We start from the raw sequence: 57,671 nt of genomic DNA on the forward strand, positions 1-57,671 counted from the left end.
GCAGATGGGATGATCTCTGGCTACTCCAGGGCATACCCCAAGGTGCTTCGACCTGTTTTCGAGGTTTTGGGTAGAGCAAAAAACGTTAAAAATGCAAGCACCGTCAATATAATGATCACCGAGCGTGGGCCACTATTTTTGGCAGATACATCCATTAACGTGGATCCTAATGCCGAAGAATTGGCCGAAATTGCCCAAATGACCGCAAATGTGGCCAAAACCTTCGGTTTTAAACCTGTAATAGCATTATTGTCCTATGCCAATTTTGGGTCATCCAGTCATCCAAATGCACAAAAAGTAAGAGAGGCTGTTCGAATTCTTCACGAACGTAACCCAGATTTGGTCGTGGATGGAGAAATTCAAACCGATTTTGCCCTGGATGCGGAATTGAGCAATAACAACTTCCCATTTTCAAAAATATCAGGGAAAAAGGTAAATACGCTGATATTTCCAAATTTGGAATCGGCCAATATCACCTATAAATTACTTAAAGGACTGCACGAGGCGGATTCCATTGGGCCGATAATGGTCGGCTTGACCAGGGCCGCCCATATTTTGCAATTGGGTGCAAGTGTCGATGAAATGGTAAATATGGCAGCTGTTGCCGTAATCGATGCGCAAGAGAGAGAAAAAAGAAGGAAAGCAAAAATGCAGGCCGGATAACTTATAAACTTAAATTGATGATTACCCATTTAAGAGGAAAGCTTGTTGAGAAAAATCCAACATACCTTATTGTGGAATGTGGAGGTGTAGGGTATTTTTTAAACATTTCGTTGCATACGTTTTCCTTGCTATCGGACGAAGAAAATATTTTTGTTTACACCGATTTGCTGGTTAAAGAAGATTCCCATACGCTTTATGGTTTTGCCGAAAGAGCAGAGCGGGATGTGTTTCGCTTACTTATATCGGTTTCCGGGGTCGGTGCCAGCACTGCTCGAACTATGTTGTCCTCATTGTCCCCTGCCGATGTCAGGGATGCCATTGCCAACGGAGATGTACCCGTAATCCAGTCTGTAAAGGGGATTGGGGCCAAGACGGCCCAACGGGTAATCTTGGATTTAAAGGACAAAATTTTAAAAGTCTACGACATAGGCGAAGTTTCACAAAAATCAAACAATACAAATAAAGAAGAAGCGTTATCTGCATTAGAGGTTCTTGGTTTTACCAGAAAGCAATCTGAAAAGGTCGTGGACAAGGTACTTTCCCAAGACACTTTGTTAAGCGTAGAGAACATTATAAAACAGGCGCTGAAAAATTTGTAACTAGTTTGAAAAAAGGGGCAAAACCAATACTTAAACAGGCACGTTTTAGGTACATTTTCTTTGTTGTATGTTTTCTGTCCATTACCGTAACAATGGCACAGGACACCAATGAGCAGGTCCAAGACTCGGTAAAGACCGGAGTTGCTCTAGGTCGCCTTATTATGGAAAACCCGGACAGTATTGTTGCCAAGTACAGCTACGACCCCAAAACAAATACATACGTTTACACCGAGAGCATAGGTGATTTTAATGTCAATTACCCGTTGATCTTGACTCCGGACCAGTATTATGAGCTCATCGAAAAGGAGCAGATGAAATCCTACTTTAAGCAGAAAGCGGATGCCTATGCGGGAAAAAAGGAAGGAAGTGAGGAGGCCCGAAAAAACCTATTGCCCAATTTTTATGTCAACAGCAACTTTTTTGAGTCCGTCTTTGGAGGTAATACAATAGAGGTGATTCCGCAAGGTTCGGTGGCCATGGATCTTGGTATTTTATGGCAAAAAAACGATAACCCGGCACTATCGCCCAGAAATAGAACCAATCTTTCTTTTGATTTTGACCAACGCATCAGTCTAAGTTTGCTGGGAAAAGTAGGGGAACGTCTTCAAGTGACCGCAAATTATGATACCGAGGCTACTTTCGATTTTCAGAACTTGGTAAAACTGGATTATACCCCGACCGAGGACGATATCCTTCGTAAAATAGAAATTGGTAATGTAAATATGCCCCTCAATAGTTCCTTGATTACTGGGGCGCAGAGCTTATTCGGTGTAAAAACCCAATTGCAGTTCGGAAAAACAACCGTAACAGCAGTGTTTTCGGAACAACGTTCACAAAGCAATACTGTAGTTGCGCAAGGCGGAGGAACTGTGAATGAGTTCGCCTTGACCGCCTTGGATTACGATGAGGACCGTCACTTTTTCCTTGCCCACTATTTTAGGGATAATTACGACAGAGCCTTGGAATTTTACCCTTTTGTTCAAAGTAGGGTGCAAATTACACGTTTGGAGGTGTGGGTGACCAACAGGAATCAGCAGACACAGAACGTCAGGAACGTGGTGGCCATCCAGGATTTGGGAGAGGCTATTTCCGATAATACCCGTATTGGTGTAAACAATGGCGACCCTGCCGGTTTTTTCAACCCTTCTGCGGTAGCATCGGGCTTGCCCCAGAATGCCGCCAACGCATACGATCCCAATCAGATTGGCAGTGGGGCCCTTACACAATCCATTAGGGATATCGCAACTGTAGAATCGGGGTTCAATATACCCGGCTACACCGTAAACCAAGGGTTCGATTACGCCATTTTGGAAAATGCACGTAAGTTGGAACCTGGTCGTGACTACGAGTTTGATTCCCAGCTAGGATATATTTCATTGAGCCAGAGCTTGAGCAACGATGAAGTTTTGGGTGTGGCTTTCCAATACACTTTTGACGGACAAGTATTTCAAGTGGGAGAGTTTGCCAACGGGGGTGTGGACGCGACCACAATACCGCCAAATTCCAATCTTATAGAAAACAACTCCTTGGTACTGAAACTGCTCAAGAGCAACATTACCAATGTGCAAGACCCTATTTGGGATTTGATGATGAAAAATATCTACTCCACAGGGGCCTATCAACTGAATCAAGAAGATTTTAAACTGAATATACTCTATTCCGATCCTACGCCGAGGAACTACATTACGCCCGTAGATCCAAATGCTGGATGGCCCACGGGATTACAAGATCAAATATTGTTGAATGTTTTCAATCTGGATCGTCTAAATATTTACAATGATGTACAGCCGGGAGGCGATGGCTTCTTTGATTATGTTGAGGGCATTACAGTAGATTCACAATCGGGGCGAATTATTTTTACCAAGGTAGAGCCGTTTGGAGAGTATCTCTTTGAGCTTTTGGGCGGTGGGGTCTATGATGTGGACAATGATCAAGGATACAACCCCAACCAGCAGCGTTATGTTTTCCGAAACATGTATGCAAAGACCAAAGCAGCTTCCTTGCAAGATGCCGAGAAAAATAGATTCCAAATAAAAGGACGATACACTTCGCAATCCGGAAATGGTATTCCGATCGGGGCGTTCAATGTGCCCCAGGGTTCCGTAACGGTAACTGCCGGTGGTCGTCAACTGCAGGAAGGCATCGATTACACGGTAAATTATCAAGCGGGTACGGTTCAATTGTTGGACCCAAGTTTGGAGGCATCCAACACACCGATCAATATTTCGGTGGAAAACAATGCTGTGTTCGGACAGCAAACACGAAGATTTGCGGGGGTAAACGTAGAGCATAAGTTCAACGATAAATTTGTTTTGGGCGGTACCTTGCTCAATCTGAACGAACGGCCGCTCACCCAAAAATCCAACTACGGAATAGAACCGGTGAACAATACAATTTTTGGTCTAAATGGAAACTTTAGTACGGAAATGCCGTTCCTGACCCGCTTGGCGAACAAGTTACCGAATATAGATACCGATGTACCCTCTAACCTATCATTGCGCGGTGAAGTCGCTTTTTTAAGGCCCAACTCACCAAAAAATGCGGATTTTCAAGGGGAAACAACGACTTATTTGGACGATTTTGAAGGGGCCCAGGCTTTGATCGATATTCGCTCGTCCCTAGGATGGACCTTGGCAAGTCCGCCAGTGGAATTTTTAAACGATAGAACCGGTATCGATGTGGGCTATGAACGTGCAAAGATGGCGTGGTACACCATCGACCCTATTTTTTATACCAACCAAAGGCCTTCTGGAATGTCGGACAACGATATTTCCTTGAACTCGACCCGTAGGGTATTTATAGATGAAGTATTTACTGAGACCGATATAGCCCAAGGGCAGACCCAGGTGCAGAGCACATTGGATATTGTGTATTACCCTAACCAAAAAGGACCTTACAACGCCAATCCAAGTTTTGAGAGCGAAACACCCGAAGCCAAATGGGCAGGTATAATGCGACCATTGAGCAGTACCAATTTTGAGCAATCCAATGTGGAATTTGTACAGTTTTGGGTATTGGACCCTTATATTGACGGCGAAACCGCAGGTAACAATGCGGGCGAATTGGTTTTGAACTTGGGGAACATCTCCGAGGATATTTTAAAGGACGGTCGTAAACAATACGAAAATGGACTTCCTGCAAGCACGAACAATGAGGTGCCCAGGGAAACTATCTGGGGACAGGTACCATCGACTCAATCCTTGGTGTATGCTTTTGATGCCGACGAAGCCAACAGAACAGCCCAAGATTTAGGTCTGGATGGGTATGGTGATGCCGAGGAGGCCGCTATATACAATGGACCGGCAGAAGACCCTGCATTGGATAACTATCAATATTACTTGAACCGGGATGGTGGAATTTTAGAACGTTATTTGGATTTTAACAATACTCAGGGGAACTCCCCGGTGGCAGTAACCGATACCAATAGAGGTTCCACAACATTGCCCGACGTAGAAGATATTGACAGGGATTTGACCATGAACACGGTGAACAGTTATTATGAATACCGGATTCAGATTAAACCTAACACCACAATAGATGATCAATATGTAACCGATATTCGCGAAGGACAGACCCCGACATTGCCCAATGGTACGCAGTTGAACCGTAGATGGATTCAATATAAAATTCCGTTGAGCGATTTTACCGATGCTGTTGGGGGTATCTCCGATTTTAGATCCATCAGTTTTATGCGAATGTACCTTACCGGTTTCTCGGATGATGTAGTATTGCGATTTGCTACGCTGGATTTGGTTCGTGGTGACTGGAGGACCTATACAAATTCGTTACAGCCCAATGTGGACAATGATCCTACCGACGACGCAACGGTTACCGATGTAAATACAGTAAATATTGAAGAGAATTATGGAAGGCAGCCCATACCATATGTACTGCCTCCAGGAGTAGTTCGGGAGCAATTGAACAATAATAACACCATTATCCGCCAAAATGAGCAATCACTATCATTTGTGGTGGAAAATTTGGAGTCCGAAGATTCCAGGGGAGTATTCAAAAATGTAAATATCGACGTGCGCCAGTACGAGCGTTTAAAAATGTTCATGCACGCCGAAAAAATATTCAATACCGATTATTCCGATAACGATACACCTTTAGTAGGTTTCTTGAGAATTGGAACGGATTTCTCACAAAACTTTTATCAACTGGAATTGCCTCTTCAATTTACACCCTTTGGTTCAACATCATCCGAAGAGATTTGGCCGGACGTCAATGAACTGGATGTTGCACTGAGCGATTTGAGCAAGGTGAAATCCAAAGGAATATCCGATCAAACTTTGGATGAAATCAACTATTATGAAATTGTGGATGGTGAAGCTGTGCCGGTAGATGAGTTTGCACCGAGAACACTTGGTAGAGTCCGAATCGGGATTCGAGGAAACCCGTCCTTGGGAAGTATTCGTGGAATGATGGTAGGTATCAAAAATATCGATGATATTCCTGCAAGAGGCGAAGTTTGGTTCAATGAACTTCGTTTGGCAGGATTGGAAAACAATGGAGGCTGGGCCGCTACGGCAGCCTTGGATGCAAACATGGCTGATTTTGCGAATGTGACAGCAACCGGAAGCAAAAGTACTTCCGGGTTCGGATCTATAGATCAAACCCCTACAGAACGTGCCTTGGAAGATGCGATTTCCTACGATGTGGTCACCAATGTAAATGTAGGGCAATTGTTTCCAAAAAAATGGAACCTACAACTACCGTTCAATTATGGTATTTCCGAAACCTTGATCACCCCCGAATTTGATCCAGTCTACGATGACCTTAGATTGGATGATAGGATTGCTGCGGCATCTACTGCAGAAGAGGCCGAAACCATAAAACAACAAGCAGAGGATTACACCAAACGGACCAGTATTAATTTAATAGGTGTCCGTAAAAATAGAGGGGAGGAAGCGGAAGAGAATTTCTTCGACATAGAAAACTTCACCTTTAACTATTCCTATAACGAAACAAACCATAGGGATTTTGAGGTAGCCGAACTAAGAGATCAAAATGTATCGACAGGATTTGTGTACAATCATAATTTTAAACCGGCACCTGTAGCGCCTTTTGCCAAGAAAGACTCTATGCTTACCGGCAAATATTGGCAATGGCTCAAGGATTTGAACTTTAATGCGTTGCCGACCAGCATATCGGTAAATGCCAATTACAACCGATCCTTTAATCAACAAAGGTATCGCGATGTATTGGAGCCAGGGGTGGAGGCTTTGGAATTGCCATTGTTGCAGCAGCGGAATTACCTGTTCAATTGGCAGTATGCCCTTAATTATAGTCTGTCCAAATCTTTACGGGTAAATTTAACTGCATCCAACAACAACATAGTTCGGAACTATTTTAATGTGGACGACAACCCCGATTCTGGAATCAACGAAGCATTAGATCTTTGGGATGGCTTTTTTGATGTTGGAGAGCCCAATCGTCATGCACAACAAATGCAGTTGAACTACGAGCTGCCATTTAGTAAGATCCCGTTCCTCAATTTTATAAATGCACAATACACCTACACCAGTAATTTTGATTGGCAACGTGGTGGGGATGCACTACGAGGGGTGGCCAATGAGGATATCAACGTGGTGCAAAATGCCAGTACGCATACATTGACCGCCAACATGGGCATGCAACGTTTCTATGACTTTTTGGGACTTAAAAAACGAGACGGCAAAGTAACGGCAAACCAGGCTCCGGTGCGCAGGGACAAGGCCGGTAATCCTGTAAATGAAGCTAGTGGTAATGGCCCGCGAAAAACAAGTAAAGGGTTCAATACATTGGTGGATGTGCTTACCATGGTAAAAAGAGTGAACGTAAATTATAGCGAAAACAGGGGAACAGTATTACCAGGTTACACACAATCCATAGGGTTCATCGGAACGGCCCGTCCAACATTGGGCTTTGTTTTTGGTAGCCAGGCAGATGTGCGTTTTGAAGCGGCCAGAAAAGGATGGTTAACAGACTATCCGGAGTACAGTACACAGTTTATGCAGAACATGAACAAACAGCTCAATATAACTGCCACGGCCCAGCCTACCCAAGATCTTACCATAGATTTGAGTGCCGACAGGAGTTTTACGAGCTCTACACAAGAAAGCTATAGTCCAGAAGAGTGGAGCAATGGCTTGGACGGTCTTATCAACGAAATGGGGAACTTTAGTATTTCCACGGTAATGATCGGTACCATTTTTAATAAAAGCGATGAGTTCGATTCTGAAACTTTTGAGCAGTTTAAACAAAATAGGATTACTATCGCCAACCGATTGGTGTCCGATAGAGGTGGTGATCCAGGTGAATTGGATGAAGAAGGGTTTCCGGAGCGGTATGGTAAAACTCAACAAGAGGTGCTGCTTCCCGCATTCTTTGCGGCTTACACCGGACAGGATGTGGAGCGTGTAAACCTGGATGCTTTTAGGGATATTCCGATTCCCAACTGGAACATAAAGTATACTGGCCTCATGAAGAATCGTTGGTTTAAAAAGAAATTTAAACGCTTCTCATTAACTCACGGGTATCGAGCAGCGTACAGTGTTAACTCTTTTCAAACGAATTTGGAGCGCCAGAATACCACGATAGATCCGGAAAACGGGGATTTCTTGCCAAAGACCCTGATCAATAATGTGGTGCTTACCGACGAATTTAGCCCGTTGATGCGTGTGGACTTTGAGATGCAGAGCTCCTTTAGTGTATTGGCAGAAGTAAGGACCAGTAGAACATTGTCCTTGAGTTTTGACAACAACTTGTTAACGGAAATAAACGGGAGCGAATATACCCTAGGTTTGGGATACCGGTTTAAAGATGTAAAATTTGTGACCAACATTGGAGGGGAAAAAACAAGGTTAAAAGGGGATTTGAACCTAAAAGCCGACTTGTCGTTGCGAGATAATATTACCATTATCCGAAATTTGGATATCGATAACAATCAGATCACATCCGGACAAAAATTAATGTCCTTAAAGTTTACAGCGGACTATGCCTTGAGCAAAAGTTTGAACGCTTTGTTCTTCTATGATCATTCGTTCTCCGAGTTTGCGGTATCCACGGCATTTCCACAAACAACCATTAATGCTGGTTTTACCTTGAGGTATAACTTTGGGAACTAATCGTTTTTAATTGTATTTTGTCTTCAAGTTTGTTTGAAAAGCTTTCAGCAATCCGTTACATTTGTCCATCTACAAATTCAAACTTAAAGTAATGAACATACCGTCAGAATTAAAGTACACAAAGGATCATGAGTGGGTCAAGATAGATGGAGATATCGCCACCGTGGGTATTACGGATTTCGCACAGAGCGAATTGGGGGATATTGTTTACGTTGAAGTGGAAACTTTGGACGAAACTTTGGATAAAGAGGAAGTTTTTGGAACCGTTGAGGCGGTAAAGACCGTTAGCGACCTTTTTTTGCCGCTCAGCGGAGAGATTGTTGAGTTTAATGAAGCCTTGGAAGACGAGCCGGAAAAGGTGAACACAGATCCTTACGGTGATGGTTGGATGATAAAAATAAAAATGAGCGATGTCTCCGAAGTGGAAGGTCTCATGAGCGCGGATGATTACAAGTCCCTTATAGGTGCTTAAAAAAAACATATATACCTTATTATTTATAAGCTGGGCAATGTTTATTACAATGCTCAGCTTATTTTCTTTCTCGAATATGGAGTTGGATGCCGGGCGCTTAAATGTTCCATATGCCGATAAAATCACCCATTTTATATTTTATATGGTCTTTGGTTTTGTGGGTTGTTTAAGTTTGCGGGAAAGAACCAAAGGAAGCCTTGGTATAAACAGGACCGTCAATATTGTTCTTGTAACTGCCATAGCTTATGGAATTTTAATGGAAGCCTTGCAATATGCCGTTACTACCGATCGTATGGCCGAATTTGGCGACGTTTTGGCAAATACACTGGGCGCATTTGCAGGGATAGGACTAATTCGGTGGGTTTTTTCTAAGAAAAACCCGTTAAAATGGAAATTTTAATTGTTTATTTAACCAATTAATAATTAAATTAGCAAACACTAAATTAAGAAAAGGAGAAAAAGGATGGAACCAAAAAAGAACCCGAAAGCGGACGTGGCAAGAAACAGCGCACTATACTTTGTTATAGGATTGGCAGCTGTTTTGGCTTTAGTCTACGGAGCCATGGAGTGGAAAAAATATGACAAGGCCAACAATTACGACATTTCTATGAATGTTGAAGATCAGTTGGACGAAGAAGTACCGATGACCGAGCAGATTAAAACTCCACCACCGCCACCGCCACCAGCTGCCCCCGAGGTAATCGAGGTTGTAGAGGATGAAGAAGAAGTGGAAGAGACCGTAATCGAGTCTACCGAAACAAGTCAAGAAGAAGAGGTAGTGGAAATCGAAGAGGTTGAAGTAGAGGAAGTAGAAGAAGATATATCGGTTCCTTTTGCGGTGATCGAGGATGTACCTGTATTTCCAGGTTGTGAAGGAGCAAGCGATAAAAAAGCATGTTTTCAAGAAATGATGCAGAAGCATATCCGTAAGAACTTCCGTTACCCTGAAATTGCCCAAGAAATGGGTGTTCAAGGTAGGGTAAGCGTAATTTTCGTTATCCAAAAAGATGGAAGCATCGGAAATATTAGAATGCGTGGACCAGATAAGAATTTAGAGGCAGAAGCATTGCGAATCATTCAAAAACTACCTAAAATGACTCCTGGAAAGCAGAGAGGAAGACCCGTAAAGGTTCCTTTTAGTATTCCAATTACGTTTAAGCTTCAGTAAAAGCACATAAAATTCCTGTCGAGGCAGGAATGGAAAAGCCCGAATGAATTTTTTCATTCGGGCTTTTTTGATGCAATTGACCCAAAGAATCATAAAACTTTAGCTTTGGTTGCAAAAGATATGCACTGGCGTTATCTTTGCGAGCCAATATAGATGTGGATGAAATCTGCCGTAGGTTCCGTAAAAAATAATTCCCTTTCCTTACTATTTACAGATTTTAAGGAGATTACCAAGGCCAAATTGGCTGTCAGTGTGGTTTTCTCCTCCATTGCTGGATACTTTTTGGGAGCCTATCAAATCAATTTGGTCTCCGTTTTGCTGCTCATGTTTGGCGGTTATTGCATGGTAGGTGCGTCTAATGCATACAATCAAATCATAGAAAAGGATTTGGATGCTTTGATGAAACGGACCAAGAACAGACCCATCCCGTCCGGGCGAATGTCGGTAAAAACAGCATTGATCATTGCCATTGTATTAACGGTTTTGGGTGTATTGTCCCTGTTTGCACTAAGTCCAAAAACAGCTATGTTCGGGGCAATTTCCATTTTTTTGTACACCAGTGTCTACACTCCGTTGAAAACCAAGTCACCACTATCGGTCTTTGTTGGCGCCTTTCCCGGAGCCATTCCCTTTATGTTGGGTTGGGTCGCGGCAACGGACGAATTTGGTATTGAACCCGGGACTTTGTTCATGATCCAGTTTTTTTGGCAATTTCCCCACTTTTGGGCATTGGGCTGGATGTTGGACGAGGATTACAAACAAGCAGGATTTAAAATGCTGCCCACCGGCCATAAAGATAAAGGTACTGCATTGCAGATAATACTGTACACCATTTGGATGATAGTGATATCGATCATACCTGTATTCGGTTTTACCGGAAGGTTGCAACTTTCAATTTCGGCAGCAGCCATCGTACTGTTGTCAGGGTTGGTCATGCTATTTTTTGCATTCAGACTCTACGAAAATAGGGATAACCCCTCAGCACGTAGATTGATGTTGGCCAGTGTAACCTATATTTCATTGATTCAAATTGTATACGTAATAGATAAGTTTATTAGCTAAGATGGATTTAACCCAAGGAACAGCAAAGGAAAAGAACAGGAGAGCAAAGAAAATGATGCTCTGGTTTGGTATAGTGAGTTTGATCATGGGATTTGCCGGTTGGACCAGTGCCTACATCGTGAGCAGCAAACGAGAAGATTGGGTGAGCGACCTGGATTTGCCCAGCGCCTTTTTTATAAGTACGGCTATTATTGTCTTGAGCAGTATTACCTATGTCTTGGCAAAAAAGGCTGTAGCCAAGAACAACCAAAAAAATGGAACCATTTTCTTGGTGTTGACTTTGGCCCTTGGAATAACTTTTATATCCCTTCAGTTTTATGGATTTTCCCAAATGCTGGAGAGTGGCTATTATTTTACAGGGCCCACTAGCAATATAAAAATGTCCTATGTATTTTTGTTGGCCGCTGTGCACATTGCACATGTTGTGGCCGGACTGATAACCCTTTTAGTGGTATTGGTTCAGCAGTTAAGAAAAAAATATGCCCCGGACAATATGTTGGGAATGGAATTGGGCGCCTCATTTTGGCATTTTTTGGATTTTATCTGGGTATATCTAATTCTATTTATGTATTTCGTAAAATAAATTTTGATTGGAGCAGTTTTCATTCAAGTTTATCTTTTTCAATACATCAAAAAATGTAAATTTGTGAAAGTTTTAATAAAACGACCTTTTATATGGATGCAACGGTAAGTACCGGTACAGAAGACAGCGTTTGGGGAGGTGGCAACAAACCACTCGGCGCTAGCTATGGAAAAATGATGATGTGGTTCTTTATCATGTCGGATGCCTTGACCTTTTCCGGGTTTTTGGTAGCCTACGGATTTTCAAGGTTTAAGTTCATAGAGTTATGGCCTATTGCAGATGAGGTGTTTACCCACGTGCCATTTTTTCATGGAAATTACCCCATGTATTATGTGGCCTTTATGACTTTTATTTTGATAATGTCTTCCGTGACCATGGTTTTGGCCGTGGACGCAGGTCATAAAATGAAACAAAAAAGCGTGATCCTTTACATGTTCCTTACCATTATAGGTGGTGCAATATTTGTTGGGTCACAAGCTTGGGAATGGGCAACCTTTATAAAAGGGGATTTTGGTGCTTTGGAAACCAATTCGGGCAGGATCCTTCAGTTTGTTGATGCCGAGACGGGGGAAAGGGCCGCTTTGGCAGATTTTGCCAAGACCTTGCCGGAAGAAAGAGTAAAACACGAACCAAGTGAAGGTATCTGGTTCCAAGGTGAAGGCTATAAAACTTCTTACTCTTTGAACGAGGTAGTGGAAGGGTTTAAGGCCACACCGAATATCCTGATCAGAACTGAACAATTGACCGAGGAAGGCGAAAAAACACTTTTGGATAGAAAGCAATCCCTTGCCAAAATACTGGAGGCCAACCAAGTGGTGGAAGGGGCCAATCTTGTACATAACGAATATGGTCACAGGTTGTTTGCCGATTTCTTTTTCTTTATTACAGGATTTCACGGATTCCACGTATTCTCTGGGGTCGTGATCAACATAATCATTTTCTTTAATGTAATCTTGGGTACCTATCAGCGAAGAGGGCATTACGAAATGGTAGAAAAAATTGGTCTTTACTGGCACTTTGTGGATTTGGTATGGGTATTCGTATTTACTTTCTTTTATTTGGTATAAAAACATTCAGCATACATGGCACACGAACATAAACTTGAGATATTTAGAGGACTTTTAAAATTTAAGTCGAATACCCAAAAAATTTGGGGAGTGCTTATCTTCCTAACAATAGTTACGACCATCGAGGTTGTATTGGGTATCATCAAACCAAGATCATTGACCCATAGCTTCTTTTTGGGCATGAAGTTGATCAACTGGATATTTATAATCCTAACCTTGGTAAAGGCCTATTACATTGCATGGGACTTTATGCACCTAAGGGACGAAAAAACATCGTTAAGAAGGGTTATTGTATGGACCCCCGTATTCTTGATCTGTTATTTGATTTTTATTCTGCTTTTCGAAGCAGATTATATATACAGTGTTTATAAAGACGGGTTCATTACTTGGAACTTCTAATACAACACCATTGTTTTTAACAATTTAAAAAGACGGTTTTCCAACCGTCTTTTTTTATTTTTGCAATGATGTAACACTATGAAGAAGAAAATTGTTTTAGCCGTTCTTTTTATACTCCCGGTCGTGGTCTATTTATTTTTTGCATCGGGAGTAAATAACTTTGGGCGTTTGCCTATACTCAGCGAAAATGTGTCCGATGTCACAGCATTCGATTCCTCTGTAAAATTAAAGGGCAAAATCACCATATTGGGATTTTTGGGCCATAATATCAGCGCTAAGCAAGGAAATGCATTTAACCTCAATCAAAAAATCTACAAAAGATTTGGGGAGTTTAACGACTTTCAGATGGTAATGGTGGTTCCCGAAGGAAGCCAAGATCAAGTTGAAGCCTTAAAAGATGAATTGGGTAAACTTTCCGACATCGATAAATGGCATTTTGCCTATGGGACGGATGACGAGATTAAAACACTTTTCCAAACCTTGCAGAGCAATGTTACATTGGATGCCGACCTATTTACCCCCAACGTGTTTATAATAGATAAGGATTTAATGCTTCGGGGAAGGACCGACGATGAGGATGAAGGAATAAAATACGGTTTCGATACCTCGTCCGTAGCAGAATTGAACAATAAAATGGTGGACGATGTCAAGATTATATTGGCAGAATACCGTTTGGCCTTAAAAAAGAACAATGCCGACAGGAGCAAATAAAAAAAAGAAGCATACCTATATTTGGGTATCTGCAATTATTCTGGTTTTTGGAATATTCGCCGTTTACGAAATTACCAAGCGGGTAAAAGGTGACACTATTGTGGAGAACGATCGCATGAGTGCCAGGCTCGGAAAGGCCGAAGTAGGGTTTATAGAGAACCAGGGCGAAAAACGGAAAGTGCCCGCATTTTCTTTTTATAATCAGGATAGCGTGCTGGTAACCAATAAGGACTTTTTGGGAAAAGTCTATGTAGTCGACTTCTTCTTTACCACTTGTCCCACAATTTGCCCTGTAATGACCAAGAATTTGGTGGCGATCCAGAATACTTTTTCCGAAAGTGGCGACTTTGGTATAGCATCTTTTACCATTAACCCAAGATACGATACACCTTCCGTGTTAACGGAATATGCCGAAAAATATGGAGTTACCGATGAAGATTGGCATTTAATGACGGGCGATCAGGAAAAAATCTATCAATTGGCGCAAGAGGGCTTCTATATCTTCGCCAATGAAGACGAAGCAGCGCCCGGAGGGTTCGAGCATTCCGGCATGTTCGCCTTGGTGGACAAAAATGGGTATATTAGATCGCGTAAGGACCAATTTGGCAATCCGTTGATTTACTATCGCGGTACCATTACCGAGGAACAAGGGGAAAATTCAGAAGGGGAAACCCAACAGATTACCATACTAAAAGAGGACATAAAAACACTATTGAAAGAATGACCGAGGACTTTTCATTAAAAGAAAAACGTTACAATAGATTAATTACCATAGTATCAATTGCAATACCCTTGGTGGTAGCTTTGTTGTTCGGATATAAGATACCCAATGCAAAACCCTTATCTTTTTTGCCCCCGATTTATGCCAGTATAAATGGCCTAACGGCGATTTTGTTGATAGCTGCCATAATTGCCATCAAGAATGGACGCCAATTGATTCACCGTAGATTAATGATGATAAATATTGTACTGTCCGCCTTATTTTTGGTGATGTATGTGGCATATCATATGACATCAGAGACAACCATATTTGGAGGCGAGGGCCCAATCAAGTTTGTGTACTATTTTATTCTGATGACCCATATAGTTCTTTCTATATCGGTTATCCCATTGGTATTGATCACCTATTCAAAAGTGTACCTGGATGATTTTGAAAGCCACAGACAATGGGCAAAATATACATTTCCCATTTGGCTGTACGTGGCTATAACCGGTGTTTTGGTCTATGTTATGATTTCACCCTACTATCCTTATTAATATTTCCATGAAAACCAAACTACTTGTCTTACTCCTGGTTATGATCGTTTTTCCAACCGTTACAGAGGCGCAATGTGCTATGTGCAGGGCCGTAGTGGAAAGCGAATCGGATGGGAAAACGGCCGAAGCAATCAATAATGGTATTGTTTACCTTATGGCGGTTCCCTATATTTTGGTGGCAAGTCTCTTTTATTTTATCTATAGAAAAATGAGGAGTTGATCCCTCGTGCGCACGCTTTTTTTACTTGAAACTGTAACAATTGGCCCTTTTGATTGTCTTATTGATGTACCATAGGTAACTCATCAATCAAAAATAGCTGACCCATGTTCGACTTGGAAAGGTGGCAAGAGATATTTGACACCATACGAAAGAACAAACTTCGCACATTTTTAACCGGACTTTCCGTAGCCTCCGGTATTTTTATTTTGGTAATATTATTGGGTTTTGGCCAAGGTATGAGGAACGGTATCGAACACGAGTTCAAAGAGGATGCCTCTACCAGTGTTTGGGTGTGGCCCGGTGTTACCTCCAAAGAGTACAAAGGCCTAAATCCCGGAAGACGAATTCAACTGGTTAATGAAAACTATACACGGGCGAGTGCCATGTTCAAGGATGAGCTGGAGTATGGGTCCTCACGAATTTTTGTGCGCGGGGTAAGTGTCAACTACGGTAAGGAAGCATTGATCTATGGTGTCCAGGGAGTGGCGTCGGATTTTCAGTTTATAGAAAATGCGGATATGGTAGAAGGGCGGTTCATTAATTACCAAGACGAAGTTTCCAACGGCAAAGTAGCCATCATCGGCAAAAAAATCAAAACAGATGTTTTTGGAGCGGTAGATACCCCAATAGGTGAGTTTATCGATATCTCCGGTATACCTTTTAAAGTAATCGGGGTGTACAGGGAAATGGAAGATCGAGAAGAAGAACGTATCTATATCCCTATAACAACAGCTCAAAGAACTTTTAATGGAGGCAATCGGGTAAACAACATGGCATTTACCTTGCCCGCTGTCGAGAATTTTGATGAGGCAGTGGCCCAAGCGATTGATTTTAAAAACGGACTTAGTGCCTATCTGCAACAATCCCATACCATTGCTCCGGACGATACTGGCGCCATAGAGGTATGGAGTGCTATGGAAGAGGCCAAACGATATTATGGGCTTACCAATAATATTAAACTGTTCTTTTGGTTTGTGGGCGTATGTACCATAATCGCAGGAGTAGTCGGTGTAAGCAATATCATGATGATTGTTGTAAAAGAGCGAACCCGGGAAATTGGAATTAGAAAAGCATTGGGGGCCAAACCATGGTCCATAATCGCTATGATCTTGCACGAAGCCATATTTGTAACCGCAATTTCAGGATTTGGAGGGCTTATTTTTAGTATGGCACTATTGGAAATAGTTGGACCAAATATAGAAGTGGATTACATTTTGAATCCATCCGTAAACTTCAACGTGGCCTTTTCCACAGTTATCGTACTGATAGTCGCCGGTACTTTGGCTGGGTTTATTCCGGCCTACAGAGCAGCAAAAGTTAAAGTAATCGAATCTCTTAGAGATGAATAATACACATTGCCTAAATGTTCAATAAAGATAGATGGCGGGAAATTATCGAGGTGCTCACCTCCAATGTGTGGCGCACCATATTCACGGCATTTGGTGTATGTTGGGGCATATTTATCCTTATAGTGCTGTTGGCTGCGGGCAAAGGCCTGGAAAATGGCATAAAACAGGATTTTGGGAACATTGCCACGAACACCATGTTTATGTGGACACGTGCCACGACCAAAGGTTATGAAGGACTCCCGAAAGGTCGAAGATTTGAATTTAAAATTGATGATGTTCAGGCCATTCGGGACAATGTTCCCGACCTCAGGTTTATTTCTCCCAGAAACCAATTGGGCGGTTTTGGGGGCAACAATAATGTGGTCCGAGGAATCCGAACAGGAGCCTATAATGTTTATGGCGATTATCCAGAAATCATCAATCAAGACCCAATGGCCGTAACCTCCGGACGCTTTTTAAATTACAACGACATCAACGAAAAAAGAAAGGTGGCCATTATAGGGCAGGGTGTAAAAAACGATCTGTATGATAAAGATGAAGATGCGATTGGTACCTATATTAAAATACAAGGGGTCAATTTTATGGTGATAGGCACTTATAAAAAAAGTAATAGTGGAGGGGGCGAAGAAGGCCAAAAAGAAATATTTGTGCCCTTTACCTCCTTTTCCCAAGCATTTAATCGTGGAGAGGATGTGGGTTGGATGGCCATTACGGCAAACGATGGTAGTTCCATTTCTCAACTTAAGGACAAAATTGTAGCTGAGATGAAGAAACGCCATAAAGTACACCCCGAAGATACCCGTGCTGTGGGCTATTTTGATTTGTACGAGCAATATAATCGTGTGGAGAGCTTGTTCGGAGCATTAAAGGCTGTTGCCTACATCGTCGGAATTATGGTGTTGTTGTCCGGAATAATCGGGGTGAGCAATATTATGCTGATCGTGGTCAAAGAACGCACCAAGGAAATCGGGATACGCAGGGCTTTGGGCGAACAGCCATGGTCCATAAAAAAGCAAATTTTGATGGAATCCATATTTCTGACCCTTATTTCGGGAATGGTAGGGATTATTTTTGGTTCACTGGTCATTTTTGGAATCAATTCCCTGTTGGACAATGTAGGTCCCGTGGATATGTTTATGAGTCCCAGCGTAAGTGTGGGCGTGGTAAGCGGAGCGTTGACCATATTAATGGTCTCAGGGCTTTTGGCAGGTTTCATTCCAGCTCAGAGTGCCATACGGGTAAGGCCCATAGAAGCCTTGCGAACGGAATAAAAAGTTAAAAGAATCAATCAATAACATAAATTAAAATGAAAAAATCGGTAACCATTGTCATCTTGTTGCTCATCGTAATTGTATTCGGTGGCTCCATGTATTACCTATACCAGAAAAATGCCGAGGACCCGGTAGTATATCAGACAGAAACCCCTTCCACACAGACCATTGTAAAAAAAGCAGTGGCCACTGGCAGCATTCTTCCTTTGGAAGAAGTGTTGATCAAACCGAATATTTCCGGAGTAATAGAGGAAATATATGTTGAGGGCGGCGATTATGTAAAATCCGGAGATCTTTTGGCCAAAATTAAGGTAGTACCCAATCTCTCTGCCTTGAACGATGCCCGAAACGGAATAGATGAAGCCAAGATCAATCTGGATGATCAAAAACGAAATTATGAGCGTCAGTCCACCTTATTTGGCAAAGGCGTAATTTCTAAAACAGATCTCGAAAGAGCACAGGTTTCCTATGATCAGGCCAAACAAGCCTATGCGGCTGCCAATAAAAGGTTCGATATAGTTAAAACAGGAACCACGAGCGGTCTAAGCAGTTCGGCAAATACCATGATCCGGGCCACGGTGAGCGGAATGGTCCTGGAGGTTCCCGTAGAGGTCGGTAATCAAGTAATCGAAAGCAATACCTTTAACGAGGGAACCACAATCGCAGCAATCGCCGATGTGGATAAAATGATATTTGAAGGAAAAGTGGACGAATCCGAAGTCGGGAAAATTAAAGAGAACCTACCATTGGAAATCACTGTGGGAGCAATAGAGAACAAGGTTTTTGATGCTGTTTTGGATTATATTGCCCCTAAGGGCAAGGAGGAAAATGGTGCAATTCAGTTTGAGATCAAAGGAACCCTTAAAAAAAGCGACACAGTATTTATAAGGGCCGGCCTAAGTGCCAACGCTTCCATTATTTTGGCCAAGGCCGATAGTGTATTGGCGCTAAAAGAAGCCTTGGTACAGTTTGATGGAGACACTAAAAAACCATTTGTGGAGGTGGAAACCGCCGACCAACAATTTGAAAGGAAGGATGTGGAACTTGGTGTGAGCGATGGCATTTTTGTAGAGGTTAAGTCAGGGGTAACAGCTGCCGATAAGGTAAAAGTTTGGAACGCATTGGTAGAAGAATAAAGGGCATGGACGGGCTAAATCAAAAAAAAGTAAAAAATCCTGTAACAATTTAACAACATTTCTGTCTTACATACAGAGGTAAAAGTAAGATAGCTAACATCACCAATCATGATAGAAATCAAAGATCTTCATAAATCCTATAAAATGGGGAGCAACTCCCTTCATGTTTTAAAAGGGATAAACTTTAAAGTAGAAGAAGGGGAGCTAGTGGCCATTATGGGGTCTTCAGGATCTGGAAAATCAACTTTGTTGAACATTTTAGGAATGTTGGACGGTGCTGATTCTGGTGAGTATACCTTGGATGGTGTGCCGATCAAAAACCTGAGCGAGACCAAAGCGGCGCAATACCGGAACAAATTTTTAGGATTTATCTTCCAGTCGTTCAACTTGATCAATTACAAAAGTGCCGTAGAGAATGTAGCTCTTCCACTATACTACCAAAAAGTTCCGAGAAAAGAACGTCAGGAAAAGGCCATGAAATATTTGGAACGAGTAGGTCTAAAGCCATGGGCGGGACACTTGCCCAGCGAACTTTCCGGTGGACAAAAACAAAGAGTGGCCATTGCACGTGCCATGGCTGCCGAGCCAAAGGTACTATTGGCAGATGAGCCGACCGGAGCCTTGGACAGTAAAACTTCTTATGAGGTAATGGATCTTATTCAAAAGATCAACGATGATGGAAATACCATTCTGGTCGTTACCCACGAAGAGGATATTGCACATATGTGCAAACGTATTGTACACCTTAAAGATGGTGTTATTGTAGAGGACAAGAAAATAGAACAAGTAAGAGCGGAGCAATATGTTTGATCGCGATATTTGGCAGGAAATATTCAATACGCTAAAAACCAATAAGCTTAGAACCTTTTTAACCGGTTTTTCGGTAGGGTGGGCCATATTTATCTTGGTTATGCTCCTGGCTTCGGTAAACGGTATGCAGAATGGATTTGTGGGCCAGTTCAATGATGATGCCACCAACTCAATATTTGTGCGCCCCGGAACGACTTCCAAAGCATACGGCGGGTTCGAGGCCGGAAGACGTATCCAGTTAAAAAATGACGACCTGGAATACATAAAGCAAAGCTTTCCAAAGGACATAGAATACATCAGTGCAAGATATTTTTCCAATACCACGGCAAGATATAAAAGCGAAACAGGTTCATATTCGGTGCAGGCTACCCACCCGGATCACCAAGCCATAGAAAAAACCGTAATTGTTGCCGGTAGATATATTAATGAGGCAGACGTGGTCAATAAGGCCAAGGTTGCCGTAATCGGACGAAAAGTTGCCGAAGACCTTTTTGATAAAGAAGATCCATTGGGGAAGTTTGTGGAATTCAATGGTTTGCCGTTTAGGGTAATCGGAATTTTTACAGATGATGGTGACGATAATGCCGAAAGGAGGATCTATGCTCCGGTGAGCACATACCAACGGATCTATGGAAATACGAACCATATTAACATGATCGCCCTTACCTATAATCCAACATACGATTTGTCCAAAGCACTCGAGTTTTCAGGTAGGCTAGAGGATTTAATGAAGCGACGGCATAAAATAGATCCAGAGGACCAAGCAGGTCTATATGTTTGGAACTATGCCCAAGCTTTTGATGATATCAGCAGTTTTACCGCAGTTTTAAAAGGGATCGGTATTGGGGTCGGATTTTTAATTTTGATCGCAGGTATCGTAGGTATCGGTAATATTATGGTGTTTACCATCAAAGAACGAACCAAAGAGATAGGTGTGCGAAAAGCCCTTGGGGCAAGGCCACGTCAAATTGTGAACTTGGTGTTGTTGGAGTCCGTTTTTATCACCGCAATTTCCGGCTTTGTAGGGCTGTTGTTCGCTTGGATGATTTTGGCAGCCTTGGGCCCCATGATAGAAACACCGGCCTTTAGTAATCCATCCGTAGAGCTTTCTACCGTGGTTACCGCCACCATTATTTTGATAATCGCAGGAGTATTGGCAGGTTTGCTACCCGCCATGAAAGCTGCAAATGTTAAACCCATTGTTGCACTAAGTGATAAATAGTTATGTGGTTATTTGATAGGGACTTGTGGATAGAAATTTTTCATACACTGAGCAAAAATATGTTCAGGACCTTCCTCACCATGCTCGGCGTAATTTTCGCGATGATCATCTTGGTGCTATTGTTGGGGTCGGCCAATGGTATGAGCAATGGTTTCAATAAATTGTTTGCCGGAACAGCATCGAACAGCTTGTTCGTTTGGGGCCAATCGACCTCCGAACCCTATAAGGGTTTTGAGCGTGGCCGTAGAATCCGATATAAGATCGAAGATGCCGATATCCTTAAAAAACAAATACCGGAAATAGAGGTGCTTGCACCACGTATTGAGCTGGGAAGCCATAGAGGCATAGTGACCGTATATAGGAACGGCCAGACCAGTGGTTCCGCTGTGTACGGTGATTATCCAGAAATAGACAACATCACCAAAAAGAAATTGGTGGAAGGGCGTTTTCTTAACCAAACCGATATAGATGGCTCAAAAAAAGTATGTGTAATCGGTGAGGAGACGTACAAACTTTTGTTCGACAAGGGTGAAAATGCCATAGGGCAGGATATTCGGATCAATGGCATATATTTTTCCGTAGTAGGAATCTACAAACCGAACAATAACATCAATATTGATGGTGAGAACGCTGTGTTTATTCCTTTCACCACCTTTCAAAAAGCATTTAACTCCGGAGATAGGATGGGGTGGATGGCCATAGCTGTTGAAGACAATACTCCGGTGGCATTTGTAGAAAAGCAGATAAAGGACATCCTTAAGGCTAAGTATGACATACACCCGGACGATGAACGGGCCATAGGCAGTTTCGATATGTCCGAAATATTCAATAACATAACAGCTTTTACCACGGTATTGAAAGGTTTTTCATTTTTCGTGGGAATATTTACCCTATTGGCCGGGGTGATCGCCATTAGCAATATCCTTTTGATCACTGTCAAGGAACGTACACAAGAAATAGGGGTAAGGCGAGCTTTGGGAGCTACCCCAGTAATCGTAAAACGTCAGATTGTTGTGGAGGCCATAGTATTGACCGCCTTTGCAGGTCTGGTCGGATTTGCCATTTCTGTCGGGATATTATCACTGTTGGATGCGATGTTCGGCAGTGGTGACGACTTTCCGTTCGTAAAACCAATGATCAGTGTGCCACAATTTGTCATATCATTTGTTTTAATGGTGGGACTTAGCGTGCTCATTGGATTGTTGCCGGCCAATAGAGCCGTAAAAATCAGGCCGATCGAAGCATTAAGAGAAGAATAAATCAATACAATTAAATAACGAAATCAAATAAACAAGAATGAACAAGTATGTAAAATACGCATTGATAGGGGTAGTGGTCATAGGTATTTTGGCCGCTGTAGTCTACTTTTTAAAGCAGAACAGTACTCCTGTAGAGCTGTATAAAACCGAAACAGCAGAAAAGAAGGACATTGTAAATAAAGTCATCGTAACCGGAAAAGTAATTCCTGAGGACGAGATCAATATCAAACCTCAAATTTCGGGAATTATAGATAAGATCCTTTTGGAAGAAGGTATGCGGGTAAAATCCGGTGATCTGATCGCGGTGATCAAAGTGGTTCCCAACGAGCAATCCCTAAATCAAGCGGCAGGGAGGGTCCGTAATGCGGAATTGGCATTGAACAATGCCAAGTTGGAGTACGACCGTAACAAGACCTTGTTCGATAGGGGCGTGATCTCCAACCAAGATTACAACAACCTAAAGTTGACCTACGAGCAGGCCATGCAGGAATTAAAAAATGCGCAGGCCGATTATCAGATCATAAGAAAAGGTTCCGCCGGAGGTTCTGCCAGTGCAAATACCAATATTAGGGCCACCGTTTCGGGTACCATTCTTGAAATTCCCGTAAAAGAAGGTGATCAGGTAATCCAGAGCAACAATTTTAACGATGGTACCACGGTTGCCACCATTGCCGATATGAACAAAATGATCTTTGAAGGGGAAGTGGACGAGGCCGAGGTAGGAAAACTACATGTTGGAATGCCTTTGGAAATTAGCCTAGGTGCCTTGGAAGAACAAAAATTCGATGCCAAGCTCAAGTTTATAGCGCCCAAAGGCGTTGAGGAAGAAGGAGCCGTGCAATTTAAGATAGAAGGTGACCTCGACGTAAAGGAAAGTGACAGCACTTCTTATGTAAGAGCAGGATATAGTGCCAATGCATCAATAGTGCTGGAAGAAAAGAAAGATGTATTGTCCTTAAAAGAAGCTTTGTTGCAATTCGATAAAGAAACCGAAAAACCCTACGTGGAAGTAGAAGTGGGCGAAAATGAATTCGAGAGAAGGGATCTCGAGTTAGGGGTAAGCGATGGAATAGATGTCGAAATAGTTTCAGGTATTGGAGAGAATGATAAAATTAAAGTCTGGAACAAGCTTGAACGAAAATCTGACGAAGACTAAGTCATGCTGAGCCATCATTTTAACAACCAAAATCAAAAAACGAATGAAAAATAGCATAGCAATAGTTCTACTGTTGTTCACCGTAACCTTTTCCAGTGCCCAAGTTCGCAAATGGACACTACAGGAATGTGTTGAATATGCCGTAGAGAATAATTTGACCATAGAACAATTTGAATTGGATTTGGAGAATGCCCAAATTGATAGATCCGACGCTTTGGGAGATATGCTTCCGAACTTGAACGGCTCAATGTCCGCTTCGAGCAATACCGGATTTTCCATTAACCCAACCAACAACTTGCCAACGAACAGTACGGCGTTCAATGTAAATGCAGGATTTAGTTCCAACGTTACACTTTTTGATGGGTTAAGGAACATAAATAGGTTGAACAGGGCCAAGATGAATGCCATTGCCAACCAATACCGCTTGGATAATTTGAAGGACGACATACGTTTGAACGTTGCCAATGCCTACTTGCAGGTAGTTTCCAATAAAGAACAGCTCAAAACTTTTAAAGCACAGTATGCGGTCACCGAACAAGATATGAAGAGGACCAAGGAATTGGTGGAATCCGGTGTTTTGCCACGTGGGGACCTTTTGGAAATCGAGGCAACTGCGGCCAATCAGGAACAGCAGATAATCAACGGGGAAAGCTTGGTGCTGATCTCAAGGGTGAATTTGGCGCAATTGCTACAGATAACCGATTATGAAAACTTTGATATCGCAGAAGAACAATTCGATATTCCCCCTTCGGATATTTTAAAAAATTCACCAAAGGTAATTTTTGACAAGGCCATGAGCTTTAGAAACGATATCAAGTTCTCGGAGTCGAACGTGGAATTGGCAGAACAGGACCTAAAAATTGCCAAAGGTGCTTATTTACCGACTTTGTCCGGATTTTTCCAATATGGAACCCGGTATTCCGATGTAACCCAAATTCCAGATGGTAACGGGGTGCCTTATACTCCTAATTTTACCGATCAATTATGGATTTTTGATGGTATTAGTTATGGCGCCCAATTGAATGTTCCCATCTTTAATGGGTGGAGCGCCCGTAATAATGTGAAAAGATCTAAGATCAGCTTGGACAAAGCCAGGTTGCAATTCGAGCAGGATAAATTAGATCTGGAGAATACCATTCAACAGGCATATGTAGATGTGAATACCTTTGAGAAAGCTTACATCGCTGCCGAAAAAACACTGGAGGCCAGACGTTTGTCCTATGAGTATGCAAAAGAGCGCTACGATGTTGGTTTAATGAATGCTTTCGACTTTAGCCAAGCACAATCCAGAGTGGAAAATGCCCAGGCCAATGTAATTCGGACCAAGTACGATTATATTTTTCGATTGAAAATTTTGGAGTTTTACTTTGGTATACCGATTTCATTAAACTAGTATCTTTGTGGCCAATATGGCCACACTATTACATTTAGAAACAGCAACTACCAATTGTTCCGTTAGCATATCCAAGAATGATGAAATCTTGGTCTTAAAAGAGAACAATGCCGCGAACTATTCGCACTCGGAGCAACTGCATATATTTATAAAAGAAGCCTTGGAAGAGGCTTCTTTGTCTTTTTCCGACCTGGATGCCGTTGCGGTTAGCAAGGGCCCCGGCTCCTATACCGGACTCCGAATAGGCGTATCTGCCGCAAAGGGTATCTGTTTTTCGGTGGATATTCCACTTATTTCTATTCCCACCTTGCAAAGTATGGCCAATCAGGTTGATGTAAAGCCGGGCGAGTTGGTAATCCCCGTTCTCGATGCAAGACGAATGGAAGTTTACTCCTGCGTTTTTGACAACAACGACCAAGAAATCAGGGAAACTAGGGCAGAGATTATCGACGAGGATTCTTTTTCGGAGTTCGTAACTACGCAAAAAGTATATGTTGTGGGGAGTGGTGCCGAAAAAATAAAGGGTGTTTTGCAACACCCCAATTTTATTTTTGATACCACAGTAATACCTTCTTCCAAGGATATGGTCAAAATGGCGTTCAAAAAATTTGAAGCCGAACAGTTTGAGGATGTCGCCTATTTTGAGCCGTATTACCTCAAGGATTTTGTTCTCCAGCAAAAAAAGAAGAAAACTACTTGATTAATCTTCCAGTGCTTTGTGCATCACGCGTTGTGGGAACGGGATTTCGATGCCTGCCTCATCAAAACGGAGCTTGGTTTGCTCGATCACATAAAAATGTGCTGCCCAAAATACATCATTGTTGGCCCAGAAGCGTAGGCTTAGATCTACAGAACTATCGCCCAGGTTGCCAACATAGACCTCTGGAGCAGGTTCAGTATTGATATTTGGATTGTCGGCACATATTTGCAGCAGAATTTCCTTGGCCTGTTTAATATTGGAGCCATAACCGATGCCGACATCAAATTTGTCCCTGCGTGTATCTTCCATATTGTAGTTCACCACGTTTCCATTGGATAACTGCCCGTTCGGGATAATCGCAATTTGGTTGCCAAAAGTACTAAGCTTGGTGTTGAAGATGGATATTTCCTTTACGGTACCGTCCACCCCTTGGGCCGAAATAAAATCACCGACCTTAAAAGGTTTAAAAATCAATATAAGTACGCCCCCGGCAAAATTGGCCAGTGATCCTTGTAGGGCCAAGCCGATGGCAAGACCTGCCGCACCTACCAATGCGACCAAGGATGAGGTTTTTACCCCCAACTGTGTCACCACTAAAACAAAAACCAATGCTTTTAGGATAAGACTGATAAAACTCTGTAGAAAAGATTCCAAGGTTTCATCGTAATCCTTTTTGGCAAAAAAGCGGCGTACCATATTGTTCACCAGTCGTATAAACCAAAGTCCGATAAAAAAGATAACGATCGCCGTGATCAAGTTGGGTAAAATGCTTAAAGACCATTCAACGGCCTGATCTACGTAATGCTCGTAATTTTCTAATTGTTTCATATTGTTTTTTTAGTTGTGGTCAACCTAATCAATATCCAAAAGAAATAAAAGAAATGGTTTTTAAACAAATGTTAATGTTGCATGGTCTCGAACTGTTCCAGAACATCATCCGAGCTGGAAACCGGCAACTTACATGCGCCTTCAATGCAGACATAGGCGAGTGTTTTTCCGGGTACTGCCCGGTTTTTTAATAGGGAAATGGTTCCATCTTGTTGCGCCCCGATCAATATGCTGTTGGGAATGTAGACTTTGGCAATTTCTTGTGCCATGGTTTTGTGGTCGTTCCCCAAAATGGCGACCTCATAAAAACTTTGGTTAAGGAACAGGACCAAATGAAGCCAATTCGAAAAGCCTTGAGCCCTCCGGTCGAAGTCCTTTTGTATATTTTTAAGCATCTGTTTGGCGATTGTGCCATAATCCTCCTCCGGGTACAGTTTATGGAATTTGAACAGGTTGATCGCCATCATCGAATTGGAAGAGGATATTACATTATCATCGATTTCAATAGTTCTTCTGATCAGGGATAGGTCTTTGTCCGAAGTGTAAAAGAACATATTCGATTCTTTCTCCATAAAATGTGCAATGCTGTAATCGAGCAGATTTTTGGACAAGTTGAGCCACTTTTCATCAAAAGTTACCTCGTAGAGCGATAAGAATGCATCGATCACCGTGGCATAATCATCCAAAAAGGCATTAATGGTACTTTTTCCCTGTTTATGGTTTCTGTACATGGAGCCATCTGCCTTAATCATTTCCTGTTCAATAAATAGGGCATTTTTTATTGCTAATTGCAGGTACTCGTTTTCGTCCAAATAGCGATGGGCGTCTACCAATCCTTTTAGCATAAGCCCGTTCCACGAGGTCAGTATCTTGTCGTCCAACCTGGGTTTTGGGCGTTTCTCCCTTTCGGTTTTTAGCAATCGTAGGTTGTTTTTGATGTGTTTTCTCAGGCTATCTACCGGAATGTTGAACTTCTGCGCTATTTCCTCATCATTTTTATCCCTAATGAGCACATAATTATCTTCTTCCCAATATCCATAAGAATTAATATTGAAATAGGTTTGGAACACCTCAAAATGGTCGCCCAATAAATTCGAAAGCTCGTCCGCTGTCCAAACATAATAAGCACCTTCTTTCAAGGTGTTGTTTTTGTCCAAGCTGTCGGCGTCCAAGGAGGAATAGAAGCCGCCATTGCTGTCCAGGAGTTCTTCTTTGGCAAAAGTGATGGTCTCCGTAACCACATTTTTATACAATTCATTTTTGGTAACGGCGTAGGCTTTTGCATAAAGACTTGTCAATTGCCCATTATCGTACAACATTTTTTCAAAATGGGGTACATGCCATTTAGTGTCCACGGCATATCTGGAAAAACCACCGCCCACATGATCATAAATTCCACCGTAGGCCATTCGGGTCAATGTGGTGTCCACAAAATCCATGATATCCGATTTGTTGGTCGAAGTAGCATAATGAAGCAGAAAATCCCAATTGTTGGGCATCATAAACTTTGGGGCCCGTTTATGTCCGCCCAAAAAAGTATCAAAATATTGGGACCAGTTTTGCACGGCCACATCCAATTGCTCTAAGGTATAGTGTTCATTGTCCGTGCTGTTTTCCACGAGATTTATGGCTTGCAGGCCATTGGTAAGGTCCGTGGCATATTGTTCGATCCGTGGTTTGTCTTTTTTGTATAGTTCGGCAAGTTGCTCCAAAGATTTTATCCAATTGTCCTTGGGGACATAGGTGGCGCCCCAAAATGGTCGCCCATCTGGTAGGGCTACAATATTTAAAGGCCAACCGCCTTGACCGGAAATCATTTGAATGGCATCCATGTATATTTGATCCACGTCCGGGCGTTCTTCACGGTCTATTTTTATGTTGATGAAGTCCTTGTTCATAACCTTTGCCACGGATTCGTCCTCAAAACATTCTTTTTCCATCACATGGCACCAATGGCAAGCGGCGTAACCAATGCTGATAATAAGTAGTTTGTCTTCTTCTTTTGCCCTTTCCAGTACATCGGGGTGCCAAGCTTCCCAATTTACCGGGTTGTGCGCATGTTGCAAAAGGTAGGGACTTGTTTCGTTTATCAGGGCATTGGTATGTTTGTGCGTCACTTTTTCTAAGTTTTGTTTACAACCGACCGTTAGGATACTGAGTATTGTGTATAAGCACACTTTTTTGATCATAACATACAGTTGGGGTAAAAAAAATGCGTCCACCATTGGACGCATTTTCTGGAATTGAACGGTGTTACTTTACTTCGAAGGTAATTTTTACATTTACCCGATAGTCATCTATCTTTCCATCTTTTACCGTCGCGCTTTGTTCGTTGATGTAGATGGACCGGATATTTTTCACGGATTTGGAGGCTTGCTCCAATGCGTTGTGAGCGGCGTCTTCCCAACTTTTGCTGGAATTGGCCAATACTTCGATTACTTTTAATACTGCCATGGTCAATGTGTTTTTAATGTTTCCCTTCAATGTAATAAATTTTAACGGGAATATGGCAGGATCAACGCTTTATTATCTGTTAAGGGCCACTACTTCGCTTATTTTTTCGCCCATCATATTTTTTAGCATGGTCTCGATACCGTTTTTTAGGGTAAATGTGGATGATGGACATCCGCTGCAAGCTCCTTGCAGAATAACGCTTACGGTACCGGTCTCTTCCTCGTACGATTGAAAGAGAATATTACCGCCGTCGCTCGCAACGGCAGGTTTCACATATTCTTCTAAAATATCTATGATCTGCTGTGAGGTATCATCGTAATGGTTCTGTGTTGCGGTATTTTCGACCGTTTCTTTGGTTTTTTGAATCGCTTCCGCTGTTACTACGTCTTTCCCATCTGCCAAATAATCCCTGATAAACTCGCGTAGCTGCATATTGATCTCCTCCCAATCGGCAACGTCGTATTTGGTAACGGAAACATAGTTCTCGTCCATGAACACTTCTTTTACAAATGGTAGGTGGAAAAGTTCCATGGCCAATGGGGAATCTTTGGCTTCATCAATATTCTTGAACTCGTATGTGCTGGGTACGATTCGTTTATTGGAAACAAATTTCATCACCGCAGGGTTGGGGGTAACCTCGGCATAAACGGTAATGGGCTGTTTCTTTTTTACTTCGTCCTCGTTCACAATGGGTTCTCCGGCGTTGAGGTATTCCACCAATTGTTGGGCCACCTCATCCTTTACGTCGTCCCATTCCACAATATCAAAACGTTCCATGGCAACAAAATTGCTGGCTATGTAAACGGTTTTAACAAATGGAAGGTAGAAAAGTTGTTGTGCCAAAGGAGAACTTTTGGCTTCATCAATGTTTTTATATTCGTAGTTGCCCTTCACCAAAAAATGGTTCGCTTCCATTTTAATTATCTTGGGATTGTTGGTGGGAACAACAGTAATGTTATATTCTTTCATGTTGAATCTTTCCTGCAAAAATACCAATAGTTGGGATGTGTGACAAAATATTATAATAATGTGTGAAGCATACCGTTATCTTATTGTTTTATTGCATTGAACAACCATTTAGCCCCGACCGTCACATGAGACGTATCTTAACCTCGATCATCGTTGCCCTGTTATTTGGGTCCGCAGCCAAGGCACAGGAAGGAATTCCGGTGTATTTTGATTACTTGGCGGATAATTATTATTTGGTATACCCGTCCATGGCAGGGATCGCAGAGGGCACTAAAATTCGGTTGACAGCAAGAAAACAGTGGTTCAATGTGGACGAAGCTCCTAGCTTACAAACCTTGAACATCAACTCCAGAATAGGCGAACGCAGCGGAATCGGGGGTATACTCTTCAACGATTCCAACGGTTACCATTCACAAACAGGATTTAAGGGTACCTATGCCCACCACTTACAATTGGGAGGTGATTTTAGAACTTTAAACCAATTGTCCTTTGGATTGAGTGCCGGTGTTATTTTGAGTAGTTTGGACGAAAGTGAGTTTAGGTCCGTAATTCCAGACCCCATTGTAACCGGGGTTAAGAATACCACTAGCTATTTTAACGTGGATTTGGGCGTTTCCTATAATTTATTGGAGTTTTATGCCCATGCAGCCGTCCTTAACCTTTTGGGAAGCGGGCGAGACCTGTACACGGCCGCAGAGTTCGATAATTTACGCCGTTATTTGTTTTCTGTAGGGTATGTTTTTGGAAGAAACACAAGGGTAGAGCCCTCTGTTTTGTTTCAGATGACAGATTTTACTAAAGAGAAGACCGTGGATTTCAACGCCAAAGTATATAGGGATGTTAGCTTTGGAACCGTATGGGCGGGATTGTCCTATCGTCGTAGTTTTAATGGGGCCCAATTCCAGACCAATGGTCAGTTCGGCGAACAACGGTTACAGTTGTTTACCCCGATCGTGGGAGTAAATGTGAACAGGTTTATGTTCTCCTATAATTATTCGTACCAATCGGGAGATATCCGTTTTGATAATGGTGGATTTCATCAGATTACATTGGGGTACGATTTTGGGCAAAGTGATCAGGGCAAACGCTACGATTGTTATTGTCCGGCCGCCAACAATTAATATTCTATACAATTATTTAAAAGGGAACTCGAGCACGGCCAAGTTAAAAACCCACCGCACCCGAATTTTGATCTATACATGTGTATCTAATTGTTCCAAGTAAAGTTTTTCTTCGAAGCTTGTGCTTTTATGGCCGATAGCATGGCATTTTCCAGTTCACCTTTTTCGTTCTTTTGGTTTTTGGCGATATAGGCCTCGCGTTTCGCGTTGAGTTCTTGTATCTGTTTTTGGATTTTTTCCCTTTCTTGTTTCTTTTCCTTTACGAAATTTTTTATCTCGCTTTCCGATTTTCCCTGAAGTTCCTTGGGTAAGTCCTTTTCCTTGATTTGAGTGAGTACGGTGGCGTCTTCCTCGGCTGCATCGACCAGGTCCCAACTTGAATTTTGGTACAGTCTGGAGCTTTTGCTTACCGCTCGTTTTACAACCACGACTTCTTCAAGTTCTGCGGCATTGGCATCTTGCACGGACTGAAGCTCTTTCTTTTGTCTGCCCATGGTCCCATAAGAAACATAAGTGCTGTTCAACTTGGAGTTCAGTTTAATTATGATGTCATCATAAGGGGTCTCGATATGAACGACCTGCCTGTTGTGGTCAATGGCCATATATTCACCACCGGTCAATGTGGCGCCATTCTTCCACATGGAGGAAATCCCTTGCTCATAATTCCCACAAAATATGGTGTTCACTATAATGTCCTTCTCCTTGGCATTTAAAGCCGCATCCTTATAATCCAACTTTCCTTGGGTAAAAGGTTCGTTTCCAGCAATGAATATCATTTTTAGATCATCGGCATTTTTGCCCCAATCCAATTGTTTTAAGGATGTGTGGATAACCTCTCCACAATATTCCTCACCTCCATTAGTGGTCAGGGAAAACAGTTTTTCCGAAATCTCATCAAGATCCTTGCTAAACCCTAGTACCTGTCGTATGTATCCTTCGTGGGACGATAGGTTGTCGTTCCCATACTCATATAGGGCTATTTGTAGCGATGGCCTAAGATCTGTACCACATTTGGCATGGGTAAATTCGTTTACAATATCCCACAGTTGGGCTTTAGCCTGATTGATCAATCCATCCATACTATTGCTGGTGTCCAAAAGCAGGGCAATTTTTACAAATTGTTCGGAAGGCTTTTCCTCGGTAAACTCGGTATATAAAGTGATTTTTTCGTTGCTGTGCGCTTTAAGGTTGCAACCGTAGCTGGTTCCAGTCGCCCCTATCAATATCGCTGTTGCAAAAAGGTGTTTAATATGTTTCATAAGGCAATAATTTTTAAAGTTGATGTAAATGTATGTGCCTCTGTTATCAGAAAAAATCAGGATTGAGTAAAACAAAGGTGCCAATGAGTAATTAAGGCCGTTGGCTTAGTAACCTTGGATAAATAGGAGGTGTTTGGGCCAATTTCGGTACTTGTCCATTTTTTAAAATGCTTGGGAAGCAGTAAGTTTACCTTGGTTATGGTTCGAAAAGCATACATATTATTGGTTCTTGTAATGACCACCTTTGTTGGTATGTCCCAAGTTGGCAACAATAGCGTTGAGTTCCAGTTACAGGGGTCCGTGAAGGGCAAGGAGAATTACGAACCTATTTCCGGGGTACAGGTATCCACGGACAAGGGAGCGTTTACGCGGACCAATGCTTTGGGCGAGTTCAAAATAAGAGCGTCCGTTGGCGATATGTTGATCATACAAGGGCCGGAATTGCAAACGGTACGCCACATAATAAAGTCGGAAGAGGATATCGATGTATTGGTAGAGGGATATGGGAGTGCGATTGATACCAAAAGCAAGAAACGGGAAGTTTCCGGTGCAAGAAAAAGTTTAATGGAACATCAACGTTTTTTGGATTCTGCCAATTTTTACAAAAAAACCGACCTTGAGAAAAGTATCGATTTTGTAGCTAGTTCCATGGAGCTTTTGGGCAGTGCCGGCAATAAGCGTGAGCTTTCCATGTCCTTGCGCATGCTGGGAGAAATATACACCTACCACGGTCAATACGACCTGGCGATTACCAATTTTAAAGATGCTTTAGCGGCCCAGGAAACCAACAAAACCAAAATACTATTGGGCAAAACCTATGTACAGAACGGCAACAATGCCGGTGCCATGGAGGTGTTGGAACCATTGGTAGAGGTTAAGAACATGGTTCCCTATCAGCGCATTGAGCTTTTAGAGGCTTTGGGGGACGCCAACAAGGCCAGCAACAATCTAAAAAGAGCCCAAGATTACTACAAGGAAGGACTGTTGATCGCAAAGAAGAACCAGATTTCTCCAAAGGAGATCGATTTAAATTCTAAAATTGCGGATGTATTTGCCAGTGAAGATAAGCTGATCGAAGCCGAAGGGTTTTATCAAAACTCCTTGGACCTTTCCAGGGAAGTGGCGCCGGAAAGATTGATCCAGGAGAGTGAAAAAGTGGCGGATTTTTACAATCAAAAGAACCGCTTCGAGGACGAGATACAGTTGCGAAAACAAAATCTGAGCGAGCTGGAGCAGATGCCCCGATCTAGTCGTGCCACGGATAAAAAAGGTGCGGTAAAGGACACGATCACCTCCCAACGCATCAACTACAAAATTGCAAACGCCTACATTGCCCAGGACAAACTGGACGAAGCCATTCCGTATTTGGAGAAAAGTATAGTGGAAGCCAACAGGGACGATGATTTGGTGGTGCAAAAAGATGCCACGCGAACCTTGTCCGAAGTGTATCGCAACAAGGGCGAGTATAACAAAGCTCTGGAATCGTATCAAGATTATGTGGCCGTGGTGGATAGCCTGTATGTTCGAAAGGAACAAGAAATAGCGAGTGCGGCACAGTTTAACAGGGAAATAGCCAATACCCAAAACCGTATTTCCAGTTTGGAACAGGAGCGGGAACTCAACCAGAGTAAATATAGCTTGGCCGTAACCGAACAGCAATTGTACGAGGAGACCAGCAAGCGCCAAAAATGGATCATTTACTCTTTGATTTTCGGTATTGCCCTTATGGCGCTCACCGCATATTTATATTACCGGAGCAACAAGCAACAAAAATTGGCCAATAATCTGCTGGCCTTAAAATCGTTGCGCACCCAAATGAACCCCCATTTTATTTTTAATGCCCTCAATTCCGTGAACAATTATATTGCCAAGAGCGATGAACGGAGTGCCAATCGTTTTCTAAGCGAGTTTTCCGTCCTTATGCGCAGTGTACTGGAAAATTCCGAAGAAGACTTTATCCCTTTGGCCAAGGAGTTACAGTTGCTGCAATTATATGTAAAGCTGGAACACTCCCGTTTTTCGGACAAGTTCTACTACGAGATCAATGTGGATCAGCACATCGATGTAGATGCTTTTCAAATACCCCCGATGCTATTGCAGCCCTATATAGAAAACGCGATTTGGCACGGATTGCGATACAAGGAGGAAAAGGGAATGTTGAAAATTGTATTACGACAGCTAACAAAGGATATGGTCGAAATACGAATAGAGGACAACGGGATCGGACGAAAAAAATCTGCGGAGCTAAAGACCACCAATCAAAAAAAGCAAAAATCCAAGGGGATGGGCAACATTCAAAAGCGAATCCAAATCTTGAACGATATGTACAAAAACCGGGTAGAGGTTTCCATTTCCGATCTGAACCAAGATAGAACGGGAACCAAAGTATCCCTTAAACTTAAAAAACAATAATGGATCTACGTGCGGTAATTGTAGAGGACGAAGCCAATAGTAGGGAAATCCTTCGGAACTACTTGTCCAAGTATTGTGAGGGAGTTCAGGTCTTGGGAGAAGCGGCAACCATTGAAGAGGGGTTGGAACAAATCAAAAAACATGTCCCAGATCTGGTCTTTTTGGATGTGGAAATGCCCTTTGGTAATGCCTTTGACCTGTTGGATAAAATCCCGGACCGCACTTTCGAAACCATTTTTGTTACCGCTTATAACCAATATGCCATGGATGCCCTGAACCATCATGCCGCCTATTATTTAATGAAGCCCATAAATATAGATGAGTTGATCAAGGCGGTGGACTATGTCCGTGGGGTCAAGGAGAAGGAAAATGCCTTGGAAGGAGAAGTGCTCCAAGCAAAATCCGATCATGTTTCAGGAAAGATCACCTTGCCGCAACAAGACGGGTTCCAAGTATTGGACGTATCTGACATTTATTTTTGTAAGGCGGACGACAATTACACCGAAATTTATCTCGAAAAGAAAAAGATCGTCATCAGTAAAACCTTAAAATATTTTGAGGAAGCGCTACGTCCCTATTCCTTTGCACGTATCCACAAATCATATTTGGTCAATGTATCCGAAGTGGTGCGGTACAAAAAAGGAAAGGGGGGCAGTGTGGTACTGTCCAATGGCAAGGAACTTTCTGTGTCCGCTTCCAAAAAAGCCGAACTTTTATCACATTTTAAATAAATAGGAGCAAAGAACACGGCCAAGTAGCGTTTCTTTGTTGTCAACTAAACCTTAAACCAATGATTGTACAACCCGTTAGGGGCAAATCCCCAGAAATAGGAGAAGATTGTTTTATCGCCGAAAATGCGACCATTGTAGGCGAAGTAACCATGGGAGACCAATGTAGTGTTTGGTTCAACGCGGTGATCCGTGGCGATGTCCATTTTATTAAAATGGGCAACAAGGTGAATGTGCAAGATGGAGCTGTGATCCATTGTACCTATCAAAAATCGCCGACCACAATTGGCAACAATGTTTCCATTGGCCATAATGCCATTGTGCACGGTTGTACCATAAAGGATAACGTGCTGGTGGGCATGGGCAGCATTATTATGGACGATTGCGTAGTGGAGAGTAACTCGATTATTGCTGCAGGAGCTGTGGTGACCAAGGGTACACATGTGGAGGCGGGAAGCATTTATGCCGGGATGCCCGCAAAAAAAATAAAGGATATCAGCCCCGAGCTGTCCAAAGGAGAGATAGACCGAATCGCCAATAATTATGTAAAGTATTCCAGTTGGTTCAAAGAGGGTTAAATGTAGGTGGACATGCTTTTAAAAATGGCATCCATCCAACAATTTCAAGATCCCACAATCTAAGATTCAAGGAACCTATCGGATTATATTCCCTATTTTTGTTCCACTCAAAAAAAACTCGACAACCATGAACGCATATATTTTTCCAGGACAAGGAGCACAATTTGTAGGTATGGGGCTGGACCTGTACGAAAATCATTCCCAAGCACAGGAACTTTTTGAAAGGGCCAATGCCATACTTGGGTTTTCCATAACCGACATTATGTTCGAGGGTACGGCCGAAGACCTAAAACAGACCAAAGTGACCCAACCGGCCATCTTTTTGCATTCCGTTATTTTGAGCAAGGTCTTGGGCGATGGTTTCAAGCCCGATATGGTAGCAGGACATTCCTTGGGCGAATTCTCCGCTTTGGTGGCCAATGGCACCTTGAATTTTGAGGACGGCTTAAAGTTGGTGTCACAACGTGCCCTTGCTATGCAAAAAGCCTGCGAGATACAGCCCAGTACCATGGCCGCGGTTTTAGGCTTGGAAGACGATGTAGTGGAAAAAATATGTTCCGAAGTGGAAGGTATCGTGGTGCCGGCCAATTATAACTGTCCCGGCCAATTGGTGATTTCCGGAGAGGTGGATGCCGTAAATGTAGCCTGCGAAAAAATGAAGGAAGCCGGAGCAAGGCGAGCATTGTTGTTGCCGGTGGGCGGTGCGTTCCATTCGCCATTAATGGAGCCCGCTCGAGAAGAATTGGCAGCAGCCATAGAATCTACGCAATTCAATGCACCAAGTTGTCCCATTTATCAAAATGTGACCACTACGGCGGTATCCGATCCCGAAGCAATTAAAAAGAACCTCATTCTGCAGCTTACCGCTCCCGTTAAGTGGACGCAAAGCGTTCAGCAAATGGTCAAGGATGGAGCAACATCCTTTGTGGAGGTAGGGCCTGGCAAGGTATTGCAAGGCTTGGTAAAAAAAATACATCGAGAGGCCGTAACCAGCTCTGCTGAGGTTTCTTAAACGGCAGAAACAGTTTATCCGATTAAATGCAATTTTAAACTAATAGGCAAGGAGAATCCTTGCCTTTTTTGTAATATTGGTAGCTCCCAAACCACCTACTTGAGCATGGCGATTAAACCAACTGAAACTGATGGCAATGGCGATGTCGACCATACTTACAAAAACCTTAAAACAACAACCCACGGCTCTTGTTCGTAGCGGCCTATTACTGTTCCTTTTTCTCGTTTTGGGAATGGGTACGGGGTTTGGGCAAGCTACAATTACCATTGAAGATGTTAATGGGCTGGAAGATGATGGAGCCATAACATTAACGGCAACATTGAATACGCTTGTACCTATTGTGGGTGGTTTTACAGTGGACGTCAATACAAACGATGGTACTGCAACCATTGTTGATAGCGATTATACGCAAATTATGAGTCAAACCCTTACTTTTTCAGGTACTGTTGGAGAAACTCAAACTTTTGACGTAATTCCAACAACAGATGGTACAATTGAAGTTAATGAAGCTTTGACCATCTTTATGGATAATATTATGGGGACTGTTGAAGTTATAGATATTACTGACACTGCAACGGTTACTATTACTAATGATGATTTTGCCGACATCAGCATAGATAGTCCCGCCCCTGTTGCGGAGGGCGATGCGGGAACAAGTACGATAGATTTTACGGTGAGCATAGACCAATCGGACCCATCGAACGACATCACGGTTGATTATTTGATAAGCGGGGGCAACGAGGATGGTACTGGAAATACCCTTACCTTTTTGGCGGGCACTGCGACGCTGGTCCAGACGGTTAGCGTGACGATCAACGGCGACACCGTTGTCGAGGCGGACGAAGCGGTTAGCGTAACGTTGAGCAATGCGAGCGCGAACGCTGGCATCAGCACGGCTTTGGGCAGCAGTTCCTTCACGGACGACGATGTCTTCACGGCCGACATCAGCATAGATAGTCCCGCCCCTGTTGCGGAGGGCGATGCGGGAACAAGTACGATAGATTTTACGGTGAGCATAGACCAATCGGACCCATCTAACGACATCACGGTTGATTATTTGATAAGCGGGGGCAACGAGGACACGGATACGGGCACCCTCACCTTTTTGGCGGGCACCGCTACGCTGGTCCAGACGGTGAGCGTGACGACCAACGGCGACACCGTTGTCGAGGCGGACGAAGCGGTTAGCGTTACCCTGAGCAACGCGAGCGCGAACGCTGGCATCAGCACGGCTTTGGGCAGCAGTTCCTTCACGGACGACGACATCCCTACAGCCACCATAATCGCTTCAGATGATACTGCAACTGAACAAGGTGATACTCCTGGGGCTTTTACGGTAAGCTTAAGTGCTATTAATAATACCGGAAGCGATATTATCATAGCATATTCAGTTTCTGGTTCAGCTACCCCTGTGGATGATTACGACGCTCTTTCTGGAACTGTTGCAATCCAAACCGGTCAAACTAATGCGACAATTATTGTGGATCCAAATGATGATAACCTTACAGAACTTACCGAAACAGTTATAGTGACATTGGATACGGGTACAGGTTATATAGTTGGTGGGTCAAATTCTGCAACGGTAAATATTATTAGTGAAGATGATGTACAGCCCTCTGGATATACCGTGACTATAGATCAAGATCCAATTGATTCTTCAAATCAGGATGAAGTGAGTTTTACTTTTTCAGGAGCTCCGACATTTTTAACATCCTATGATTATACATTTACAAGTGATGCAGATGGAAATGTAGCTTCGGTAACAGGAGGAGGGCTAGTACTTTCTTCTGACCAGACCGTGAGCGGTATAGATTTAAGTAGTTTGCAAGATGGCCTCATTACCTTAACGGTTACTGTGAGTAATGTTTTGGGAACGGAAGGTCCTGAAACCTCCGATACTGCAGTGAAATTAACTTCAATACCTTCTGGGTATACGGTGAGTTTTGATCAAGACCCCATAAATCAAACCAACGAAAATAATATAAGCTTTACATTTTCAAATGCAGAAGTAAATGCCTCATACAATTACACTATTAGTAGTAGTGGGGGTGGGACGAATGTTGTTGGGAATGGTCCAATAACATCTTTGGACCAACAAATATCGGGTATCGACCTTAGTGGGCTTGGTAATGGTACCATATCGCTTTCCGTAGTCTTGTCCAATACTAATGGCGCTGGTGCACCGGCCACAGCCACATCAACAAAAGAAACTTGCTTTGCCGGCACAACGGCACCAATATTCAATGGAGCGGGCACAGCGTTTTGCGATGCTTTTAACCAGGACCTTGATCTTTATATTTCGAATGCAGCACCGGCCGGAGCAGAACTGCGATGGAGCACAAATGCAAATATTGCAGCAGGAGGTTATTTGGTCAGTAGTGTAGTGAGCACACCAGACACCTATTATGGGTTCTTTTACGATCCGATCAACGATTGTTTTACTAACGCCACTCAAGTGGTTTTGACCCAAAGCACCACACCTACAACGGGAACAGCGACCAATTTAGGAACATGCAGCGATGCAGGTGATGGTGATACCTTGGTAGATCTGGATTCCAGTCTCAGTGGGGCAGATGCGGGGGATTGGGTATTGTTGTCCGCCCAACCTGGGGCAACCATTACCATTAATACCGAGAACATAATAAATTTTGATGGGCAGCCCGAAGGAGTATATACCTTTAGGTATACTACCAATACAGCACAGGGGGAATGTACTGATCAAAGTGTGGATATAACCGTAACCGTAAACGACTGTTCCGGACCTTGCGATGCCGGGAATACCGCTCCTGCACTTAATGGTGGGAGTTCAACCATAGCGTTTTGCGATGCTATCACCGCCGACCTAAACGATTACGTGACCAGTACGCCCCCGGTAGGTACAACGCTTGTTTGGAGTACAAGTAACGACCCCGAAGAGACCGGTGCACATTTGAACGATTCCGGTGTAGTGGAGCCAGGAACCTATTATGCCTTTTACTACGACGATGTGAACGATTGTGGAAGCCCAGTGTTGGCCATAACCTTGGAGTTGAACAATACACCCGTAATAGATAGTGCCACGGGCGATGTTTCCTGCGGTCCGAGCATATTGGATCTAACCGCATCCGCATCCGTAGCGGGCAACGGTACCATAGCCTATACGTGGTACGATGCACCTACCGGCGGAAACATTGTGGGCACCAGCGCTACATTTACCACCAATACCCTGTCCGAGACTACATCCTATTACGTTTCGGCCTCCGCCAATGGCTGCGAATCCGACCGGGTAGAAGTAGAGGCCACAATAATAAATGCACTCTCTCCGGGCATTCCGATTGAAGATCTTACGGTCTGCAGCATTCCAAGTGACGATGGACCTACCACATTCGACCTGGACGATGGTTTAATGGGGCAAGATGCTGGAACTTGGTCGGTAGTCACAGATCCATCTGGCAATGTAACCATAGGAACCGATAATATAGTCGATTTTACAGGCCTTGCCCTAGGGGCATATGTGTTTGAATACACTACCGAAACCGTTGGTGAATGTGCTGAGACATCATCGGTGCAATTGACCATTACTGTGCTGGATTGTGTATCTAATGAAACTATAGACTTGGCGATTACCAAAGAGGTCAATGATGAAAGTGTACTTTTAAATACCGAAGTTTCCTTTACCATAACTGTAGAAAACTTGACAACGGGCACGGCACAGAATATTGTTGTGAGCGACTTATTGAGTGATGGATTTGAATTTTTGTCCAGTGATCCTTCCAAAGGAAGTTATGATGACACTACTGGAGAATGGACCATTGATGAGTTGGTAGGGGAAGAAAACGCCACTTTGATCATAAGGACAAGGGTGACCGAAGCAGGGACCTTGACCAATACCGCCACTCTATCGTCCTCATTGCCCATTGATGATAATCCAGAAAATGACACAGCTTCAGTAGAAGTTAAGGTCAACCGCAGTCAATGTGAAGACCCAGGAACCCTCTGTAATATCTTTTCACCCAATGGGGATGGGGATAATGAAACATTGACACTCGTGGATCATACATCCTATCAAAGTAACAAATTGGAAATTTTCGATCGCTACGGAAACAGTGTTTTCCAAATGGACGGTTACGATAGCTCGTGGGACGGAACAGGCAAAAATGGGGATTTGCCCAATGGAACTTATTATTATATCCTTGATCTTAATGGAGATGGAACAGAGGTGGTTAAAGGATGGATTCAAATTGTAAGGTAAAAACGAAAATGTCGGATATAACAATCTTATCAATTTATAGAAAAGTATTGCTGCTTGTGGTAGTTATGGCGGTAAGTTTTGTGCAGGCACAAAAAGAACCACAATATACCCAGTACATGTACAACATCGGAAGTTTTAACCCTGCCTACGTAGGCACGGTGGAAAGTCCAGAGATTATTGGATTGTACCGTGCACAGTGGCTGGACATCGAAGGGGCTCCGACCACAATTAGAGGTGGCGCCAATATTCCTTTCGGCAACGAGAAAATGGGACTGGGGGTCAATATTGTGAACGATGTGTTGGGACCTTCCACTCAAACCTATTTTGATGTGGCCTATTCCTACGAGATCCAATTATCTGACGAGACCAAACTTTCCTTTGGGCTCAACGCGGGCGGGTCGTCGCTTAACATAGATTATTCCAAAGGAACTTTTGAAAATCCTTCGGATGTTTCCATCTTGGGCGGGAATTATAATAATTTTTACCCTACGGTGGGCGCAGGCTTGTTTATGTACCACGAGGAGGATTGGTACTTGGGGGCCTCCGTACCCAATTTTTTGACCAATACCTTGTATAATGATGAGGTAGCTACCATTGTAGAGGACAATATGCAGTTGAATGTAATAGGTGGTTATGTGTTCCAATTGAGCGACCGGACCAAGTTTAAACCCGCTTTTTTGGTAAATTACCTTCAAGGTTCGCCCGTAAACATAAATTTATCGGCAAATTTTCAGTTTATCGATGCCCTAACCATTGGAGCTGCATACCGATTTGATAATGCCGTGAGCGGACTGGCGGGATTTCAAATTTCCAACGCCATGTTTATTGGGTATGCCTACGATTACAACACCAATGGATTGGGCGAGTATGGAGGGGGTTCCCACGAGGCCATTTTAAAATTTTATATTGGAAGAGGTGGATTTGGTTCCGGTAAGAATAAAACCAAGAACAAAAAATCAAAAAACAAAGGTAAGCAGATAGATTCCCCAAGATTTTTCTAACATGAACCCAACAAAAAAAATACAATTTACATTATGGGCTGCCCTTTTGGGAGTTGCCTTCTGCTTTGCCCAAAAAAAACAGTCCGAAGGGGATGTTTTCTTTTTCCAGTACGAGTATCAAAAAGCTGCAAGGGCCTACGAAAAACAACTGTCCGAGGGTACGCTGACCAAACAACAGTTCTTGAATTTGGCCGATGCTTATTTTGAAACCGATAATTTTGAAAAAGCTTCCGCGGCATACATGGAGATTTATGATCAGGATACGATCATGAACCCTCATCATTACAACAAAATGTTGCAGAGTTTATCCAAGGCCCCGAATAGCGAGGGGGTAGATGCCTTTGTGGAAAGGGTGTCATCCAATTTTCCAAAAGAACTGCTGGAAAATATGGAGTTTAACAAACAATTACTGCAAAGCGGAACAGACGAAAATCAATTGGAGTACGAAATTTTCAACTTGGAGGGCAACAGTCCTCAAACCGATTTTGCACCAAGTTTTTATCTTAATAAGCTACTGTTTTCCAGTGGACGTCTTGCCAATAAAAAATTGCGATACGAACCGGGCAACGAGGGCTATTTCAATATTTACGAATCAGAGATCCAGCCTTCCGGTCAGATCAGGTCTCTTAAGACCTTAAAGGGGTTGGAGGAAACGAATTATCATAAAGCAACACCATCTTTCTCCTCGGCCCTGAACAGTGTGTTCTATGTGGCATCCAATACTCAAAATGGGGAGCTGGCCTTCGATTCCAAAGGAAAAAACGCCTTGTCCATTGCCAAACAGACCATTGGAGGTGGCCATCAGCTTTTATTAAAGGATTTGAGCACCTCATTTTATTATCCGTTCTACGACGACCGCAACGGTAAACTTTATTTTGCTGCGGATTTTGAGGATGGCTATGGCGGTACGGATATCTATTTTGTGTACACCAACAACGGACAGGTAATGTCGGCGCCCATCAATTTGGGGCCGCGTATCAATTCTTCGGGCAACGAAATAGCTCCGTTTATATTCGAGAACAGTTTTTATTTTGCTTCTGATGTATTCTTCGGCCTCGGAGGAATGGATATTTACAAATCCAACCTTGAAGGTGAAGATTTCGGTATTCCCATCAATCTAGGCAACCAAATCAATACCGAGTTCGATGATTTTGGATTGATCATAAGGAACGAGGGAGATGGATTATTGGGGTATTTCGCATCTAACCGGCCCGGAGGAAAAGGAAAGGATGACATTTATGGATTTAAGGTCGATGAAAAACCGGGGCTTAAAACGCTAACCTTTAAGGGCGAGGTAGTAAATAGTCAAAACCAAAATGCTGTTGCCAATGCTGTGGTGAGCCTATGGAACATGGATGGCGAAAAGATTGCGACCACAACATCCGATGAAAATGGGGCCTATCGATTGGAAGTGCCCTACGAAACCGAAGTGGTCATAGAAGCGACCAAAGAACGCTACTCCCGATTTATAGAACAATTTGGACAGGAACAATTGGATGCGCTCCAGAAACAATCCTATACCATCGGGGTCTCTTTATATGATGACCTGGTGGAGGAAAGGGAGGGTCAAAAAGTGGTAAAGCTAGATGATTTTTATTTTGACAATGGATCCACGGACCTTACCGATAACATAAAAAATGAGCTGACAAAAGTGGTGGATTTTATGAATGCTTTTCCGGAAGCTCAATTACGAGTGGAAACCTATACCGATAGCCGAGGGGGGAGCAGTACCAATTTTAAGCTTACCCAGGCACGATCGGATGCCATAAAAAGATATTTAGTGGCAAGCGGGGTGCCTGCGACCAGTGTGTTATATTCCATCGGATATGGGGAGGATAAAATACTGAACAACTGTACCAATGGTGTTTTTTGTTTGGAGACCTTGCACAAGCAGAACCAGCGTTCGCTGATCGTTGTGCTAAACGACAATGTAATGTTCGATTAGTTTACTTGGTCAGAACCCAGCAATAGTAGAGGGCGAACAACGAAAGAAAAACAATTCCCGAATAGCTAAGTACCTTTAGGCCTATCTTGGGCCTATGTTCCTTTGGAACATCCTTACCGGTAACGGTTTTTAAGTTCATCCAACCGAGTAGGGGAGCGAAAACAAAGGATACAAAAGTGGCCAATCCTACCAAATCGCCCATGTTGGCGCTAAAAAGACTTATTACGATCCAATTGATCCAAGCCATAACAAGTACCATAAGTGCAAAAGAGTGCTTGCCATTGTAGATGTTTTTTTGTGGGAGCAGCTTTTGTAAAACATCCAAGCTTACCCTCGATATGGCATCATGGGCGGTCATGCATGTGCTGAACATAGTGGCAAAAGCGGCCACTGCAATAAAAAAGTAAGCCCAACTTCCTATATGGGTTGTAAATAAATTGACCAATTGATCGGCGAAGACCACTGCATTGCCACTGAGTTCCGTGCCAGTTCCGTAAAGAGTCATCCAGCCAATGATCATAAAAAAGATGGCCAGTACCGCAGTGAGTACATAACCTACGTTAAATTCCTGAAGGGCAATTTTTAGTGTTGGCTTGTTTCTCATGGTTTTCAGGTTTTCCATGCCCCAAAGGCTTACCCACCCCGATGCTTCAACGGCCGTGGGCATCCAGCCAACAAGACCTATCAAAAACAAAATGCCTATTTCGTTAAAAATTTCCGGTCGTTGGTACGACCCACTGTGGGGTACCGGCCCTTTTTGGAGCACCATCACCGTTGTGATCAACAAGGCCACAAATAAAATGGTGATCACGGCTTTCAGGGAATTTTCTAGGAACCTATATTTTCCTATGATCAAGATTAAACTGATAAATACAAATAGCCCCAACGAAATTACAACTGCACCAACGGATGCAACATTGAACAAATTCATAAACAAACCGGCAGTCACCACGTACAAGGCAGCTAAAATGGTAAAGGTGGAGATCAATGTAACAAACGCATAGATCCACAAGTAGGTTTTTCCCAGATTGTGGTATCCCTCGATCAAGCTTTTTTCGGTGATGGTCGTATATCTAATACCGAATTCAAAAAAAGGATATTTGAGCAAATTCGCTAAAAGTATAGGGATGATCATAACCCATCCATATTGGGCTCCGGCCTTGGTGGATAGTACCAAATGCGAAGTTCCAATGGCCATGCTGGCAAACAATAGGCCCGGTCCAAGCGCTTTTAACAATGCTTTCATATAGTGTAATGGTTGGTTTTCTTTGTGGAAGATATGTTTTTTTTACTTAAAGTTTACAGATTCCATTTGATTGGATCCGTCTTCAGATAAATAGGAAAAAGACACTGAATTTATATTTGGAAAAAGTATCTTTAGTACGCACAGAGGCATCTTATATCAATCACGGAGATTTTCTCAAAATTTCAACATATTGATTTTGATGCATTTAAAACTAAATCAAACATAAACCAATGCAAATTATTGAAAATTCCACGGTATACGATGCCATAATTGTTGGTTCCGGGGCTGGTGGTGGCATGTCTGCCAAAGTACTCTCGGAAGCTGGGCTAAAAGTCGCCGTAGTAGAGGCAGGTCCATATTTTGACCCGGCCAAACCAGAACATCAAACCCAATTAAAATGGCCTTATGAGAGTCCTAGGCGCGGGGCCAGTACCCGATTTCGCCCTTTCGGTGATTTTGATGCTGCCTACGGCGGCTGGGATATTGAAGGTGAGCCGTATACCCAAAAGGATGGGACAAAATTCGAATGGTTCCGTTCCAGAATGTTGGGAGGAAGAACCAATCACTGGGGAAGAATCTCGTTACGTTTTGGTCCAAAGGATTTTAAGCACAAAGATGTGGATGGCCATGGCGAGAACTGGCCCATAAGTTATGATGATGTAAAACCGTACTATGATAAGGTAGATAAGATGATCGGTGTATTTGGTACCAATGAGGGGCTGCCCAATGATCCCGATGGTTTTTTTCTACCCCCGCCTAAACCCAGATTGCACGAACTGTTCTACATCAGAGGGGCCAGAAAGAGTAATATTCCGGTATACCCATCAAGGATGTCCATGCTCACCAAAAAGATCAATAATGAGCGAGGGGTCTGCTTCTACTGCGGGCAGTGTAATAGAGCGTGTCAAGTATATGCCGATTTTTCAGCAGGTACCTGTCTCATTTTCCCGGCGCAAAAAAATGGAGGACAGATCGATTTGTTTGTCAATTGTATGGTGCGCGAAGTAACCACAAACGAAGAAGGAAGAGCAACAGGGGTGTCTTACATCAATAAAGAAGATAGGAAAGAATATAAGCTCAAGGGAAAAGTGGTAGTACTTGGAGCATCTGCCTGTAGCTCAGCTAGGATTTTATTGAATTCCAAAAGTAAGCAACACCCGAACGGATTGGGCAATAGTAGCGATGTTGTCGGAAAGTATCTGCACGATTCTACCGGTGCCGGAAGAGCGGCCTTTGTTCCAGATCTAATGAACCGAAAAGTTTCCTATAACGAAGATGGCGTGGGGGGTATGCATGTGTACTCACCTTGGTGGGGCGATAATTCCAAGCTCGATTTTCCACGAGGATATCATATAGAAGTATGGGGCGGCATGGGAATGCCCAGCTATGGCTTTGGATTTAATGTCAATGAGTTCAATAAGTTCTTTGGAACCAAAGTGGGAGGTTATGGCGATGTACTGCGCAGCGATGCCAAAAAATATTATGGTGCCGTTGTGGGCATGGCCGGTCGTGGTGAGTCTATTGCCCGGAAAGATAATTATTGTGAGATAGACCCAACCACGGTGGATGAGTTTGGTATTCCCGTATTGCGTTTCCATTACAAATGGAGCGAGTTCGAGATCAATCAGGCCAAACACATGCAAGATACTTTTGAAGAGCTCTTGATCAATATGGGTGGTGAGCCTTTGGGCGACAAACCGGGCAAGGATACCAATTATGGCTTGCACAATCCGGGCAACATCATCCACGAAGTGGGCACTACGCGAATGGGCGACGATCCAAAGACATCGGTGACGAACAAATACCAGCAGCTGCACGATGTGGACAACGTGTTTATTGTGGATGCAGGACCATTTACTTCCCAAGCGGACAAGAATTGTACATGGACCATTTTAGCACTTTCCATGAGGGCATCGGAATATATTGTGGAGCAATTGAAACAACAAAACATTTAAGGCAATGGACAGAAGAAAGAGTTTAAAATCTATAGTATTGGGCTCCGTGGCCGGTGGACTGGCCATTCACGGATGCAAGCCATCTACGGAGGCGAAGGAATTGGTGGAGGCCCCAAAAATAACGTATCCGGGCAGGGTGCCTTTGGAAACGGAGTTGATCAATGAACTACAGGACGAACAGTTTTTGAATCCGCACGAGGTAGAAACACTTACGATACTTTGTGATTTGATTTTGCCCCCTTCGGAGGCATTCAAAGCAGCCTCGGATGCCGATGTGGTCAGTTTTATAGAGTTCATGTGCAAGGACAATGAGGCGTTCCAGCCCGATATCCGTGGTGGAATTATGTGGTTGGATCATAAATGTAACACCGAATATGGGGTGGAGTTTAAAACGGCGACCGTAGCACAACAAAAAGCTATTTTGGATGAAATTGCCTATTATGATCCCGAAGTGCCGGGCAATGAACGACCATTTGAAGTGAATTTCTTCTCCTTGGTCCGTAACCTTACCATGACGGGATTTTATACCACAAAAATCGGGATAGAAGAAATAGGGTATAAGGGCAATATGCCCAATGTTTGGGATGGTGTCCCTGATGATGTGTTGGAACAGCACGGTGTTTCCTATGAAGAGGAATGGCTGGCCAAGTGTGTGGACCAGAGCAAACGCGGCATTATTGCCGAGTGGGATGAGGATGGTAATTTGTTAACGTAATTAAAGGATAATAAAATAAAAAGCCCCGCACTTTTAGTGCGGGGCTTTTTAGGCTATTGCTATCGATTAAGGTTCTATTAGTTCAAATAAATAGACATCTACTTCACCCGATACGTTTAGTTCGTTGCCGGACCCGTTGTTTGCGGCATCAACGGTAAAGGAATAGGAAAAAGAAAGATGATTGCCATTTTCGGATTCATATGTAATATTGATCAGTTGCATATTCGATATCCCAACACCATCAGAATCGTAACCCTCATCAAGTAAAAAATATTTATTGTCTTCACCAATTACACCATAGTTGTTCAAGGTAGTTTCGACTAAATCAACTGTTTCTGTAGCTTCTCCAGGGTTGGTAATGGTTACTTCCCAGTCAAAATAGGTAGGGTTGTATGTGCCATCGGGAGCTGTTAAGAACCTACGGAAATTGAAGAAATATTGGGTATCGACACCCATAACTGTTGGAACTACTATGTTATAGTCAACGAAATCTTCACCATCAAGGCCTAAGAATCTAAATTCAGTATTGTCAGTAAAGGCCATATCATCTGGTCTTGTACCATTCAAATTCATAGTAATAGATCCATATTGTGCCATTTGGTCGAGCCCTGCACCATCTTGCCCATCATTACCAGGATCTCCTTGTGGTCCTGTTGCTCCCGGTGCGCCGTCCTGACCATCTTGTCCATTTATGCCATCGATTCCATCGATTCCGTCAATTCCATTTTTACCATCAATCCCATCTAAACCATCTTCCCCATCTTGGACTAAGCAGGAATTAAAGGAAATGCATAAAATCAACAATGTACATTTAATAAGAATAGAGTTTTTCATAAGAATTAGGTATACAGTTAGTTATGTTTAAATGTAAGCATGTAAAGCCAACAACGGACGTTGAATTGATGGTTGCAGTGTTTGAATTGATGTATACCTAGTTTGGGTTGATGGATGGCAGAAACGTAACTTATTATTTAAAAATAAAAAAATCCCTAATAACCAATAAGTTAAAAGGGATTTCTGTACTCGAGGCGGGACTTGAACCCGCACGGGCAAAATGCCCACAGGATTTTAAGTCCGGCGTGTCTACCAATTCCACCACTCGAGCAGGACTTGTATGTAAAAAAAAACTCCACCCGTGGTGACTGAGCGGAGTCGAAATCGAGCGAAAAACGGGATTCGAACCCGCGACCTCCACCTTGGCAAGGTGATGCTCTACCAACTGAGCTATTTTCGCGTTTAAAAGAACTTGCACTTTTCCCAAGTGCGGATGCAAATTTAAAACAATTCTATTAAAATAAAAGAATTTTTTCAGGAAGAAACTTTTTTCTTTTTACTCAACAAGCGTTTGATTTCGTTTAATTTCATCAAAGCTTCCACAGGTGTCAGAGTATCAATGTCCAAGTGCAGGATTTCCTCCTTGATCTCTTCCAACAAAGGGTCGTCCAGATTAAAGAAGCTGAGTTGCATCTCATTCTGGGAAGACTGTAATTTGTCCGTCATTTCCTCACTGGAATGTGTTTTTTCCAGCTTTTTCAGGATTTTATTGGCCTTTTGTATTACTTGTTGCGGCATGCCGGCCATTTTGGCCACATGGATTCCAAAACTGTGTTCGCTCCCGCCGGGCACCAACTTTCTAAGGAAAAGCACATTATCTTCCAGTTCTTTAACCGATACATTGTAGTTTTTTATTCGGGTAAAAATATTGGTCATTTCGTTGAGTTCGTGGTAATGTGTGGCAAATAAGGTCTTTGCTTTGGCAGGATACTCGTGCAAATATTCCGATATCGCCCAGGCAATGGAAATTCCATCGTAGGTACTGGTTCCTCTACCTATTTCGTCCAAAAGGACCAAACTGCGCTCCGATAGATTGTTCAGAATAGAGGCTGTTTCGTTCATTTCTACCATAAAAGTGGACTCGCCCATGGAAATATTGTCACTGGCACCTACTCGGGTAAATATTTTGTCCACAACACCCAGGGTAGCCTCTGTTGCGGGAACAAAACTTCCCATTTGTGCCAAAAGCACAATAAGGGCAGTCTGTCGTAACAAAGCAGATTTACCGCTCATGTTGGGTCCCGTTATCATAATGATCTGCTGTTCTTCCCTATCAAGGAACACATCGTTGGTTACATAAGCATCGCCGATCGGTAATTGCTTTTCAATAACAGGGTGGCGCCCTTCCTTAATATCCAATGTAGTGGAATCGTTTAACGAAGGGGCTACATAGTTGTTTTCCTTTGCCAATTGTGCAAACCCGGACAAACAATCCAGTTCCGCGATAAGTTGGGCATTGTGCTGTACCGGTGCAATATATTCCTGCATATAAACCAAAAGGCGATCAAAAAGTTGTTGCTCCAATTGGTAGATTCGTTCCTCGGCTCCCAATATTTTGGATTCATATTCTTTGAGCTCCTCGGTAATATAGCGTTCGGCATTGACCAAGGTCTGTTTGCGAATCCAACCCTCGGGGACTTTGTCCTTATGGGTGTTCCTTACTTCTATATAGTAACCAAACACGTTGTTCGATGCTATTTTTAAGGAGGTGATCCCGGTTTCCTTGGTTTCTCGCTCCAACATTTTATCCAAATAATCCTTACTGGAAAAGGCAAGACCTCGCAGTTCGTCCAGTTCTTCTGAGTAACCTTGGGCAATGGTGTTGCCTTTGGCAATGTTTACCGGAGCCTCTTCGTTGAGCACTGTTTTTATCTTTGAGCGGAGTCCTTCACAATGGTTCAATTGTTCCCCGATCCGTTTTAAGGATTCGTTGGTGCTCTTTTCGGATAGTTGTTTGATGGGAACTATGGCCTCCAGCGAATTTTTGAGTTGGACCACTTCTTTTGGGTTGATTTTGCCCGTGGCCAATTTGGAAATTAATCGTTCCAAATCTCCCATTTGTTTGATGTATCCCTGAATCCGGTTAAGTTGTTCGTCTTCTTCCTTTAAATAGGCGACTACCTGATGCCTTTGTTGGATCTTGTCAACGTTTTTTAAGGGTAGGGCCAACCATCTCTTTAGGAGTCGTCCCCCCATGGGGGAAATGGTCCTGTCGATAATATCCAATAAGGTTACGGCATTTTGGTGGGAAGAGTGGTAAAGTTCCAGGTTCCGAATGGTAAATCGATCCATCCATACATATTCCTCTTCTGCAATGCGCTGTATTTTGTTGATATGTTGAAGTCGGCTGTGCTGGGTCTCGGACAAGTAATGCAAAACCGCTCCGGAGGCGATTATACCGTGGGTAAGGTGGTCTATGCCGAAACCTTTTAGGTTTTTTGTACCAAAATGATTGTTGAGGCTCTCTTGGGCGTAATCCTCCTGAAAAATCCAGTCTTCCAAAAAGAAACTGTGCCAATGGTTGCCAAAGCAATCCGCAAATTCCTTTCTGTGCTTTTTGGATACCAGAACTTCGTTTGGCGAAAAATTCTGAAGCAACTTGTCCACTTGCTCCACCGAACCCTCGGAAGTTAGGTATTCTCCTGTGGAAATGTCCAAAAAAGAAACCCCTAATTTTGTTCGCCCAAAATGTACGGCGCACAAAAAGTTATTGCTTTTTGCGGAGAGAATATCGTCGTTCAGGGCAACACCGGGAGTGACAAGTTCGGTTACGCCACGTTTTACAATGCTTTTGGTCTGTTTGGGGTCTTCCAATTGGTCGCAAATGGCCACACGTTGCCCGGCCTTTACCAATTTCGGCAAATAGGTGTTCAAGGAGTGGTGGGGAAATCCGGCCAGTTCCGTTTTGTCCCCTCCATTGTTCCGGTGGGTTAAAATAATCCCCAATATTTTGGCGGCTTTTACCGCATCTTCCCCAAACGTTTCGTAAAAATCCCCGACACGGAACAACAACAGGGCATCAGGATGTTTTGTCTTGATGGCGTTGTACTGCTGCATCAGCGGGGTAACCTTCTTTATTTTTTTCTTGGCTGCCAAAGCGATTTAATTCTGTTACTTTTGCCCAAAATTGGGTTAAAAACGAATATATTGTTTTCGCTGCCCATCAAAAATTTTTGTTGATATTTTTACCCCAATGTTTAAAAAATGAATCGAAAACTGGAAAATAGCGAACTGGACCGATTGGATATCGATGGTTTTAAAGCAGCGGAAAAGTCGCCCATCATTATTATTTTGGATAATATTCGCAGTTTGAACAACATTGGTTCCGTATTCCGTACGTCAGATGCTTTTTTGGTGAAAAAAATTTACCTCTGTGGAATTACCGCCACTCCGCCGCACAAGGATATTCGGAAAACGGCATTGGGGGCAACCGAAAGTGTAGATTGGGAATACAGAAAGGATACTGGGGAACTGGCAGCGGAATTACAGCGGGACGGTGTGCAACTGGTAGCTGTGGAGCAAGCAGAAAATGCAAAAATGCTTAATGATTTTACTGTTGAAACAGGTAAAACCATTGCCCTGATTTTTGGAAACGAGGTAAAAGGGGTGTCGCAAGAGGTAGTGAGCATGAGCGATGTGGTGTTGGAAATACCACAATTTGGCACCAAACATTCGTTAAATATATCGGTGAGTGCGGGAATTACGGTATGGGATATTTGGTCCAAACAAAATAGGTCCAAATAAAAAGGCCCTGAAAAACAGGGCCATATATAAGTCTGAGTTAGTTAGTTTCTCGAATTGAGGTTGCTAATAAAATAAAACCATTCGTTATATCCAAACTTTTTCTAAAAATTCTCTTAAATCTTTGTTGAAAGTATATTGTCTTCCAATCTTTCCAAAATAAATTCATAATCCTTTGGATTGTGGACAAAATCCAGTTCGCCCATGTCAACGATCACACTGTTTTGGCTCGGGTGGCTTTTAATAAAGTCCAAGTATCCTCTGTTGATTTTTTCCAGATAGGCAGGGTCTATATTCTGCTCATAATCGCGACCTCTTTTTTTAATGTTGGCCAATAACCGTTCGGTATTTTGATAGAGGTAGAGATAGATCTCTGGTTTTTTAACCTCTTTGTACATAAAGTTAAAAACCTTTCGGTATAGATTATATTCCTCTTTTTGCAGGGTCACTTTCGCAAAAATCAGGGATTTGAATATATCGTAATCACTCACCATAAAATTCTTGAACAGGTCAAATTGGGAAGTATCGTCCATAAATTGCTGGTACCTATCCGCCAAAAACGACATTTCCAATGGAAAAGCGTAACGGGACTGGTCTTCATAAAACTTGGGCAGAAATGGGTTGTCCGCAAAACGCTCCAAAACCAGCTTGGCATTAAAATCGTTGGATATCATTTTGGACAAAGTGGTTTTGCCCGCTCCAATGTTGCCTTCTATGGCAATTAATTGTAGTTGGGAAAAAAGCCCGCTCCTATCTTTAAAAAGTTTGTGTTTGGTCTTTGTAAGTTCACTCTTGTCCCTGCACTCCTGCAAAAGATTGCGGGTATCCTTTTGTAGGACCGGATGATAGAATTGGGGGGCAATATCGCTCAGTGGCTTTAAAACAAATTTTCTGTGCTGCATTTGCGGGTGGGGGATCACCAGACTTTCATTGGTTATGCTTTCCGTACCATAGTATATTATGTCGATATCCAAAGTCCTTGAACTATATCCACTGTCCATTCGTTTTCTGCCAAAATCCTCTTCGATCTGTAAAAGGGCATCCAGTAGTTCTTTGGGTTTCAGCGGGGTAAGTAAGGATACAACAATATTGAAGAAATCACCACCATCGAACCCCACGGCAGGATTTTCGTAGACCGAGGAAATATCCAATATCTTGCCCGTTTTTCCCTGAATCTGGAAAATGGCTTTCTGTAGCGTAGCAAGGCGATTGCCCATATTACTGCCCAAAGAAAGATATACCTTTTGTTTTCTGTTCATAATCGAAGAAACAAAGTAAACAAAACATTACTACAATGGTTATATTTGAAGTGTATTAAATTTTATTGCATGAAGTTTTTGAGAAACCTGCTTGCTTCTATTTTGGGAAGCTTAGTGGCATTTATGATCGTGGTGGGCATGTTCTTTATTTTTATGGTGCTCGTAGGCAGTGCGGAAGACGGTGTTTTGGTAAAAAAGAACTCCGTATTGGAAATTAGTTTTGTGGCACCCATTATGGATTATACGGGAAAGGATGAAACCGATCCTTTTGCATCTATATGGACAGAGGAGTTTGGGCTGGATGAGATCCTTCATGCCATAGAAGTTGCCAAAAATGACGCTAATATCGAAGGAATTAGCTTAACCACTGGTTTTTTACAGGCCGGGATGGCGCAGACAAGGGAAATAAGAAATGCACTTATCGATTTTAAATCGAATGGAAAATTTGTTATGGCACATGCCGATGTGTACGCCCAACGCGATTACTATCTGGCGACCGCTGCGGACGAAGTGTACCTAAACCCCGTAGGTGTGGTCGATTTTAAGGGATTGTCCACCGAGGTGCTTTTTTACAAAGAGCTACAGGAAAAATCAGGAATAAAAATGGAAGTAATTCGCCATGGTAAATATAAGAGTGCGGTAGAACCGTTTCTTTCCGATACCATGAGCGATGAAAACCGTACACAGATCAAGGAACTGATAACTTCTATCTGGAATATTATGGTGGAGGATATCTCGGAATCCAGAAATATTGCCCCAGAAAACTTAAATAGAATTGCCGACACACTCGGGGGCAGAACACCTCAGTATGCAATTGCTTCCGGATTGTTGGATGGAGCATTGCACTACGATGAATACGAAAACTTGATCAAGCAGAAAATAGGTGTTGAGGAAGACGATGAGGTGGAGTATGTGGGATTAAGAGATTATATTCAAAACTCCAGCAAAAAGAAACTGAAGACAGGTTCCGATAAAATAGCCGTGATTTACGCTCAAGGCGAAATTCTCGGTGGCGAGGGCGGCAGGGATTATATTGGTCAGGGACTGATCGTGGACGCCTTGCACAAAGCGCTGGACAATGAGAATATAAAAGCCATAGTGGTGCGTATAAATTCTCCAGGGGGAAGCGCATTGGTATCCGATATCATTTGGCGCGAAATGCAATTGGCCAAAAAGGAAAAGCCTATGGTGGTTTCCTTTGGAAACGTTGCCGCATCAGGAGGATATTACATAGGTGTGGCAGGGGATAAAATTTTTGCAGAGCCTACCACGATTACGGGTTCCATTGGGGTATTTGGAACTATACCCAATATGCACGAATTGGCCAAAAACATAGGGGTGAACGCAGAGCAGGTGGGTACCAACGCAAATTCTGTGGATTATTCCTTTTTTGAGCCCATGTCGGACTCGTTCCGAAATGTAATGCAGGAAAGTATCGAGGAAACCTACCAAACCTTTTTAAGTCGTGTATCGCAAGGTAGGAACATGCCCGTAGAAAAGGTGAACGAGGTGGCACAAGGCAGGGTCTGGAGCGGTGTAGATGCGAAAGCTCTGGGATTGGTGGATGAACTTGGTAACTTGGAGGACGCCATTGCTGCAGCGGCAGAAATGGCCGGATTAAGCGATTACGGTGTACGAAAGTACCCCAAGTATAAATCTGGATTCGAGCAGTTTATGGAAGATTATGGTGCGGTTAAATCCAAGATCGGGGAGTCCATTATACAGGAAGAAATCGGTACCGAAGCCTATCAGGTAATAAAAGAATTCAAAGAGTTTACCAAACAAGAGGGAATTCAGGCTAAGATGCCTTTCAGCCTAAACATTAAATAGAATTTAAACAGTACCACACGGAACTTTAACCATAATGACGCAAAAAGACAAGAAGAAGGCATTTTCCATTTATCTGTATTTAGGAGCAATGTTCATAACTTCTTTGGTGGTATCCAATTTAATCTTTCAAAAATTTTTCTCTTGGAGCCCTTTTGGGGATGTCTCCGTATTCGGTGCACCACTTTTTGAACTTTCGGTAGGTATTTTGCCATACCCGATAACCTTTTTGATCACAGACCTCATTTCCGAGATCTATGGTCAAAAAAAGGCCAATCAAGTGGTCACCGCAGGAATTTTCGCTTCGTTTTTTTCCATGGCGATAATTTTAGTGGCCAACTACTCCAGTGCCATTCCCAGCTCACCGGTGGACAATACCACTTTTACCACCGTTTTTGGCCTGTCCCCATTAGGGGTTTTGGCATCCATGCTGGCTTACTTGGGCGCCCAGTATATCGATATTACCATTTATCACTTTTGGAAACGCCTGACCAAAGGGAAAATGTTGTGGCTCCGAAATAATTTCTCAACATTTTCTTCTCAATTTATAGACACATTCACTGTGGTAGGGCTATTGTGCCTTTTTGGTGTACTGCCGTGGGACAAGTTTTATGGATTACTCATTAGTGGGGTAATTTTTAAAATGATGATAGCCCTTCTCGACACCCCTTTGCTCTATTTTTTCGTATATCTGATGAGAAAAAGATTTAACTTAAAAATAGGAGAGGAAATTTCTTTGGATTGATGCTTCTCCTTTAATTTGTTGTAAAACACCCAAGTATGAAGAAAAAAGTCCTAAAAATTACTGGAATAACCCTACTTATCCTACTCGCAATTAGTATTGCCGTCCCTTTATTTCTTCAAGGTAAGATTGAAGAAATTATCAAGACAAAGGTCAACAACAGCATTAATGCCACTTTGGATTTTGAGGATGCCGACCTAAGTCTTCTCAAGAACTTTCCCAATGCCCATGTGGAGCTTACCCAATTGTCCTTGATCAATAAGGCCCCTTTCGAAGGCGATACCCTTTTTGCTACTTCCAAGATCGCATTGTCCATGTCGATTAAAGAACTGTTCAAATCCGCAGATGAGCCGATAGTGATCAAAACTTTGGATGTGGATGAAGCCAAGTTGCACATCAAAACCGACGTGGAAGGCAATGCGAATTACGATATAGCCAAAGAGAGCAACGAACCAACGTCCGACCCCACAGGCGATCCTGATAGTAGTTTTACATTGAATATGGACTCCTATGCGATAAACAATACCGAAATTGTTTATGAGGATATGGCAAGTGGTATGCTCTTGACTATTATCGAAATGAATCATAGCGGGACGGGAGACCTGTCTTTGGAAAAATCGGAGCTAAAGACCCTTACCGATGCTCTGGTATCCTTTGAGATGGATGGCACAAAATATCTGAACAAAAACAAAATCAATCTAGATGCGCTAATCGGAATAGATCTGAGCGAAAACAAATATACCTTTTTGGAAAATAAGGCCTTGGTGAACCAATTGCCACTGGTTTTTGATGGCTTTGTTAAGGTGAACGAGGAAAACCAAGAGGTGGACATTACATTTAAAACACCTTCTTCCGACTTTAAAAACTTTTTGGCTGTAATCCCGGAAGCCTATGCCGGTAACATAGAAAATGTACGGACCACCGGAAATTTTGAGGTGAATGGAGTGTTTAAAGGAGTAGTAGATGAAGAGCATATACCGACCTTTAAAATTGCGATCAATTCGGATAATGCATCCTTCAAGTTTCCCGATTTGCCCAAATCTGTCCGTAATGTGCATATAGACACCGAGATCAACAACGAAACTGGTATTACGGAAGATACCTATGTCGATATTAACAGACTCTCTTTTGCCATAGATGAGGATAAATTCAATCTTAAGGCCAAGATTAGGGATGTAATGGGCAATACCAAGGTAGACGCCGACATG

General features: G+C 42.8%; 46 protein-coding genes and 2 tRNA genes (2 of these 48 running past the window's edge). 37 read left to right on the forward strand and 11 right to left on the reverse strand.

What is annotated here, in order from left to right; all coding sequences use genetic code 11:
• The 23 genes from AB9K32_RS08530 to tsaB all read left to right on the forward strand — a co-directional run.
• On the forward strand, window positions 1-663 hold the 3' end of the coding sequence (locus AB9K32_RS08530; protein WP_224835447.1) for an NADP-dependent malic enzyme. 1,635 nt of this gene lie to the left of the window's left edge; 663 of the gene's 2,298 nt are visible here — the last part of the coding sequence; the start codon falls outside the window, past its left edge; it ends in the stop codon at window positions 661-663.
• Window positions 664-680: 17 nt separating this feature from the next.
• Window positions 681-1,262 carry a Holliday junction branch migration protein RuvA gene (gene ruvA, locus AB9K32_RS08535; RefSeq protein ID WP_293296647.1) on the forward strand — a complete coding sequence of 194 codons (582 nt, stop codon included), beginning with the start codon at window positions 681-683 and terminating at the stop codon, window positions 1,260-1,262.
• A gap of 5 nt (window positions 1,263-1,267) precedes the next feature.
• A complete protein-coding gene (sprA, locus tag AB9K32_RS08540; protein ID WP_369884942.1) occupies window positions 1,268-8,371 on the forward strand; it encodes a cell surface protein SprA in 7,104 nt (2,367 codons plus the stop codon).
• A 91-nt stretch (window positions 8,372-8,462) separates the two neighbouring features.
• Window positions 8,463-8,843, forward strand: a complete 381-nt coding sequence (gcvH, locus tag AB9K32_RS08545) for a glycine cleavage system protein GcvH (RefSeq protein WP_369884943.1) — start codon at window positions 8,463-8,465, stop codon at window positions 8,841-8,843.
• A 37-nt stretch (window positions 8,844-8,880) separates the two neighbouring features.
• Window positions 8,881-9,243, forward strand: a complete 363-nt coding sequence (locus AB9K32_RS08550) for a VanZ family protein (protein WP_369884944.1) — start codon at window positions 8,881-8,883, stop codon at window positions 9,241-9,243.
• Between the two features lie 63 nt (window positions 9,244-9,306).
• A complete protein-coding gene (locus AB9K32_RS08555) occupies window positions 9,307-10,011 on the forward strand; it encodes an energy transducer TonB (RefSeq protein WP_369884945.1) in 705 nt (234 codons plus the stop codon).
• Between the two features lie 159 nt (window positions 10,012-10,170).
• Window positions 10,171-11,073: a heme o synthase gene (cyoE, locus tag AB9K32_RS08560; RefSeq protein WP_369884946.1), complete on the forward strand. Its 903-nt coding sequence runs from the start codon at window positions 10,171-10,173 to the stop codon at window positions 11,071-11,073.
• A gap of 1 nt (window position 11,074) precedes the next feature.
• Window positions 11,075-11,656, forward strand: a complete 582-nt coding sequence (locus tag AB9K32_RS08565; RefSeq protein WP_369884947.1) for a heme-copper oxidase subunit III — start codon at window positions 11,075-11,077, stop codon at window positions 11,654-11,656.
• A gap of 92 nt (window positions 11,657-11,748) precedes the next feature.
• Window positions 11,749-12,723 carry a cytochrome c oxidase subunit 3 gene (locus AB9K32_RS08570; RefSeq protein WP_369884948.1) on the forward strand — a complete coding sequence of 325 codons (975 nt, stop codon included), beginning with the start codon at window positions 11,749-11,751 and terminating at the stop codon, window positions 12,721-12,723.
• Between the two features lie 15 nt (window positions 12,724-12,738).
• The gene (locus AB9K32_RS08575) at window positions 12,739-13,122 is read left to right on the forward strand and encodes a cytochrome C oxidase subunit IV family protein (RefSeq protein WP_224835438.1); all 384 of its coding nucleotides are present in this window, start codon (window positions 12,739-12,741) and stop codon (window positions 13,120-13,122) included.
• A gap of 78 nt (window positions 13,123-13,200) precedes the next feature.
• On the forward strand, window positions 13,201-13,833 hold the full coding sequence (locus tag AB9K32_RS08580) for a hypothetical protein (protein ID WP_224835437.1): 633 nt from the start codon (window positions 13,201-13,203) through the stop codon (window positions 13,831-13,833).
• Window positions 13,814-14,557 carry an SCO family protein gene (locus AB9K32_RS08585; protein ID WP_369884949.1) on the forward strand — a complete coding sequence of 248 codons (744 nt, stop codon included), beginning with the start codon at window positions 13,814-13,816 and terminating at the stop codon, window positions 14,555-14,557. Before AB9K32_RS08580 ends, AB9K32_RS08585 begins: the two co-directional genes overlap by 20 nt.
• Window positions 14,554-15,090: a DUF420 domain-containing protein gene (locus AB9K32_RS08590; RefSeq protein WP_224835435.1), complete on the forward strand. Its 537-nt coding sequence runs from the start codon at window positions 14,554-14,556 to the stop codon at window positions 15,088-15,090. The genes AB9K32_RS08585 and AB9K32_RS08590 overlap by 4 nt, the downstream gene beginning before the upstream one ends.
• Window positions 15,091-15,097: 7 nt before the next feature.
• Window positions 15,098-15,310 carry a hypothetical protein gene (locus AB9K32_RS08595; protein WP_224835434.1) on the forward strand — a complete coding sequence of 71 codons (213 nt, stop codon included), beginning with the start codon at window positions 15,098-15,100 and terminating at the stop codon, window positions 15,308-15,310.
• Window positions 15,311-15,414: 104 nt separating this feature from the next.
• On the forward strand, window positions 15,415-16,659 hold the full coding sequence (locus tag AB9K32_RS08600; protein ID WP_338193270.1) for an ABC transporter permease: 1,245 nt from the start codon (window positions 15,415-15,417) through the stop codon (window positions 16,657-16,659).
• Between the two features lie 14 nt (window positions 16,660-16,673).
• Complete coding sequence (locus AB9K32_RS08605; RefSeq protein ID WP_369884950.1) at window positions 16,674-17,930, forward strand: ABC transporter permease; 1,257 nt, start codon at window positions 16,674-16,676, stop codon at window positions 17,928-17,930.
• A gap of 35 nt (window positions 17,931-17,965) precedes the next feature.
• On the forward strand, window positions 17,966-19,066 hold the full coding sequence (locus AB9K32_RS08610; protein ID WP_252078998.1) for an efflux RND transporter periplasmic adaptor subunit: 1,101 nt from the start codon (window positions 17,966-17,968) through the stop codon (window positions 19,064-19,066).
• Window positions 19,067-19,174: 108 nt separating this feature from the next.
• Window positions 19,175-19,876, forward strand: coding sequence for an ABC transporter ATP-binding protein (locus AB9K32_RS08615; protein ID WP_224835430.1), 702 nt, complete (start codon window positions 19,175-19,177; stop codon window positions 19,874-19,876).
• The gene (locus AB9K32_RS08620) at window positions 19,869-21,098 is read left to right on the forward strand and encodes an ABC transporter permease (RefSeq protein WP_224835429.1); all 1,230 of its coding nucleotides are present in this window, start codon (window positions 19,869-19,871) and stop codon (window positions 21,096-21,098) included. The genes AB9K32_RS08615 and AB9K32_RS08620 overlap by 8 nt, the downstream gene beginning before the upstream one ends.
• A 59-nt stretch (window positions 21,099-21,157) precedes the next feature.
• Window positions 21,158-22,357 (forward strand): ABC transporter permease, encoded by a 1,200-nt coding sequence (locus AB9K32_RS08625; protein ID WP_262902805.1) that lies wholly within the window; start codon window positions 21,158-21,160, stop codon window positions 22,355-22,357.
• Between the two features lie 37 nt (window positions 22,358-22,394).
• Window positions 22,395-23,513: an efflux RND transporter periplasmic adaptor subunit gene (locus tag AB9K32_RS08630; RefSeq protein ID WP_224835427.1), complete on the forward strand. Its 1,119-nt coding sequence runs from the start codon at window positions 22,395-22,397 to the stop codon at window positions 23,511-23,513.
• Between the two features lie 43 nt (window positions 23,514-23,556).
• Window positions 23,557-24,906 (forward strand): TolC family protein, encoded by a 1,350-nt coding sequence (locus AB9K32_RS08635; protein WP_338193274.1) that lies wholly within the window; start codon window positions 23,557-23,559, stop codon window positions 24,904-24,906.
• 16 nt (window positions 24,907-24,922) lie between these two features.
• Window positions 24,923-25,606, forward strand: a complete 684-nt coding sequence (gene tsaB, locus AB9K32_RS08640) for a tRNA (adenosine(37)-N6)-threonylcarbamoyltransferase complex dimerization subunit type 1 TsaB (protein ID WP_369884951.1) — start codon at window positions 24,923-24,925, stop codon at window positions 25,604-25,606.
• Here the strand turns inward: tsaB and AB9K32_RS08645 are convergent, their stop codons facing one another.
• The 4 genes from AB9K32_RS08645 to AB9K32_RS08660 all read right to left on the reverse strand — a co-directional run bounded on the left by AB9K32_RS08645 (window position 25,607) and on the right by AB9K32_RS08660 (window position 29,857).
• Window positions 25,607-26,434, reverse strand: a complete 828-nt coding sequence (locus AB9K32_RS08645) for a mechanosensitive ion channel family protein (RefSeq protein WP_224835424.1) — start codon at window positions 26,432-26,434, stop codon at window positions 25,607-25,609.
• A 71-nt stretch (window positions 26,435-26,505) separates the two neighbouring features.
• Window positions 26,506-28,551, reverse strand: a complete 2,046-nt coding sequence (locus AB9K32_RS08650; protein WP_369884952.1) for a thioredoxin domain-containing protein — start codon at window positions 28,549-28,551, stop codon at window positions 26,506-26,508.
• Window positions 28,552-28,687: 136 nt separating this feature from the next.
• Entirely contained in the window at window positions 28,688-28,888 is a 201-nt protein-coding gene (locus AB9K32_RS08655; RefSeq protein WP_224835422.1) for a dodecin family protein, read from the reverse strand.
• Between the two features lie 72 nt (window positions 28,889-28,960).
• On the reverse strand, window positions 28,961-29,857 hold the full coding sequence (locus AB9K32_RS08660; protein WP_369884953.1) for a NifU family protein: 897 nt from the start codon (window positions 29,855-29,857) through the stop codon (window positions 28,961-28,963).
• A 125-nt stretch (window positions 29,858-29,982) separates the two neighbouring features.
• Here AB9K32_RS08660 and AB9K32_RS08665 point away from each other — a divergent pair, with 125 nt between their 5' ends.
• Window positions 29,983-30,978 (forward strand): type IX secretion system membrane protein PorP/SprF, encoded by a 996-nt coding sequence (locus AB9K32_RS08665; protein WP_369884954.1) that lies wholly within the window; start codon window positions 29,983-29,985, stop codon window positions 30,976-30,978.
• A gap of 86 nt (window positions 30,979-31,064) precedes the next feature.
• Here the strand turns inward: AB9K32_RS08665 and AB9K32_RS08670 are convergent, their stop codons facing one another.
• A complete protein-coding gene (locus tag AB9K32_RS08670; protein ID WP_369884955.1) occupies window positions 31,065-32,237 on the reverse strand; it encodes a VWA domain-containing protein in 1,173 nt (390 codons plus the stop codon).
• Between the two features lie 198 nt (window positions 32,238-32,435).
• Here AB9K32_RS08670 and AB9K32_RS08675 point away from each other — a divergent pair, with 198 nt between their 5' ends.
• The 7 genes from AB9K32_RS08675 to AB9K32_RS08705 all read left to right on the forward strand — a co-directional run bounded on the left by AB9K32_RS08675 (window position 32,436) and on the right by AB9K32_RS08705 (window position 44,144).
• Window positions 32,436-34,649, forward strand: coding sequence for a histidine kinase (locus AB9K32_RS08675; RefSeq protein WP_369884956.1), 2,214 nt, complete (start codon window positions 32,436-32,438; stop codon window positions 34,647-34,649).
• Window positions 34,649-35,380 (forward strand): LytTR family DNA-binding domain-containing protein, encoded by a 732-nt coding sequence (locus AB9K32_RS08680; protein ID WP_338193279.1) that lies wholly within the window; start codon window positions 34,649-34,651, stop codon window positions 35,378-35,380. The genes AB9K32_RS08675 and AB9K32_RS08680 overlap by 1 nt, the downstream gene beginning before the upstream one ends.
• 59 nt (window positions 35,381-35,439) lie before the next feature.
• Window positions 35,440-35,955, forward strand: coding sequence for a gamma carbonic anhydrase family protein (locus AB9K32_RS08685; RefSeq protein WP_369884957.1), 516 nt, complete (start codon window positions 35,440-35,442; stop codon window positions 35,953-35,955).
• A gap of 127 nt (window positions 35,956-36,082) precedes the next feature.
• A complete protein-coding gene (gene fabD, locus AB9K32_RS08690; RefSeq protein ID WP_369884958.1) occupies window positions 36,083-36,967 on the forward strand; it encodes an ACP S-malonyltransferase in 885 nt (294 codons plus the stop codon).
• A 142-nt stretch (window positions 36,968-37,109) separates the two neighbouring features.
• Window positions 37,110-41,198: a gliding motility-associated C-terminal domain-containing protein gene (locus tag AB9K32_RS08695; protein ID WP_369884959.1), complete on the forward strand. Its 4,089-nt coding sequence runs from the start codon at window positions 37,110-37,112 to the stop codon at window positions 41,196-41,198.
• An 8-nt stretch (window positions 41,199-41,206) separates the two neighbouring features.
• On the forward strand, window positions 41,207-42,199 hold the full coding sequence (locus tag AB9K32_RS08700) for a type IX secretion system membrane protein PorP/SprF (protein ID WP_369884960.1): 993 nt from the start codon (window positions 41,207-41,209) through the stop codon (window positions 42,197-42,199).
• Between the two features lies 1 nt (window position 42,200).
• Complete coding sequence (locus AB9K32_RS08705; protein WP_369884961.1) at window positions 42,201-44,144, forward strand: OmpA family protein; 1,944 nt, start codon at window positions 42,201-42,203, stop codon at window positions 44,142-44,144.
• Window position 44,145: 1 nt separating this feature from the next.
• Here AB9K32_RS08705 and AB9K32_RS08710 read toward each other — a convergent pair whose 3' ends face one another.
• A complete protein-coding gene (locus tag AB9K32_RS08710; protein ID WP_224835412.1) occupies window positions 44,146-45,390 on the reverse strand; it encodes an NRAMP family divalent metal transporter in 1,245 nt (414 codons plus the stop codon).
• 230 nt (window positions 45,391-45,620) lie between these two features.
• Between AB9K32_RS08710 and AB9K32_RS08715 the strand changes: the two genes are divergently transcribed.
• The gene (locus tag AB9K32_RS08715) at window positions 45,621-47,345 is read left to right on the forward strand and encodes a GMC oxidoreductase (RefSeq protein WP_224835411.1); all 1,725 of its coding nucleotides are present in this window, start codon (window positions 45,621-45,623) and stop codon (window positions 47,343-47,345) included.
• A gap of 4 nt (window positions 47,346-47,349) precedes the next feature.
• Complete coding sequence (locus tag AB9K32_RS08720) at window positions 47,350-48,060, forward strand: gluconate 2-dehydrogenase subunit 3 family protein (RefSeq protein ID WP_224835410.1); 711 nt, start codon at window positions 47,350-47,352, stop codon at window positions 48,058-48,060.
• A 66-nt stretch (window positions 48,061-48,126) separates the two neighbouring features.
• Here AB9K32_RS08720 and AB9K32_RS08725 read toward each other — a convergent pair whose 3' ends face one another.
• From AB9K32_RS08725 to mutS, 4 genes are all read right to left on the reverse strand, one after another.
• Entirely contained in the window at window positions 48,127-48,894 is a 768-nt protein-coding gene (locus AB9K32_RS08725) for a collagen-like protein (protein ID WP_224835409.1), read from the reverse strand.
• A gap of 186 nt (window positions 48,895-49,080) precedes the next feature.
• A tRNA-Leu gene (locus tag AB9K32_RS08730) sits at window positions 49,081-49,165 on the reverse strand.
• Between the two features lie 56 nt (window positions 49,166-49,221).
• A tRNA-Gly gene (locus AB9K32_RS08735) sits at window positions 49,222-49,294 on the reverse strand.
• Between the two features lie 74 nt (window positions 49,295-49,368).
• On the reverse strand, window positions 49,369-51,951 hold the full coding sequence (gene mutS, locus AB9K32_RS08740) for a DNA mismatch repair protein MutS (RefSeq protein WP_369885329.1): 2,583 nt from the start codon (window positions 51,949-51,951) through the stop codon (window positions 49,369-49,371).
• 147 nt (window positions 51,952-52,098) lie between these two features.
• On the opposite strand from mutS, the gene AB9K32_RS08745 reads away from it, so the two are divergent.
• Window positions 52,099-52,638: an RNA methyltransferase gene (locus AB9K32_RS08745; protein ID WP_293296596.1), complete on the forward strand. Its 540-nt coding sequence runs from the start codon at window positions 52,099-52,101 to the stop codon at window positions 52,636-52,638.
• 113 nt (window positions 52,639-52,751) lie between these two features.
• On the opposite strand, the gene folK is transcribed toward AB9K32_RS08745, so the two are convergent.
• Window positions 52,752-53,894 carry a 2-amino-4-hydroxy-6-hydroxymethyldihydropteridine diphosphokinase gene (folK, locus tag AB9K32_RS08750; RefSeq protein WP_293296594.1) on the reverse strand — a complete coding sequence of 381 codons (1,143 nt, stop codon included), beginning with the start codon at window positions 53,892-53,894 and terminating at the stop codon, window positions 52,752-52,754.
• Window positions 53,895-53,963: 69 nt separating this feature from the next.
• On the opposite strand from folK, the gene sppA reads away from it, so the two are divergent.
• The 3 genes in view from sppA to AB9K32_RS08765 are tightly spaced (at most 35 nt apart) and all read left to right on the forward strand, a layout consistent with a single transcriptional unit that may run on beyond the window.
• Entirely contained in the window at window positions 53,964-55,724 is a 1,761-nt protein-coding gene (gene sppA / locus AB9K32_RS08755) for a signal peptide peptidase SppA (RefSeq protein WP_369884962.1), read from the forward strand.
• A 34-nt stretch (window positions 55,725-55,758) separates the two neighbouring features.
• Window positions 55,759-56,466 (forward strand): queuosine precursor transporter, encoded by a 708-nt coding sequence (locus tag AB9K32_RS08760; RefSeq protein ID WP_293296590.1) that lies wholly within the window; start codon window positions 55,759-55,761, stop codon window positions 56,464-56,466.
• Between the two features lie 35 nt (window positions 56,467-56,501).
• On the forward strand, window positions 56,502-57,671 hold the 5' end (the start) of the coding sequence (locus AB9K32_RS08765) for an AsmA-like C-terminal region-containing protein (protein ID WP_369884963.1). The gene runs 1,524 nt beyond the window's last position; the window shows 1,170 of its 2,694 coding nt (coding positions 1-1,170); its start codon is at window positions 56,502-56,504; its stop codon lies beyond the right edge, outside the window.

This window comes from Allomuricauda sp. XS_ASV26, from assembly GCF_041224615.1.
GTDB lineage: Bacteria > Bacteroidota > Bacteroidia > Flavobacteriales > Flavobacteriaceae > Flagellimonas > Flagellimonas alginolytica.

What these genes read in the sequence shown, in the direction of transcription:
- ruvA (WP_293296647.1), top strand. Translation starts at nt 681, where the DNA reads ATGATTACCCATTTAAGAGGAAAGCTTGTTGAGAAAAATCCAACATAC.
- gcvH (WP_369884943.1), top strand. Translation starts at nt 8,463, where the DNA reads ATGAACATACCGTCAGAATTAAAGTACACAAAGGATCATGAGTGGGTC.
- AB9K32_RS08550 (WP_369884944.1), top strand. Translation starts at nt 8,881, where the DNA reads ATGTTTATTACAATGCTCAGCTTATTTTCTTTCTCGAATATGGAGTTG.
- AB9K32_RS08555 (WP_369884945.1), top strand. Translation starts at nt 9,307, where the DNA reads ATGGAACCAAAAAAGAACCCGAAAGCGGACGTGGCAAGAAACAGCGCA.
- cyoE (WP_369884946.1), top strand. Translation starts at nt 10,171, where the DNA reads ATGAAATCTGCCGTAGGTTCCGTAAAAAATAATTCCCTTTCCTTACTA.
- AB9K32_RS08565 (WP_369884947.1), top strand. Translation starts at nt 11,075, where the DNA reads ATGGATTTAACCCAAGGAACAGCAAAGGAAAAGAACAGGAGAGCAAAG.
- AB9K32_RS08570 (WP_369884948.1), top strand. Translation starts at nt 11,749, where the DNA reads ATGGATGCAACGGTAAGTACCGGTACAGAAGACAGCGTTTGGGGAGGT.
- AB9K32_RS08575 (WP_224835438.1), top strand. Translation starts at nt 12,739, where the DNA reads ATGGCACACGAACATAAACTTGAGATATTTAGAGGACTTTTAAAATTT.
- AB9K32_RS08580 (WP_224835437.1), top strand. Translation starts at nt 13,201, where the DNA reads ATGAAGAAGAAAATTGTTTTAGCCGTTCTTTTTATACTCCCGGTCGTG.
- AB9K32_RS08585 (WP_369884949.1), top strand. Translation starts at nt 13,814, where the DNA reads ATGCCGACAGGAGCAAATAAAAAAAAGAAGCATACCTATATTTGGGTA.
- AB9K32_RS08590 (WP_224835435.1), top strand. Translation starts at nt 14,554, where the DNA reads ATGACCGAGGACTTTTCATTAAAAGAAAAACGTTACAATAGATTAATT.
- AB9K32_RS08595 (WP_224835434.1), top strand. Translation starts at nt 15,098, where the DNA reads ATGAAAACCAAACTACTTGTCTTACTCCTGGTTATGATCGTTTTTCCA.
- AB9K32_RS08600 (WP_338193270.1), top strand. Translation starts at nt 15,415, where the DNA reads ATGTTCGACTTGGAAAGGTGGCAAGAGATATTTGACACCATACGAAAG.
- AB9K32_RS08605 (WP_369884950.1), top strand. Translation starts at nt 16,674, where the DNA reads ATGTTCAATAAAGATAGATGGCGGGAAATTATCGAGGTGCTCACCTCC.
- AB9K32_RS08610 (WP_252078998.1), top strand. Translation starts at nt 17,966, where the DNA reads ATGAAAAAATCGGTAACCATTGTCATCTTGTTGCTCATCGTAATTGTA.
- AB9K32_RS08615 (WP_224835430.1), top strand. Translation starts at nt 19,175, where the DNA reads ATGATAGAAATCAAAGATCTTCATAAATCCTATAAAATGGGGAGCAAC.
- AB9K32_RS08620 (WP_224835429.1), top strand. Translation starts at nt 19,869, where the DNA reads ATGTTTGATCGCGATATTTGGCAGGAAATATTCAATACGCTAAAAACC.
- AB9K32_RS08625 (WP_262902805.1), top strand. Translation starts at nt 21,158, where the DNA reads ATGTTCAGGACCTTCCTCACCATGCTCGGCGTAATTTTCGCGATGATC.
- AB9K32_RS08630 (WP_224835427.1), top strand. Translation starts at nt 22,395, where the DNA reads ATGAACAAGTATGTAAAATACGCATTGATAGGGGTAGTGGTCATAGGT.
- AB9K32_RS08635 (WP_338193274.1), top strand. Translation starts at nt 23,557, where the DNA reads ATGAAAAATAGCATAGCAATAGTTCTACTGTTGTTCACCGTAACCTTT.
- tsaB (WP_369884951.1), top strand. Translation starts at nt 24,923, where the DNA reads ATGGCCACACTATTACATTTAGAAACAGCAACTACCAATTGTTCCGTT.
- AB9K32_RS08645 (WP_224835424.1), bottom strand. Translation starts at nt 26,434, where the DNA reads ATGAAACAATTAGAAAATTACGAGCATTACGTAGATCAGGCCGTTGAA.
- AB9K32_RS08655 (WP_224835422.1), bottom strand. Translation starts at nt 28,888, where the DNA reads ATGGCAGTATTAAAAGTAATCGAAGTATTGGCCAATTCCAGCAAAAGT.
- AB9K32_RS08660 (WP_369884953.1), bottom strand. Translation starts at nt 29,857, where the DNA reads ATGAAAGAATATAACATTACTGTTGTTCCCACCAACAATCCCAAGATA.
- AB9K32_RS08665 (WP_369884954.1), top strand. Translation starts at nt 29,983, where the DNA reads ATGAGACGTATCTTAACCTCGATCATCGTTGCCCTGTTATTTGGGTCC.
- AB9K32_RS08670 (WP_369884955.1), bottom strand. Translation starts at nt 32,237, where the DNA reads ATGAAACATATTAAACACCTTTTTGCAACAGCGATATTGATAGGGGCG.
- AB9K32_RS08675 (WP_369884956.1), top strand. Translation starts at nt 32,436, where the DNA reads ATGGTTCGAAAAGCATACATATTATTGGTTCTTGTAATGACCACCTTT.
- AB9K32_RS08680 (WP_338193279.1), top strand. Translation starts at nt 34,649, where the DNA reads ATGGATCTACGTGCGGTAATTGTAGAGGACGAAGCCAATAGTAGGGAA.
- AB9K32_RS08685 (WP_369884957.1), top strand. Translation starts at nt 35,440, where the DNA reads ATGATTGTACAACCCGTTAGGGGCAAATCCCCAGAAATAGGAGAAGAT.
- fabD (WP_369884958.1), top strand. Translation starts at nt 36,083, where the DNA reads ATGAACGCATATATTTTTCCAGGACAAGGAGCACAATTTGTAGGTATG.
- AB9K32_RS08695 (WP_369884959.1), top strand. Translation starts at nt 37,110, where the DNA reads ATGTCGACCATACTTACAAAAACCTTAAAACAACAACCCACGGCTCTT.
- AB9K32_RS08700 (WP_369884960.1), top strand. Translation starts at nt 41,207, where the DNA reads ATGTCGGATATAACAATCTTATCAATTTATAGAAAAGTATTGCTGCTT.
- AB9K32_RS08705 (WP_369884961.1), top strand. Translation starts at nt 42,201, where the DNA reads ATGAACCCAACAAAAAAAATACAATTTACATTATGGGCTGCCCTTTTG.
- AB9K32_RS08710 (WP_224835412.1), bottom strand. Translation starts at nt 45,390, where the DNA reads ATGAAAGCATTGTTAAAAGCGCTTGGACCGGGCCTATTGTTTGCCAGC.
- AB9K32_RS08715 (WP_224835411.1), top strand. Translation starts at nt 45,621, where the DNA reads ATGCAAATTATTGAAAATTCCACGGTATACGATGCCATAATTGTTGGT.
- AB9K32_RS08720 (WP_224835410.1), top strand. Translation starts at nt 47,350, where the DNA reads ATGGACAGAAGAAAGAGTTTAAAATCTATAGTATTGGGCTCCGTGGCC.
- AB9K32_RS08725 (WP_224835409.1), bottom strand. Translation starts at nt 48,894, where the DNA reads ATGAAAAACTCTATTCTTATTAAATGTACATTGTTGATTTTATGCATT.
- mutS (WP_369885329.1), bottom strand. Translation starts at nt 51,951, where the DNA reads ATGCAGCAGTACAACGCCATCAAGACAAAACATCCTGATGCCCTGTTG.
- AB9K32_RS08745 (WP_293296596.1), top strand. Translation starts at nt 52,099, where the DNA reads ATGAATCGAAAACTGGAAAATAGCGAACTGGACCGATTGGATATCGAT.
- folK (WP_293296594.1), bottom strand. Translation starts at nt 53,894, where the DNA reads ATGAACAGAAAACAAAAGGTATATCTTTCTTTGGGCAGTAATATGGGC.
- sppA (WP_369884962.1), top strand. Translation starts at nt 53,964, where the DNA reads ATGAAGTTTTTGAGAAACCTGCTTGCTTCTATTTTGGGAAGCTTAGTG.
- AB9K32_RS08760 (WP_293296590.1), top strand. Translation starts at nt 55,759, where the DNA reads ATGACGCAAAAAGACAAGAAGAAGGCATTTTCCATTTATCTGTATTTA.